This window comes from Pseudomonas sp. P7759 (genome assembly GCF_013386445.1).
GTDB classification, from domain to species: domain Bacteria; phylum Pseudomonadota; class Gammaproteobacteria; order Pseudomonadales; family Pseudomonadaceae; genus Aquipseudomonas; species Aquipseudomonas azotoformans_A.
This window is the reverse complement of the sequence record NZ_JACART010000020.1, coordinates 55,922-104,556: the sequence shown is the minus strand read 5'-3', so window position 1 is coordinate 104,556 and position 48,635 is coordinate 55,922. Positions and strand designations below refer to the sequence as shown.

55 protein-coding genes (1 of these 55 cut by a window edge) are annotated in these 48,635 nt (G+C 62.1%); 19 read left to right on the top strand and 36 right to left on the bottom strand.

Annotation, left to right across the window (positions count from 1 at the left end):
- Window positions 1–94 precede the first annotated feature (94 nt).
- The gene (locus HX823_RS17505; protein ID WP_177075728.1) at window positions 95–535 is read right to left on the bottom strand and encodes a heme-binding protein; all 441 of its coding nucleotides are present in this window, start codon (window positions 533–535) and stop codon (window positions 95–97) included.
- 256 nt (window positions 536–791) lie between these two features.
- Here HX823_RS17505 and gcl point away from each other — a divergent pair, with 256 nt between their 5' ends.
- From gcl to HX823_RS17465, 8 genes are all read left to right on the top strand, one after another.
- A complete protein-coding gene (gene gcl / locus HX823_RS17500) occupies window positions 792–2,567 on the top strand; it encodes a glyoxylate carboligase (protein ID WP_028615702.1) in 1,776 nt (591 codons plus the stop codon).
- 10 nt (window positions 2,568–2,577) lie between these two features.
- Window positions 2,578–3,360 (top strand): hydroxypyruvate isomerase, encoded by a 783-nt coding sequence (hyi, locus tag HX823_RS17495; RefSeq protein WP_177075726.1) that lies wholly within the window; start codon window positions 2,578–2,580, stop codon window positions 3,358–3,360.
- A gap of 15 nt (window positions 3,361–3,375) precedes the next feature.
- Entirely contained in the window at window positions 3,376–4,266 is an 891-nt protein-coding gene (locus tag HX823_RS17490; protein ID WP_038841592.1) for a 2-hydroxy-3-oxopropionate reductase, read from the top strand.
- Between the two features lie 191 nt (window positions 4,267–4,457).
- Window positions 4,458–5,738, top strand: a complete 1,281-nt coding sequence (locus tag HX823_RS17485) for a glycerate kinase (RefSeq protein ID WP_033897621.1) — start codon at window positions 4,458–4,460, stop codon at window positions 5,736–5,738.
- Entirely contained in the window at window positions 5,728–7,143 is a 1,416-nt protein-coding gene (pyk, locus tag HX823_RS17480) for a pyruvate kinase (RefSeq protein ID WP_016979579.1), read from the top strand. The genes HX823_RS17485 and pyk overlap by 11 nt, the downstream gene beginning before the upstream one ends.
- Window positions 7,144–7,273: 130 nt before the next feature.
- Window positions 7,274–8,149: an urea transporter gene (locus HX823_RS17475; RefSeq protein WP_177075724.1), complete on the top strand. Its 876-nt coding sequence runs from the start codon at window positions 7,274–7,276 to the stop codon at window positions 8,147–8,149.
- Window positions 8,150–8,180: 31 nt separating this feature from the next.
- Window positions 8,181–9,005 (top strand): ion transporter, encoded by an 825-nt coding sequence (locus HX823_RS17470; RefSeq protein ID WP_177075722.1) that lies wholly within the window; start codon window positions 8,181–8,183, stop codon window positions 9,003–9,005.
- 105 nt (window positions 9,006–9,110) lie between these two features.
- Window positions 9,111–10,115: a sulfate ABC transporter substrate-binding protein gene (locus HX823_RS17465; protein ID WP_016979582.1), complete on the top strand. Its 1,005-nt coding sequence runs from the start codon at window positions 9,111–9,113 to the stop codon at window positions 10,113–10,115.
- Window positions 10,116–10,156: 41 nt separating this feature from the next.
- Here HX823_RS17465 and HX823_RS17460 read toward each other — a convergent pair whose 3' ends face one another.
- Together HX823_RS17460 and HX823_RS17455 are read right to left on the bottom strand one after the other, a co-directional pair.
- A complete protein-coding gene (locus HX823_RS17460; protein WP_177075720.1) occupies window positions 10,157–11,518 on the bottom strand; it encodes a hypothetical protein in 1,362 nt (453 codons plus the stop codon).
- Between the two features lie 125 nt (window positions 11,519–11,643).
- Window positions 11,644–12,258: a DUF5666 domain-containing protein gene (locus tag HX823_RS17455; protein ID WP_177075718.1), complete on the bottom strand. Its 615-nt coding sequence runs from the start codon at window positions 12,256–12,258 to the stop codon at window positions 11,644–11,646.
- A gap of 171 nt (window positions 12,259–12,429) precedes the next feature.
- On the opposite strand from HX823_RS17455, the gene HX823_RS17450 reads away from it, so the two are divergent.
- Window positions 12,430–13,626 (top strand): MFS transporter, encoded by a 1,197-nt coding sequence (locus HX823_RS17450; RefSeq protein WP_038845865.1) that lies wholly within the window; start codon window positions 12,430–12,432, stop codon window positions 13,624–13,626.
- A gap of 8 nt (window positions 13,627–13,634) precedes the next feature.
- On the opposite strand, the gene HX823_RS17445 is transcribed toward HX823_RS17450, so the two are convergent.
- The 3 genes from HX823_RS17445 to HX823_RS17435 form a co-directional block, all read right to left on the bottom strand.
- On the bottom strand, window positions 13,635–15,182 hold the full coding sequence (locus HX823_RS17445) for a M10 family metallopeptidase C-terminal domain-containing protein (RefSeq protein WP_038845863.1): 1,548 nt from the start codon (window positions 15,180–15,182) through the stop codon (window positions 13,635–13,637).
- A gap of 305 nt (window positions 15,183–15,487) precedes the next feature.
- On the bottom strand, window positions 15,488–15,892 hold the full coding sequence (locus HX823_RS17440; protein ID WP_033897613.1) for a type II toxin-antitoxin system HicB family antitoxin: 405 nt from the start codon (window positions 15,890–15,892) through the stop codon (window positions 15,488–15,490).
- Window positions 15,893–15,903: 11 nt separating this feature from the next.
- Window positions 15,904–16,092: a type II toxin-antitoxin system HicA family toxin gene (locus HX823_RS17435; RefSeq protein ID WP_016978508.1), complete on the bottom strand. Its 189-nt coding sequence runs from the start codon at window positions 16,090–16,092 to the stop codon at window positions 15,904–15,906.
- A 191-nt stretch (window positions 16,093–16,283) separates the two neighbouring features.
- Here HX823_RS17435 and HX823_RS17430 point away from each other — a divergent pair, with 191 nt between their 5' ends.
- Window positions 16,284–17,165: a LysR family transcriptional regulator gene (locus HX823_RS17430; RefSeq protein ID WP_177075716.1), complete on the top strand. Its 882-nt coding sequence runs from the start codon at window positions 16,284–16,286 to the stop codon at window positions 17,163–17,165.
- Window positions 17,166–17,187: 22 nt separating this feature from the next.
- On the opposite strand, the gene phnP is transcribed toward HX823_RS17430, so the two are convergent.
- From phnP to ccmA, 23 genes are all read right to left on the bottom strand, one after another.
- On the bottom strand, window positions 17,188–17,937 hold the full coding sequence (phnP, locus tag HX823_RS17425; RefSeq protein WP_177075714.1) for a phosphonate metabolism protein PhnP: 750 nt from the start codon (window positions 17,935–17,937) through the stop codon (window positions 17,188–17,190).
- Window positions 17,928–18,500, bottom strand: a complete 573-nt coding sequence (gene phnN / locus HX823_RS17420) for a phosphonate metabolism protein/1,5-bisphosphokinase (PRPP-forming) PhnN (protein WP_038845859.1) — start codon at window positions 18,498–18,500, stop codon at window positions 17,928–17,930. Before phnN ends, phnP begins: the two co-directional genes overlap by 10 nt.
- The gene (locus HX823_RS17415; RefSeq protein WP_061435888.1) at window positions 18,500–19,645 is read right to left on the bottom strand and encodes an alpha-D-ribose 1-methylphosphonate 5-triphosphate diphosphatase; all 1,146 of its coding nucleotides are present in this window, start codon (window positions 19,643–19,645) and stop codon (window positions 18,500–18,502) included. The genes phnN and HX823_RS17415 overlap by 1 nt, the downstream gene beginning before the upstream one ends.
- The gene (gene phnL, locus HX823_RS17410) at window positions 19,635–20,357 is read right to left on the bottom strand and encodes a phosphonate C-P lyase system protein PhnL (protein ID WP_177075712.1); all 723 of its coding nucleotides are present in this window, start codon (window positions 20,355–20,357) and stop codon (window positions 19,635–19,637) included. Before phnL ends, HX823_RS17415 begins: the two co-directional genes overlap by 11 nt.
- The gene (gene phnK, locus HX823_RS17405) at window positions 20,354–21,163 is read right to left on the bottom strand and encodes a phosphonate C-P lyase system protein PhnK (RefSeq protein WP_161630236.1); all 810 of its coding nucleotides are present in this window, start codon (window positions 21,161–21,163) and stop codon (window positions 20,354–20,356) included. Before phnK ends, phnL begins: the two co-directional genes overlap by 4 nt.
- Entirely contained in the window at window positions 21,124–21,966 is an 843-nt protein-coding gene (locus HX823_RS17400; protein WP_177075710.1) for an alpha-D-ribose 1-methylphosphonate 5-phosphate C-P-lyase PhnJ, read from the bottom strand. Before HX823_RS17400 ends, phnK begins: the two co-directional genes overlap by 40 nt.
- Window positions 21,959–23,035, bottom strand: a complete 1,077-nt coding sequence (locus HX823_RS17395) for a carbon-phosphorus lyase complex subunit PhnI (RefSeq protein ID WP_177075708.1) — start codon at window positions 23,033–23,035, stop codon at window positions 21,959–21,961. Before HX823_RS17395 ends, HX823_RS17400 begins: the two co-directional genes overlap by 8 nt.
- Window positions 23,035–23,625 (bottom strand): phosphonate C-P lyase system protein PhnH, encoded by a 591-nt coding sequence (gene phnH, locus HX823_RS17390; protein WP_038845855.1) that lies wholly within the window; start codon window positions 23,623–23,625, stop codon window positions 23,035–23,037. The genes HX823_RS17395 and phnH overlap by 1 nt, the downstream gene beginning before the upstream one ends.
- Complete coding sequence (phnG, locus tag HX823_RS17385; protein WP_061435880.1) at window positions 23,625–24,062, bottom strand: phosphonate C-P lyase system protein PhnG; 438 nt, start codon at window positions 24,060–24,062, stop codon at window positions 23,625–23,627. Before phnG ends, phnH begins: the two co-directional genes overlap by 1 nt.
- A gap of 11 nt (window positions 24,063–24,073) precedes the next feature.
- Complete coding sequence (phnF, locus tag HX823_RS17380) at window positions 24,074–24,778, bottom strand: phosphonate metabolism transcriptional regulator PhnF (RefSeq protein ID WP_167351257.1); 705 nt, start codon at window positions 24,776–24,778, stop codon at window positions 24,074–24,076.
- Window positions 24,779–24,814: 36 nt separating this feature from the next.
- Window positions 24,815–25,597 carry a phosphonate ABC transporter, permease protein PhnE gene (phnE, locus tag HX823_RS17375; protein ID WP_016978496.1) on the bottom strand — a complete coding sequence of 261 codons (783 nt, stop codon included), beginning with the start codon at window positions 25,595–25,597 and terminating at the stop codon, window positions 24,815–24,817.
- Window positions 25,598–25,758: 161 nt separating this feature from the next.
- Window positions 25,759–26,760: a phosphonate ABC transporter substrate-binding protein gene (phnD, locus tag HX823_RS17370; RefSeq protein ID WP_038845852.1), complete on the bottom strand. Its 1,002-nt coding sequence runs from the start codon at window positions 26,758–26,760 to the stop codon at window positions 25,759–25,761.
- Between the two features lie 32 nt (window positions 26,761–26,792).
- Window positions 26,793–27,626, bottom strand: a complete 834-nt coding sequence (gene phnC / locus HX823_RS17365; RefSeq protein WP_033897600.1) for a phosphonate ABC transporter ATP-binding protein — start codon at window positions 27,624–27,626, stop codon at window positions 26,793–26,795.
- A gap of 365 nt (window positions 27,627–27,991) precedes the next feature.
- The gene (locus HX823_RS17360; RefSeq protein WP_033901408.1) at window positions 27,992–28,387 is read right to left on the bottom strand and encodes a lipoprotein; all 396 of its coding nucleotides are present in this window, start codon (window positions 28,385–28,387) and stop codon (window positions 27,992–27,994) included.
- 15 nt (window positions 28,388–28,402) lie between these two features.
- On the bottom strand, window positions 28,403–29,590 hold the full coding sequence (gene ccmI, locus HX823_RS17355) for a c-type cytochrome biogenesis protein CcmI (RefSeq protein WP_038842010.1): 1,188 nt from the start codon (window positions 29,588–29,590) through the stop codon (window positions 28,403–28,405).
- Window positions 29,583–30,056, bottom strand: coding sequence for a cytochrome c-type biogenesis protein (locus HX823_RS17350; RefSeq protein ID WP_017136200.1), 474 nt, complete (start codon window positions 30,054–30,056; stop codon window positions 29,583–29,585). Before HX823_RS17350 ends, ccmI begins: the two co-directional genes overlap by 8 nt.
- Window positions 30,053–30,589 carry a DsbE family thiol:disulfide interchange protein gene (locus HX823_RS17345; protein ID WP_016978490.1) on the bottom strand — a complete coding sequence of 179 codons (537 nt, stop codon included), beginning with the start codon at window positions 30,587–30,589 and terminating at the stop codon, window positions 30,053–30,055. Before HX823_RS17345 ends, HX823_RS17350 begins: the two co-directional genes overlap by 4 nt.
- Entirely contained in the window at window positions 30,586–32,574 is a 1,989-nt protein-coding gene (locus HX823_RS17340) for a heme lyase CcmF/NrfE family subunit (RefSeq protein WP_177075730.1), read from the bottom strand. Before HX823_RS17340 ends, HX823_RS17345 begins: the two co-directional genes overlap by 4 nt.
- A gap of 3 nt (window positions 32,575–32,577) precedes the next feature.
- Entirely contained in the window at window positions 32,578–33,033 is a 456-nt protein-coding gene (gene ccmE, locus HX823_RS17335) for a cytochrome c maturation protein CcmE (protein WP_028615684.1), read from the bottom strand.
- Window positions 33,030–33,206 carry a heme exporter protein CcmD gene (gene ccmD / locus HX823_RS17330; protein WP_061435869.1) on the bottom strand — a complete coding sequence of 59 codons (177 nt, stop codon included), beginning with the start codon at window positions 33,204–33,206 and terminating at the stop codon, window positions 33,030–33,032. The genes ccmE and ccmD overlap by 4 nt, the downstream gene beginning before the upstream one ends.
- Window positions 33,203–33,958 carry a heme ABC transporter permease gene (locus HX823_RS17325; protein ID WP_038842001.1) on the bottom strand — a complete coding sequence of 252 codons (756 nt, stop codon included), beginning with the start codon at window positions 33,956–33,958 and terminating at the stop codon, window positions 33,203–33,205. The genes ccmD and HX823_RS17325 overlap by 4 nt, the downstream gene beginning before the upstream one ends.
- A gap of 83 nt (window positions 33,959–34,041) precedes the next feature.
- Window positions 34,042–34,710, bottom strand: coding sequence for a heme exporter protein CcmB (gene ccmB / locus HX823_RS17320; RefSeq protein ID WP_003189951.1), 669 nt, complete (start codon window positions 34,708–34,710; stop codon window positions 34,042–34,044).
- A complete protein-coding gene (gene ccmA / locus HX823_RS17315) occupies window positions 34,707–35,342 on the bottom strand; it encodes a cytochrome c biogenesis heme-transporting ATPase CcmA (protein WP_038841997.1) in 636 nt (211 codons plus the stop codon). Before ccmA ends, ccmB begins: the two co-directional genes overlap by 4 nt.
- A gap of 200 nt (window positions 35,343–35,542) precedes the next feature.
- Between ccmA and HX823_RS17310 the strand changes: the two genes are divergently transcribed.
- Window positions 35,543–37,120 carry a flagellar hook-length control protein FliK gene (locus HX823_RS17310; protein WP_177075706.1) on the top strand — a complete coding sequence of 526 codons (1,578 nt, stop codon included), beginning with the start codon at window positions 35,543–35,545 and terminating at the stop codon, window positions 37,118–37,120.
- Window positions 37,117–37,446: an EscU/YscU/HrcU family type III secretion system export apparatus switch protein gene (locus HX823_RS17305; protein WP_038841992.1), complete on the top strand. Its 330-nt coding sequence runs from the start codon at window positions 37,117–37,119 to the stop codon at window positions 37,444–37,446. The genes HX823_RS17310 and HX823_RS17305 overlap by 4 nt, the downstream gene beginning before the upstream one ends.
- 1 nt (window position 37,447) lies before the next feature.
- On the opposite strand, the gene HX823_RS17300 is transcribed toward HX823_RS17305, so the two are convergent.
- The 3 genes from HX823_RS17300 to moaB form a co-directional block, all read right to left on the bottom strand.
- A complete protein-coding gene (locus HX823_RS17300) occupies window positions 37,448–38,704 on the bottom strand; it encodes a hypothetical protein (RefSeq protein ID WP_177075704.1) in 1,257 nt (418 codons plus the stop codon).
- 102 nt (window positions 38,705–38,806) lie between these two features.
- The gene (gene glp, locus HX823_RS17295) at window positions 38,807–40,033 is read right to left on the bottom strand and encodes a gephyrin-like molybdotransferase Glp (RefSeq protein WP_177075702.1); all 1,227 of its coding nucleotides are present in this window, start codon (window positions 40,031–40,033) and stop codon (window positions 38,807–38,809) included.
- Window positions 40,017–40,556, bottom strand: coding sequence for a molybdenum cofactor biosynthesis protein B (moaB, locus tag HX823_RS17290; protein WP_025857889.1), 540 nt, complete (start codon window positions 40,554–40,556; stop codon window positions 40,017–40,019). The genes glp and moaB overlap by 17 nt, the downstream gene beginning before the upstream one ends.
- A 76-nt stretch (window positions 40,557–40,632) precedes the next feature.
- On the opposite strand from moaB, the gene mobA reads away from it, so the two are divergent.
- Together mobA and HX823_RS17280 are read left to right on the top strand one after the other, a co-directional pair.
- Window positions 40,633–41,235, top strand: a complete 603-nt coding sequence (mobA, locus tag HX823_RS17285) for a molybdenum cofactor guanylyltransferase MobA (protein WP_177075700.1) — start codon at window positions 40,633–40,635, stop codon at window positions 41,233–41,235.
- Between the two features lie 79 nt (window positions 41,236–41,314).
- Window positions 41,315–41,536: a YgdI/YgdR family lipoprotein gene (locus HX823_RS17280; protein WP_016978480.1), complete on the top strand. Its 222-nt coding sequence runs from the start codon at window positions 41,315–41,317 to the stop codon at window positions 41,534–41,536.
- 55 nt (window positions 41,537–41,591) lie between these two features.
- Here HX823_RS17280 and HX823_RS17275 read toward each other — a convergent pair whose 3' ends face one another.
- The 3 genes from HX823_RS17275 to HX823_RS17265 all read right to left on the bottom strand — a co-directional run bounded on the left by HX823_RS17275 (window position 41,592) and on the right by HX823_RS17265 (window position 43,201).
- Window positions 41,592–42,482, bottom strand: a complete 891-nt coding sequence (locus tag HX823_RS17275; protein WP_177075698.1) for a pseudouridine synthase — start codon at window positions 42,480–42,482, stop codon at window positions 41,592–41,594.
- 73 nt (window positions 42,483–42,555) lie between these two features.
- Window positions 42,556–42,891, bottom strand: a complete 336-nt coding sequence (locus HX823_RS17270; RefSeq protein ID WP_038841980.1) for a hypothetical protein — start codon at window positions 42,889–42,891, stop codon at window positions 42,556–42,558.
- 73 nt (window positions 42,892–42,964) lie between these two features.
- Window positions 42,965–43,201 (bottom strand): glutaredoxin family protein, encoded by a 237-nt coding sequence (locus HX823_RS17265; RefSeq protein WP_038841978.1) that lies wholly within the window; start codon window positions 43,199–43,201, stop codon window positions 42,965–42,967.
- A 147-nt stretch (window positions 43,202–43,348) separates the two neighbouring features.
- Here HX823_RS17265 and HX823_RS17260 point away from each other — a divergent pair, with 147 nt between their 5' ends.
- Window positions 43,349–45,073, top strand: coding sequence for a monovalent cation:proton antiporter-2 (CPA2) family protein (locus HX823_RS17260; RefSeq protein ID WP_050572360.1), 1,725 nt, complete (start codon window positions 43,349–43,351; stop codon window positions 45,071–45,073).
- On the opposite strand, the gene HX823_RS17255 is transcribed toward HX823_RS17260, so the two are convergent.
- The gene (locus HX823_RS17255) at window positions 45,060–46,268 is read right to left on the bottom strand and encodes an ammonium transporter (RefSeq protein WP_038842012.1); all 1,209 of its coding nucleotides are present in this window, start codon (window positions 46,266–46,268) and stop codon (window positions 45,060–45,062) included. The genes HX823_RS17260 and HX823_RS17255 overlap by 14 nt on opposite strands.
- Window positions 46,269–46,609: 341 nt before the next feature.
- Here HX823_RS17255 and HX823_RS17250 point away from each other — a divergent pair, with 341 nt between their 5' ends.
- From HX823_RS17250 to HX823_RS17235, 4 genes are all read left to right on the top strand, one after another.
- Window positions 46,610–46,924: a YqjD family protein gene (locus tag HX823_RS17250; RefSeq protein WP_012723021.1), complete on the top strand. Its 315-nt coding sequence runs from the start codon at window positions 46,610–46,612 to the stop codon at window positions 46,922–46,924.
- A 2-nt stretch (window positions 46,925–46,926) separates the two neighbouring features.
- Window positions 46,927–47,310, top strand: coding sequence for a phage holin family protein (locus HX823_RS17245; RefSeq protein ID WP_033901397.1), 384 nt, complete (start codon window positions 46,927–46,929; stop codon window positions 47,308–47,310).
- Entirely contained in the window at window positions 47,307–47,648 is a 342-nt protein-coding gene (locus tag HX823_RS17240; protein WP_177075696.1) for a hypothetical protein, read from the top strand. Before HX823_RS17245 ends, HX823_RS17240 begins: the two co-directional genes overlap by 4 nt.
- Window positions 47,649–47,740: 92 nt before the next feature.
- A protein-coding gene (locus tag HX823_RS17235; protein ID WP_038841974.1) for an EAL domain-containing protein crosses the window boundary here: on the top strand, window positions 47,741–48,635 show its 5' portion. 269 nt of this gene lie beyond the right edge of the window; the window shows 895 of its 1,164 coding nt (coding positions 1–895); it begins with the start codon at window positions 47,741–47,743; its stop codon lies off the right edge, out of view.

The following is a 48,635-nucleotide window of genomic DNA, read 5'->3' as shown; positions in this document are numbered from 1 at the left end:
CCCGCTCCCACACTTGATCGAGTTCCAGCATGAGAATGCGGTTCAATGTGGGAGCGGGCTTGCTCGCGAAGGGGGCAGAAAAATCAGCAAAAAACTAGGCAGACACCCCCGCATCCGCCATCAACCCCACCCCTTCGATCGCCGTGATCGCACACTGCTCATCAATGTCCGACGTATCCCCGCTGATCCCGATCGCCCCCAGCACCGCGCCTTCCTGATTTCGAATCAATACCCCACCCGGCGCAGGCACCACGCTGCCCTGCCCCAGGCTGTTCAGCGCCGCGATAAACGCCGGCCGTTGCTGCGCGTCCAGTGCCAGCAGGCGTGAGCCCTTGCCCAGGGCAATTGCACCCCAGGCCTTGCCGATGGCGATTTGCGGGCGCAGCAGGCTGGCGCCGTCTTCGCGTTGCAGGGTGATCAAGTGACCGCCGCTGTCGAGCACGGCGATGGTCAGCGGTGCAGCGGAAATGGTGCGCCCTGCACTGAGGGCCTGGCTGGCCAGTTGGGTGGCGAGTTTCAAGGTTAAAGCGCTCATGGTGCCGTCCTTCTTTTGTTATTGGGAAAGCGATGGAGGTCTGAATGATCAGATGCTCGATCAAACAAATAGAACACAATGACTTTTGATTTTGTATACAATATTTTCGCACAAAGGCTCCATACGTCGAAAAAAGCGGTTCCGGCGAACGCGAAGGCCAGTTTATAAAATGCATTGACCTATGCCGCTCGCCGTGAATACACTTTGACCAGACACCACTTGTATACAATTACAAAACGCAAGAGGCACCAATATCATGAGCAAAATGAGAGCAATCGAAGCCGCTGTCCTGGTGATGCGTCGCGAAGGTGTGGACACCGCCTTCGGTATCCCAGGCGCCGCAATCAACCCGCTGTATTCGGCCTTGCAGAAAGTGGGTGGCATCGATCACGTCCTTGCTCGCCACGTTGAAGGCGCCTCCCACATGGCCGAGGGCTACACCCGCACCAAGGCCGGCAATATCGGCGTGTGCATCGGCACCTCGGGCCCGGCAGGCACTGACATGGTCACCGGCCTGTACAGCGCCTCGGCCGACTCGATCCCGATCCTGTGCATCACCGGTCAAGCGCCCCGCGCCCGGATGCACAAGGAAGACTTCCAGGCCGTGGACATCACCAGCATCGTCAAGCCGGTGACCAAGTGGGCAACCACCGTCCTGGAACCGGGCCAAGTGCCGTACGCCTTCCAGAAAGCCTTCTATGAAATGCGCTCCGGCCGCCCAGGCCCGGTGTTGATCGACCTGCCGTTCGACGTGCAGATGGCCGAGATCGAATTCGACATCGACGCCTACCAACCGCTGCCTCTGGCCAAGCCACTGGCCACCCGCGTGCAGGTGGAAAAAGCCCTGGCGCTGCTGGACCAGGCCGAACGCCCACTGCTGGTGAGCGGTGGCGGCGTGATCAATGCCGACGCCAGCGAGTTGCTGGTGGAATTTGCTGAACTGACTGGCATTCCGGTGATCCCGACCCTGATGGGCTGGGGCACCATTGCGGACGATCACCCACAGATGGTTGGCATGGTCGGCCTGCAGACGTCCCACCGTTATGGCAACGCAACGATGCTCAAGTCGGACGTGGTGCTGGGCATCGGTAACCGTTGGGCCAACCGCCACACCGGTTCGGTCGAGGTGTACACCGAAGGCCGCAAATTCATCCACGTCGACATCGAGCCGACCCAGATTGGCCGCGTCTTCACCCCGGACCTGGGTATCGTGTCCGACGCCGGTTCCGCGCTGACTATGTTCATTGAAGTGGCCCGCGAGTGGAAAGCTGCCGGCAAACTCAAGGACCGCAGCGCCTGGCTCAATGACTGCCAGCAACGCAAAGCCACCCTGCACCGCAAGACTCACTTCGACAACGTGCCGGTCAAGCCACAGCGGGTGTATGAAGAAATGAACCAGGTGTTCGGCAAAGACACCTGCTACGTCAGCACCATCGGCCTGTCGCAGATTGCCGGCGCGCAGTTCCTGCACGTGTACAAGCCACGCCACTGGATCAACTGCGGCCAGGCCGGCCCGTTGGGTTGGACCATTCCCGCCGCCCTCGGCGTGGTCAAGGCCGACCCGAGCCGCAAAGTGGTGGCGTTGTCCGGCGACTACGACTTCCAGTTCATGATCGAAGAACTGGCGGTGGGCGCGCAGTTCAAGCTGCCGTACATCCACGTGGTGGTGAACAACTCCTACCTCGGCCTGATCCGCCAGGCCCAGCGCGGGTTTGAAATGGACTACTGCGTGCAGCTGTCCTTCGACAACCTCAATGCGCCGGAACTCAATGGCTATGGCGTAGACCACGTGGCCGTCGCCGAAGGCCTGGGTTGCAAGGCCCTGCGCGTGTTCGAGCCAAGCCAGATCGCGCCGGCCCTGCGTCGCGCCGAGGAAATGATCGAAGAATTCAAGGTGCCGGTGATCGTTGAGATTATTCTGGAGCGCGTGACCAATATTTCCATGGGCACCGAGATCAACGCCGTCAACGAATTCGAAGATCTGGCACTGGTCGGCAACGATGCGCCGACTGCCATTTCCCTACTCGATTAAGGAGAACCTTATGCCGCGTTTCGCCGCCAACCTGTCCATGCTGTTTACCGAACAGGACTTTCTTGCCCGTTTCAAAGCGGCCGCCGACGCTGGCTTCCAAGGCGTCGAGTACCTGTTCCCCTATGAATTCAGCTCTGCCGAAATCAAGGCGCAACTCGACGCCCACGGCCTGACCCAGGTGCTGTTCAACCTGCCGGCCGGTGACTGGGCCAAGGGCGAACGCGGCCTGGCCTGCCACCCGGACCGGGTCGAAGAATTCCGTGCCGGGGTCAAGCTGGCTATCGCCTACGCCCAGGTGCTGGGCAATACCCAGATCAACTGCCTGGCGGGCATCCGGCCACACGGTGTTGACGACGAAACCCTGGAAAAAACCTTCGTCGCCAACCTCAAGTACGCCGCTGAAAAACTGCAAGCCGTGGGCATCAAGCTGGTGATGGAAGCGATCAACACCCGCGACATCCCAGGCTTCTACCTGAACAACACGGCGCAAGCCCTGTCGATTCGCGAACAGGTGGGCAGCGCCAACCTGTTCCTGCAGTACGACATCTATCACATGCAAATCATGGAAGGCGACCTGGCCCGCACCATGGCCGCTCACCTGGGTGAGATCAACCACATCCAGCTGGCGGACAACCCTGGGCGCAACGAGCCGGGCACCGGTGAGATCAACTACCGCTTCCTGTTCGAACATTTGGACCGCATCGGCTACACGGGTTGGGTCGGCTGTGAGTACAAGCCGTTGACCACCACCGAAGCGGGTTTGGGTTGGTTGAAGACCCACAACGCCATCTAAACAGAGGATTTCTTCATGGCTAAAATCGGATTTATCGGCACCGGCATCATGGGTCAACCCATGGCCGCCAACCTGCAGAAAGCAGGTCACCAACTGTTCCTCTCCGAGCACCACGGCAAGGCGCCGCAAGCGCTGATCGACGCTGGCGCGGTGGCCCTGGCCAACCCGCAGCAGGTTGCGCAGGAAGCCGAGTTCATCATCGTGATGGTGCCGGACACCCCGCAGGTCGACGACGTACTGTTCCGCAAAGACGGCGTCGCGGCCGGCCTGTCGCCGAACAAAGTGGTGATCGACATGAGTTCGATCTCCCCTACCGCCACCAAGGCGTTCGCCGCCAAGATCAACGAGACCGGCGCGCAGTACCTGGATGCCCCGGTGTCCGGTGGTGAAGTCGGCGCCAAGGCCGGCACTTTGAGCATCATGATCGGTGGCGAGCCACAGACCTTCGAACGCGCGCTGCCGCTGTTCCAGGCAATGGGCAAGAACATCACGTTGGTGGGTGGCAATGGCGATGGCCAGACCGCCAAGGTGGCCAACCAGATCATCGTGGCGCTGAACATCCAGGCGGTGGCGGAAGCGCTGCTGTTCGCCGCCAAGAACGGCGCCGACCCGGCCAAGGTGCGGGAAGCGTTGATGGGCGGATTTGCTTCGTCGAAAATCCTCGAAGTGCATGGCGAGCGCATGATCAAGGGCACTTTTGACCCGGGTTTCCGCATCAACCTGCACCAGAAGGACCTCAACCTGGCGCTGGCCGGTGCCAAGGAACTGGGGATCAACCTGCCGAACACCGCCGGTACGCAGCAGGTATTCAGTACGTGCACCGCGATTGGCGGCGGCAACTGGGACCACTCGGCGCTGATCAAAGGCCTGGAACATATGGCGAATTTCTCGATTCGCGAGAAGTAATACACGCCGCTCCTACCTTTGAAATGCGGTCGAATGTGGGAGCGGGCTTGCTCGCGAAAGCGGTGTATCCGTCAACATGGATGTTGGATGTCAGTCCGCATTCGCGAGCAAGCCCGCTCCCACATTTGATCGCATTCCAGTTCCTGAAATTGAAGCACCTCTAATAACAAAAAATCCCCGGGAGCCCGCTTATGTCGGTCGATCCGCAACATCTGCTTCGCGAGCTGTTTGCCACAGCCATCGACGCTGCCCACCCCCGGCAAGTCCTTGAACCCTACCTGCCCGCCGACCGCAGCGGCCGTGTGATCGTGATCGGCGCCGGCAAGGCCGCCGCCGCCATGGCGCTGGTCGTGGAAAACGTCTGGCAGGGCGAAGTCACCGGCCTGGTCGTCACCCGTTACGGCCACGGCGCGCCCTGCAAGAAAATCGAAGTGGTCGAGGCCGCACACCCGGTGCCCGACGCTGCCGGCCTGGCCGTGGCCGAGCGCGTATTGGCACTGATCAGCAACCTGACGGAAGACGACCGCGTGATCTTCCTGCTGTCCGGCGGTGGCTCTGCGCTGCTGGCGTTGCCCGCAGAAGGCATCACCCTGGCCGATAAACAGGCCATCAACAAAGCCCTGCTCAAGTCCGGCGCGACCATTGGCGAGATGAATTGCGTGCGCAAGCACCTCTCGGCCATCAAGGGCGGCCGACTGGCGAAAGCCGCATGGCCCGCCACGGTCTACACCTACGCGATTTCCGATGTGCCCGGCGACCAGGCCACGGTGATTGCCTCCGGCCCCACGGTCGGTGACCCGAGCACGTCGCAACAGGCGCTGGCGATTCTCAAGCGTTACAACATCGACGCCCCCGCCTCGGTACGCAGCTGGTTGCAGAACCCGGCCTCGGAAACCGTCAAGCCCGGCGACCCGGTACTCGCCCGCAGCCACTTCCAATTGATCGCCCGCCCCCAGCAATCCCTGGAAGCGGTGGCGGTAAAAGTCCGCCAGGCCGGTTTCAGCCCGTTGATCCTCGGCGACCTCGAAGGCGAAGCACGGGACGTGGCCAAGGTACACGCCGGTATCGCCCGGCAGATCGTGCAACACGGCCAGCCCTTGGCGGCGCCGTGCGTGATCCTCTCCGGCGGCGAAACCACCGTGACCGTGCGCGGCAATGGCCGTGGCGGGCGCAATGCGGAATTCCTGTTGAGCCTCACCGACAGCCTCAAGGGCCTGCCCGGCGTGTACGCGCTGGCCGGTGACACCGACGGCATCGACGGCTCGGAAGACAACGCCGGCGCCATCATGACGCCGTGCAGTTATTCGCGCGCCGAAGCCCTCGGGCTGTCGGCCAGCGATGAGCTGGATAACAACAACGGCTACGGCTATTTCGCTGCCCTCGACGGTTTGATCATCACCGAGCCCACGCGCACCAACGTCAACGACTTCCGCGCCATCCTGATCCTTGAGACTGCCAAACATGACGCCTGACAAGAAGGTCAAAATCCTCGCCACCCTGGGCCCGGCCACCGACGGTATCGATGACATCCGAGAGCTGGTGGAAGCCGGGGTGAACATCTTCCGGCTCAATTTCAGCCACGGCGACCACGCCGACCATGCCCAGCGCTACCAATGGATTCGCCAGGTCGAGCGCCAGCTGAATTACCCACTGGGCATCCTCATGGACCTGCAAGGGCCGAAACTGCGCGTCGGACGCTTTGCCGAGGGCAAGGTGCAACTGGTGCGCGGCCAGGCGTTGCGCCTGGACCTGGATGAAACACCAGGCGACCAGCGTCGGGTCAACCTGCCCCACCCGGAAATCATCGCGGCGCTGGAACCCGGTATGGATCTGCTGCTGGACGATGGCAAGCTGCGCCTGCGGGTCATCACCAAACATGCCGACGCCATCGACACCACCGTGCTCAATGGCGGTGAATTGTCTGATCGCAAAGGCGTGAACGTCCCACAAGCCCTGTTGGAACTCAGCCCATTGACCGCCAAGGATCGGCGCGATTTGAGCTTCGGCCTGGAGCTGGGCGTGGATTGGGTGGCGCTGTCGTTCGTGCAACGCCCGGAAGACATTCGCGAAGCCCGCGAGCTGATCGGCGACAAGGCGTTCCTGATGGCCAAGATCGAGAAACCCTCGGCCGTGCAGCGCCTGCAGGAAATCGCCGAACTGAGCGACGCGATCATGGTGGCCAGAGGCGACCTGGGCGTGGAAGTGCCGGCCGAGAGCGTGCCGCAGATCCAGAAGGACATCATCAGCACCTGCCGCCAACTGGGTAAACCTGTGGTGGTGGCGACGCAGATGCTGGAGTCGATGCGCTTCTCACCGGCGCCAACCCGTGCCGAAGTCACCGATGTCGCCAATGCCGTGGCCGAAGGTGCGGACGCGGTGATGCTGTCGGCGGAAACCGCGTCCGGCGAATACCCGCTGGAAGCCGTACAGATGATGAGCAAGATCATCCGCCAGGTGGAAAACGGCCCGGATTACCAGGCGCAACTGGATGTCAGCCGACCCAAGGCGGATGCCACGGTGTCGGACGCCATCAGCTGTGCGATCCGCCGCATCAGCAGCATCCTGCCGGTGGCGGTGCTGGTGAACTACAGCGAGTCGGGCAGCTCCAGCCTGCGCGCGGCGCGGGAACGGCCGGTGGCGCCAATCCTCAACCTCACGCCCAACCTGTCCACGGCCCGACGGTTGAGCGTGGCGTGGGGTGTGCATTCGGTGGTCAATGATCGGCTGCGCCAGGTGGATGAGGTCTGTTCCACGGCGCTGGAGATCGCCCAGGCACAGGGCATGGCGGAGCGTGGGGATACATTGGTGATTACGGCGGGGGTGCCGTTCGGGCAGCCGGGGTCGACCAACTCTTTGCGTATAGAGACTTTGATCTAGCGCCTGTAAGGGCCTCTTCGCGAGCAAGCCCGCTCCCACATTTCGATCACGGTTCGACATGACGACTCGGTCAAATGTGGGAGCGGGCTTGCTCGCGAAGGGGACAACTCGGTCTCACTGACTAACCACCATGCACAACCCCACCTGCCCCGACTGGGCCGAAGCCCTGCTCAACGGCTTCAGCCAGATCTTCCTGCAACGCCAGCCACTGTGCGGCCTGCTGTGCCTGCTGGCGATCCTGATCGGCGCGCCGACCTTATTGGGCGGTGCGTTGCTGGGTGGCGTGGCGGGATTGCTCACGGCCCAGCGTCGCGGTTATCCCAAGACCGAGCGCCAGGCCGGGCTGTATAGCTATAACGGCGTGCTGCTGGGTTTGTTGATCAGCCAGCACTTTGCCTGGTCGGCCTTACTGCCGCCGCTGATCCTGGCGTGCGCCGGCTTGAGCGCGATCCTGACCCGGCAATGGTTGAAACGCGCCAGTCAGCCCAACGACTTGCCCGCCTACACCGCGCCTTTTGTCGGCCTGGGTTGGTTGCTGCTGGGCACGGTGCCGGAGAGCACTTTTGCCCTGAGCGAACCCGACACCTTGGCCGTCCTTACCGCGCCTTTAACCGGACTCGCGCAAATCATGTTGTTGGACCAGCCCGTATCAGGCGCGCTGATTGCGCTGGGCCTGTGGCTGGCCAACCGTCGCGCCGCCACTTGGGCCTTGATCGGCGCCAGTGTCGGCGTGCTGATCGCGCTGTGGCTGGACGAACCCGCCAGCGCCCTCCTCGGCCTGCACAGCTACAACCCGGCGCTGGCTGCCGTGGCGTTGAGCCAGGTACGTCGCCAGCCCTGGCAGCCGCTGCTCGGCATCCTGTTGGCGATCATCCTCACACCGGGTTTTGCCGCCCTGCACCTGCCTGCGCTGACCGCGCCGTTCATCCTCGCCTGTTGGCTGGTGCGTGCAGGCGCTCGGGTGCTGCGCAAACCCTGCATGGACAGCCCCTTCGAATCCCCCTAGGCTTGCTCGATATCAGTTTCAGGCGGGATTTATGGACAGCAACAACGACTGGCGCCAGCGGCTCTACGTCATGATTTTCCAGAGTGATACCAGGGCCGGGCGACGGTTTGACGGCATCCTGCTGCTAATCATCCTGGCCAGCCTGGTGATCGTGATGCTCGACAGCATCGACCAGATCCACCAGAACTACGCCGATGTACTGGCCTACATCGAGTGGGGCTTCACCCTCGTGTTCCTGATCGAGTACGGGTTGCGGCTGTATTGCTCGCCCAAGCCGTTGCGCTACGCCTTCAGTTTTTATGGGTTGGTGGACTTGCTGGCCATCGTGCCCGGCATCCTTGCGTTGTATTACAGCGATGCGCAGTACCTGTTGATCATCCGCATCATTCGGATGTTGCGGATCTTCCGCGTGCTCAAGCTCAGCCCGTACCTCAAGCAGGCCAACTACCTGATGGCGGCGCTACGAGGCAGCAAGCAGAAGATCGTGGTGTTCCTGGTCAGCGTGTGCACGCTGGTCACGGTGTTCGGCACCTTGATGTACGTGATCGAAGGCCCGGAGCACGGCTTTACCAGCATTCCGAAAGGCATCTACTGGGCCATCGTGACCCTGACCACCGTGGGCTTTGGCGATATCGTGCCGAAGACCCCGCTGGGCCAGGTGATTTCGTCACTGGTGATGATCACCGGTTACTCGATCATCGCCGTGCCCACCGGGATTTTCACCGCTGAACTGGCCAGTGCCATGCGTGGCGAACAGCTGCAAACCGACTGCCCGGTGTGCAAGAAGAACAGCCATGAACCGAATGCCGCCTTCTGCTCGCGGTGCGGGAGTAACCTTTTCCGTAAAGTGGAATAAGCAAAGTACGTTTTAATCTTTAAACGTCTATGCGCCGGCAGCTATAGTCGCTGGCATATTGCCCCTACTCAATCGACTACCTTCTCGAACAACAAGGAATGAGCAGTGAAAAAACTCGTTAGCGCCTCTCTCCTGGCCGCCGGCCTTGCCCTGGCGGGCGCCGTCCAGGCTGCCCCCGTCACACTGCTCAACGTCTCCTACGACGTGATGCGCGATTTCTACAAGGACTACAACGCCGCCTTCCAGAAACACTGGGAAGCCGAGCACCCGAACGACAAGCTGACCCTGCAGATGTCCTTCGGCGGTTCCAGCAAACAAGCGCGCTCGGTGATCGATGGCCTGCCGGCTGACGTGATCACCATGAACATGGCCACTGACATCAACGCCCTGGTCGACAATGGCAAGCTGGTGCCGGACAACTGGGTCACCCGCCTGCCGAACAACAGCGCGCCGTTCACCTCCGCCACCGTGTTCATCGTGCGCAAAGGCAACCCGAAAGCCCTGAAGGACTGGCCGGATCTGTTGAAAGACGGCGTGCAAGTGATCGTGCCCAACCCGAAAACCTCGGGTAACGGCCGCTACACCTACCTGTCGGCCTGGGGTTATGTGCTGAAGAACGGCGGCGACGAAAACAAGGCCAAGGCCTTTGTCGGCAAACTGTTCAAGCAGGCTCCGGTGCTGGATACCGGCGGCCGTGCGGCCACCACCACCTTCATGACCAACCAGATCGGCGACGTGCTGGTGACCTTCGAAAACGAAGCGGAAATGATCGCCCGTGAATTCGGCCGTGATCAGTTCGAAGTGATCTACCCAAGCGTTTCCGCCGAAGCCGAGCCGCCGGTGTCGGTGGTCGACAAGGTGGTCGAGAAGAAAGGCACCCGCGTGGCCGCTGAAGACTATTTGAAGTACCTGTGGTCGGCAGAAGGCCAGGAAATCGCAGCCAACAACTACCTGCGTCCACGTGACCCGAAAGTGCTGGCCAAGTACACCGACCGCTTCCCGAAAGTCGACTTCCTGTCGGTAGAGAAGACCTTTGGTGACTGGCGCACCGTGCAGAAGACTCACTTCAATGATGGTGGGGTGTTTGATCAGATCTACAGCGGGCAGTAATCCCTGAATCAGGTAAAAGCCCCTGAGTTCAGGGGCTTCTCCTACACACGGACACACCAAACACCGCCATTACCTTTTTCGGGGAAAGGCACGTCGATCTCCACTCCAGGCCTCTTCAGTTGCAGACGGCCAGACTGCTCCACCGGAAATTCATGAGCAGCGAAAGGCACCACCATAAACCCACCCTCTTCACCGCAAGACTTGCTGAGCATCAGGGCGACCGTCGCACCGTCGAACATGATGCGGCCTTCTGACGGTAAAAACTGCGCCCCGAAGTCCACGAAAAGCTCTCCCGACAACTGCTCCACTTGGTAGCTTGCGCCTAGGCTGACAGACCCCGCCACGGAGGCCATCGGAACCAGCAGATGCACAGTGTCTGGATGGTTCAACTGGGAAATGAGCGGGGCAATGATTGTTGCCAGGCGTTGATTGCGCTCACTTACCTCATCGGCGATCCGTTGATTTAGCGCTGCGTCCGGCACATCGACAATTTCCGATACAGAAGCCAATAAGGATTGGATTGGAGACTGGCCCTCGATGATCGCCTGCCACCCCTTCACGCCCTGCCGGTCAAGGAGATAGATGGCCAAGGCGCCCAATGCGTAGCTTTCGCCATCCAACGACAAGACTGCGGTACTCGGGAAGCGTGTCATCACGCTTCTGGCCCAAACTTCAGGTGTATCTGCGGCGGCACTCGCCAAGTGCCGGGCAAGCCCCTCAATGTATTCAGCGGTGCCTTCGACGATGTCGTAATAAAGGATCTCCTGGGCCTCGCTGGCAAACTCCGCCTGCCACCGGCCAAACCAGTAGCTCGCCCTGCCCAATGCGCCGACATCGCCCAACAGTGAAGCGTACAAGGTACTTATCAGTTGCTGACGGTATTGCCGAGGTAACACCTGTAGAGGAAAACGGTCGGAACGGGAGCCCGCAGGCAGTTGCCAATCTCTCTGCCCAAAAAAATGAAAAGCCTCATGGGTTGCCAACGCGAACAATTCAGGCACGGCGATGGGACGGCTGAGCATGTGATGCACTTCCTGCTCAGGCAATGCTTGGCCCAGCCCCATATAGACGGTAGGACGCTCGTCCCACGAGAGTTTCTGGAAAGTCTTGAAGTCCGATGACAGGCCAAGCGCTCGTACCGGCTCCACCGCAATCGACCGATGGCCTTTGGCATCAATCAGCCAGGCGGACGTGCCGTCGTAAACCAGAATTTGAGCCTCAGCATAGAAACCGGTCTGTTTCTTCAAGTGCTCCATCGTTGCCAACCTGGGCCACGCGGCCACGCTGGCGGCGGCCATACGCTCAACATAGGCCGCATTGCTGAACGTCGCGGGCTTCTGTGCAGCGACGTCAGCAATTCCCGGCATGAGCGCCCACAGTAGCAACATCTTGACCATCCGCATGGTGAGACTCCTGTCCTGATCCAGCCTGCAAGAGCGCAGGCATCGAATCTAGGACGGACAGGTCGGGCCGTCTTGCCAGCCAATTCCCATATCAGCGTCGGAATCGGCCTATTAGAACAACCCCGTCACATCGGCGGTGTCACGCCATCCTTACCGGCCGAAATCGCCTGGGCCGTAATCGTCCCATCCGCCCCCTGCACTGCAAACAACACCACCTTCACCCCCGCCTTGAGCAAACTGCGATCCCCCGGCTCCAGGTTGACGATCGGCACATCGTCCGGCACCACGATCTTCTGCTCGCCACCTTTGTACTTCACGGTCAAGGTGCGCCCGTTGCTCACCACCAGGTCGCCGACGGTGCCATTGGTCATGCTGCTGCCTTCTTTCAAGTCAAACGCGCGATGCCCGTCGCCCGTGCCGGCCATGGCCGGTGGGAAGACGTGCACTTCCAGTGCGGTCAAGGTGCCATCGGCGTTGGGCATGGCGGCGGAGCCAATGTAGCTGCCCGGCTTGATCTCATCGATCTTGGCCAGGGTGACCGCGCGCACCTGAGTGCTTGGGGTCAGGTGCACGATGACGTCTTCGCCGCTGTTGACCTTGACGTGCATCGCATCGCCTTCCATCGCCGTGATGGCCCCGCGCACGCCCACACGCGGGGCCTCGGCAGCCTGGGCCAGGCCTACGGCCATCGCAGCGGCCAGGGTGGAAGCCAGGAGCATCTTGTTCAACGTGATCTTCATGGGATTTCCTGTTTCGGCAGTTGTTTCTGAATGTATCATTACCCTTCGCGCAGAAAGTTAACGATTCACTCATCATTACCGGGCATGAGTGTTATCACTGCCAGCGGCCTACCCGGGCTACGGTGTTGTCTTTAGGCTCGCCCCACTTTCCTTCGCATTTATGAGAACACCATGAACGCTACGTCCCACGCCACAACCACCATGACCCGGAGCATGGTGATGCTGTTTGCGTTTTGCTGCGGCGCCATCGTTGCCAACATCTACTATGCCCAACCGATCATCGAGCTGATCGCGCCGGACATCGGCCTCACGCCCGCCATGGCCAGCCTGATCGTCTCCTTGACGCAGATCGGCTACGCCCTGGGCCTGTTTTTCCTGGTGCCGCTGGGCGATCTGCTGGAAAACCGCAAGCTGATGATCGCCACCACCGTACTGGCCATCGCCAGTCTGTTGGGTGCGGCGTTTACCGAGCAGCCGAATCTGTTCCTGTTGGTATCGCTGCTGATCGGTTTCAGTTCGGTGTCGGTGCAGATCCTGATCCCGCTGGCCGCGCACCTGGCACCCGCCGAGTCCCGTGGCCGCGTGGTCGGCAGCATCATGGGCGGCCTGTTGCTCGGCATCCTGCTGGCACGCCCCGTGTCCAGCGTGGTGGCGGACCACTTCGGCTGGCGCGCGATGTTTATGGCTGCAGCGGCGTTGATGGCGTTTATCAGTGTGGTGTTGCTGATCACCATCCCCAAGCGCCAGCCTGATCACAGTGCCACCTATGGGCAGTTGCTGCGCTCCCTCGGCACCTTGTTGCGTGAGCAGCCGGTGCTGCGCCAGCGGGCGTTTTATCAGGGTTGCATGTTCGCTACCTTCAGCTTGTTCTGGACCGCCGCACCACTGGAGCTGGCGCGTAACCACGGCTTGAGCCAGAGCGAGATCGCGCTGTTTGCCCTGGTCGGTGCGCTGGGCGCCATTGCCGCGCCCATCGCCGGCCGCCTGGCCGATGCCGGCCATACCCACCGCGCATCGTTGCTGGCCATGCTGTTTGCCGCGTTGAGCTTCCTGCCGGCCTTCGTGCACCCGTTGTATAGCGTGATCGGCCTGGCGGTGACCGGCGTGGTCCTGGACTTTTGCGTGCAGATGAACATGGTGCTTGGCCAACGCGCCATCTACGCCCTCGACGCCAACAGCCGTAGCCGCCTGAACGCGCTGTACATGACCAGCATCTTCATCGGCGGTGCCTTCGGCTCGGCGATTGCCAGCAGCGTGTATGAGCACGGCGGCTGGCTGGGTGTGATGCTGGTGGGCAGCGCGTTCCCCTTGATCGCGCTGCTGCGTTTCCTGAGTGCTTCACGCCCGGCTACGGTCGCCACTGCTTGAGGAGAGGTTCAAGACTGTTTTTTCTCCGCGGATGCTTGGCCGGCAGGCGACGCGAGCAGGCTCAGCAACTGCGAGAAAAAGGCCAGCAGAGTGATTGCGAACATCTGAATCAAGCCGGCAGCTTGCTCCTGTGTCTTATCCGTCAAAGGCGCGGGAGCGGGTGTCGGGACCGGAGGAGGCGGCGCCGGAGTGGGAGCAGGTGCTGGTGTAGGTTTAGGGACAGGTGCAGGCTGAACCTCCGGCGCTTGCCCCTCCGACAGCACATCCGTTGGCTTGATTTCGCCCTTGCTCTTGAGCAACAGGTCCGCCTTACCCGTGCCCTTCAGGTCAATCGCCAGGCTTGAGAGGCCCGTACTCGGATCATGCTTGATCACCGCCTCCCCGGCGCGACCACTGAACCGATCGGTGAACACCAATGCTCGCACACCCGCCTCCTTCAAGGCGCCCGACACGTCGACCTTATCCGTGCCGCTGGTGAAATCCTCGATCATGTCCGGGTCGGTCGGCGTGGAATCGCTGGCCTTGTCGTAGACAAAGGTGTCGGCGCCGCCACCGCCTCTCAGGGAATCGCCCTTCCCGCCGCCCTTGATGCGGTTTGCCGCCTCATTTCCCGAGATGTTGTCTCGCCCCGAGCCGCCAATCGCGTTTTCAATCGTGCAGCCCTTGGCAATGGACACATTGCCCTTCAACCCGCCCACATCAGAAAACGACTCGGCGTTCAGGTTGATGTTCTGGTCCTGGGAAAACCCGGAGAAATCCATCGTGTCGACACCACCACCGTCCCACACACAGAAGACAGGTTTGTCCGCAGCGCTTTTGAGGCTCATCGCCTCCCGCTCGGTATTGGAATTGAAGCCATAGGTGGTATCGGTTTTGCGGGTTTCATGATTGGCGCCGTAGAGGCGTTGAGCTGCCGCGATATCGTCCATCATCGGCGCGGAGGGGTTCTGCCCCTTGAAGTCATGCCCCTTCTGATTCTGCTCCGACCAATAACTCATCACCGTACGCGCCTTGGTGTCTTCGGCGTAGACCGCGCCGTTCTGGTAATCGAAACCGCGCCCGTTGTAGTTCCCCGGATGGTGCAGGCCGATGGCGTGGCCGACCTCATGAATGGCCGTTACCGAAAAGTGACTGCCCAATGTCGGTGACCCGCTCTCTCCCAGTGTGCCGATCGTGGCCGAAGTACTGGTATTAGAGCGGTCAGGGAATGTGGCGACCCCCCGATCACCGCGTGGGTTATTGCGGATGCTCAGCGCGCCGTCCGCCCCGCCCGCCTGCTCGCGAAAGTTGATATTGGCCACATCCTGCCAGGACTGCACTGCCTGGCGAACACGTCGTTGCTGCTGCTGGGTGAAACTGCCATCCACCGTGTAATTCACATCGACTTTCGAATCGCCGTTGCGGTCATGAAAGCGCAGGTTTTCTCGCGTGAGCTGTTTGGCGGCCTGGTCCGTTGTGTAAGAGGGCTTGTTGCCAGCCCCCACGCCAAATGGGCCGGGGTCCGATACCGGCAGGTTATTCAGAGGACTCCTACTGCGCAGGTCATAAGTATTCATTGTGCGACGCCTTTGGTTTCAATAAAGAGAGTCCGCCAACTGATTGTTAGCCAACGGGTCCAGAGGGAAACTCGCACGCTGAAAAATCCGACACCACCGTAAAGTTAATACCAGCCGAAACACCCGAACGCCCTGAAACACTGGGCGATACAGCCAAGAATTCCTTTGCAATTTAAACACTCGACAACACAAAGGCCCGGGCGGCATCGCGTTGTTTTGGCAACAGAAAAACAGAATCTAAAAAAAAACTGCCCGCTCAAGTACGCTGTTTTCCCACCGACTAGGACACACCCCTTAACCCTTCCTCAGGACCGCACCAGCTTCTCCAGCGCAGCGTCCGCCAGGAAGGAAGAGCGGCTCTTGACCTTGTGTTCACGCACATACCGGTCGATGCGCTGGATGACGTAACCAGGCAAAGTCACGTTGACCTTCTCGGTCTTGCCCAGGTAGGGCGTGATGTCCAGCTCCAACATCCCCCAACCCATGCCGGCGTAGTCTTCGTGCGCGTGATGGTTGGCTACCGACGTCGGCATCGGAATCGGGCCGCCTTCTGCGGCAATCTCTTGCAGCATGATGTGCGCGATTTCCACTGCGGCGTTGTAAGCCTCTTCAAAACTGTCCCCGGCGGTGACCGCACCTGGGATATCGGGGATCTGGATACCGGTGGCGGTGAAGTCATCGCCCCATTCGATACAGATTGGGTATTGCATGAACGTTCTCCTTAAAACTGAAACAAGCCGGCGCGTTTCCTGATGCTTCTGACGGTGCCCAGCGGCAGGTCCTTCTTGGGATGCGGCACAGGGATGGTGTACGGGCTATAGCGGTGGGTAAAAATATGATGACTGCCCGTGACCCGATCCAGCACCCAGCCCGCCTCTTGCAGTTCCTTGATCAATAACCTGCTTTGCACCCGAGCCTCCTTGGCTTGGCCTGAATAAAAATAACCCTAGAGTTACCTTTACTCAAGCACAAAATACGCAGGTCTGACTGACGGCTGTTTTACTGGATATTGAAAACCCACCCGTTCGACATTGGAAACGCATGACACACCCGGGTCATCGCCTTAGGCTTGAACGCCGCCAAGCCCGACAGGAGCCACCGATGGACCGCCTCACCGCTATGGAAACCTTCGTCCACGTCGTCGAAACCGGGTCGTTCTCCGCAGCTGCCAAACGCCTGGGCATCGGCCAGCCCGCCGTGTCCAAGAGCATTGCGCAACTGGAGGCGCGCCTTGCCGTGCGGCTGGTGATGCGCTCCACACGGGGCCTGACCCCCACCGAGGCGGGCTTGGTGTACTTCGAACGGGCCAAGCGGGCTATCGATGAAGCCAACGCAGCCGACGAGGCCGCCCGTGGCGCCAGCGCCGGATTGACGGGCAACCTGCGGGTCAGCGCCGGCGTGACGTTCTCCCGCATGCGGATCATTCCTAACCTGGGCCCCTTCCTGGACCAACATCCAGGCCTGAACATCGACGTGTTGCTCGACGACCGACTCCTGAACCTGGTTGAGGACGGCATCGACGTCGCCCTGCGTATCGGCAACCTGAGTGATTCTGGCCTCACTGCTCGCCGGCTCGGCCAAAGTCCGTGCCGGGTGTTCGGTACACCGGCCTACTTCGAACGTTTCGGCGAGCCACAGAGCCCGGCGGATATCCTCAACCACCAGGCCGTGATCTACAGCCTCGGGGAAAGCCCGCTCTGGCCCTTCAAACAAGGCCTTCACGAACACACCATCGCCGCTCAAGGACGCTTGCGCGTCACCTCTTCCGAAGGCTTGCGCGCAGGTGTGCTCGCCCACCAAGGCCTGGCGATGACGTCCGAATGGATGTTCTCGCCGGAATTGGCCAGGGGTGAGGTGAAGCCCGTATTGACCGATTGGGAACTCCCGCCAAAGGACCTGTGGGCGGTATTGCCGACGGGGCGAATGCCGAGTGCCAAGGCAAAGGCATTTATCGAATACGTTGAAGGGTTATTGAGGAAGTAACGTTCTGTGCAACCGTAGGCGTTCAGATAATCCGGCCATCCCAGCCGACCGTGACACGCCGTGGCAACTCGCGCCGATGCTCCAGCAACCACGCATCCAACGTATGCCCCACATGGGTCAACACCCCCCGTTGCGCGCCAGTTTCCTCGATACTCTGCAACGCCAACGTCAGGTCATTGTGATTGCGCGGCGCTTGCGGCTGCGGCGGCATGGAGCAATCCAGTACCAGCACATCCAGGGGTTCGCGTTGCAGCCAGGCTAATGTTGCCGGCGGGAGGCCGACCGTGTCGGTGAGGTAGGCGATGCGCCGCCCCTCGCCTTCCAGCAGGTAACCCAGGGTCAGTTTGGAATGCTGCAACGGCAACGCCGTGACGCTCAACTCGCCAAATTGGCGTGTTTCAAACTCGGCAAAAGGCTGGCTGAAATCGAGAATGCCCGGATGCTTATACAAGTCCGACAACCCCTCCGGATCCGCCGGGCCATGCACCGGAATCACCAACCCTTGCCCCCAGCGCAGGTGTAGCAAACCCTGGGCGTGATCAGCGTGATAGTGGGTCTGGAAAATCCCGTTGAAGCTGCGCGGTGGGAAGCGTTCGGTGAGGTCAGGCAAACCGCTGTCGATCAGCCAGCGTTGGTCGCCGCATTCGATCAGCGCACTGCACGGGCGGCGGCGCAGGCTTGCGTCGCTGCGCGCCAGACCGCACGCCGGGCATTCGCAGCCGTACACCGGGACTTGCCGCGCGTCACCGGTGCCGAGCAGCGTCAGGCGCATGCCGAGTGTCCGTGGTCGAGGCAGCAGAGCAGGCGCTCGACCGTATGCTCGAGCGGCCCGGAGTTGTCCAGCACGAACAACCCCGCCCCATGCCCCGCGATCAACTCAGCGGTGAACCGCGTATTGCGTGCCAGGCGCTCCTCGATTTCCGCCAACGCCTCACGCCCGCGCGCGATCAAGCGCTGGCGCAACACCGCCTGGTCCACCGTCAACAGCAACACCAGCGACGTCGGATAACGCGCGCGGGTCTGTGCCAGGTGCGCACGGGAGCCGTTGACCAGCACGTCGTCACCCGCCGCCAACCACGCGTCGATCTCCTTGGGAATGCCATAGGACAAACCGTTCGCCTGCCAGCTGAGGGCAAAGGCGCCCTCGGCCTGCAGCGCGGCGAACTGCTCCGGGCTGACCCCTTGCGCGGCCTCGCCCACCGCTTCCGCCGAACGGGTGATAACACGGCGCACGATGCGGCAACCGCGCTCGGCCAACCGTGGGCGTGCGGCATCCAGCAGGCTGTCCTTGCCCGAGCCGGACGGCCCGATGAGATAGATCAACCTGCCTGCCATCAAAACACCCTCTTCGCTTGTCGCCATACTTGTTGCACCACCGGCAGCCCTTCGCGGCTGCGGGCCTGGACCAGGTCCGCGCGCAGGCCAATGGCGATTTCGCCGCGATCACTCAGGCCCGCGGCTTTTGCCGGCGCCAGGCTGATCATCTTGACCGCTCGCGACAGGTCGCCGCCGTCCTGCTGGTCGGCCAGCACGAAGGCCGCCTGCAACAGGCTGGCCGGGTAATAGTCGCTGGAAAGTATATCCAGCAATCCCTCGGCCGCCAGGCCGGCGGCGGCCACATTACCCGAGTGCGACCCACCGCGCACCACGTTCGGCGCGCCCATCAACACTTTCATGTCCAGCGCCTGGCAGCCCTTCGCCGCTTCCAGCGTGGTGGGAAATTCCGCGATGGTCATGCCGTAGCGCGCCGACTCTTGCACGTGGGCCAATGTCGCATCGTCGTGGCTGGCGACGGACAGTCCGCGCGCCAGGCAATGCTCGACGATGGCGGCGCGATAACGGTCGCTATACGCCAGTGAGTTGGCCTTTTGCAACACGATGAACGCGTCCATGGTTTCGTCGTTCAGGTGGTACTTGCCCATGTAGTACTCACGGTACTTGGATTCAAGCACGAACTGGCGCTGGCCCGGCGAATGGTCCATCACCGACACCAGTTGCACCAGCGGGTTTTCCACCAGGTCGCGGAACACGCTGAGGGTGTCCGGGTGGCACAACTCGCAGCGCAGGTGCAGGTGGTGCTCGGCGCGGGTCAGGCCGGCACCTTCTGCCTGGGCGATGGCATCAAGCATCGCCGGCAGCTTTTTCATGCGGTTGCCCTTGGGGTTCACGTCGCCGATGGACACCGCGTCGAACACCGTGGTGATACCCGCCGCGATGATCTGCGCATCGTGGCTGAGCACGGCCGAGGTCGACGGCCAGTCCACGCCGGGGCGCGGGGTCATGTGTTTTTCCAAATTGTCGGTGTGCAGCTCCACCAGGCCAGGTAACAGGAAATCACCGCCCAGGTCCTGGGCCTGGGGCAACTGGCTGCGCCCTTCGGCGAGGTCGACGATCTTGCCGTCGCGCAGCACCACCGAGCCCAGGAACATGCGATCAGCCGTGACAATCTGGGCATTACTGAGGATCTGTTCAGCGGGCATGGGCGTATTCCTCTTGGGCAACAGGCGTGGGGGTCATGTCGAAATGGCGGTCGGCAACCGCTTTACGAGCGGCGCGGTCGTGGAAGATGCCGATCAGCGCCGCGCCGGCGGCCTTGGCTTCGTTCATCAACTCCAGCACCACCTGGCGGTTGTTGTCGTCCAGGGACGCGGTGGGCTCATCCAGCAGCATCACCGGCCAGCCCACCATGAAGCCGCGGGCGATGTTGACGCGCTGTTGCTCGCCCCCGGAGAAGGTGCCAGGCGCCAGCTGCCACAGGCGTTGCGGGATATTCAGGCGGGTCAGCAGGTGTTCGGCACGCGACTGCGCATTGGCCTTGGACCAGCCACGGGCCAACGCCGGCTCCATCACCACGTCCAGGCACGCCACGCGGGGGATTACCCGCAGGAATTGGCTGACGTAGCCGAGGGTTTGCTGACGCACCTGCAAGATGTCACGCGGCTCGGCGCCGACCAGTTCCAGCCACGCGCCCGCATGCTGCACGCGAATGCTGCCGCCCGCCGGCAGATAGTTGCCGTAGAGGGTACGCAACAAGGTGCTTTTACCGGCGCCGGACTGGCCGTGCAGCACCAGGCATTCACCGCCCTGCATACTGAACTCGACGCCGCGCAGCACGTTGAGCACCACGCCATGTTGCTGATGCAGGGTGAAGGTTTTCGAGAGGTCACGGACCTCGATCAAGGCATTTGTCATGGCTGCAATACCGAAGACACCAGCAGTTGAGAGTAAGGGTGCTGTGGATCGTCGAGGATCTGGTCGGTGAGCCCGGTTTCCACCACACGGGAGCGACGCATCACCATCAGGCGGTCGGCCAACAGGCGCGCGACGGCCAGGTCGTGGGTGACGATCACCACCGCCAAATCCAGCTCACGCACCAGCCCGCGCAGCAGGTCGAGCAGGCGCGCTTGCACCGACACATCGAGACCGCCGGTGGGTTCGTCCATGAATACAAGACGCGGGCTGGAGACGAGGTTGCGGGCGATTTGCAGGCGCTGCTGCATGCCGCCGGAAAAGGTGCGCGGCAAGTCATCAATGCGCTGCGGGTCGATTTCCACCTGGCTCAGCCAATCGAGACCGGCACCGCGCAGCTGCTCGTAATTGCGCACACCCTGGGCCATCAGGCGCTCGCCGATATTGGCACCGGCCGACACGCCCATGCGCAAACCGTCGCGGGGGTTCTGCTCGACAAAGCCCCACTCGGTACGCAGCAAGGTGCGGCGCTCGGCTTCGCTGGCGCTGTACAAATCCAGCCATTCGCCGTCCTTGCTGCGGTAGCCGATGCTCCCCGCTTGCGGCGGCAGGCGCCCGCTCAACAGCGAGAGCAAGGTGGACTTGCCCGAGCCGGACTCGCCAACGATGCCCAGCACTTCGCCGGGGTAAAGATCGAAGCTCACTCCCTGGCAGCCCTTCTCCGGGCCGTACAAAAGGGACAGGTCACGCACTTGCAATAACGGCTGGCTCACTGGTTGTTCTCCTTGACGCGTTGCGCGCAATACCAGGTGTCGGAACAGACAAAACTCTGGGTGCCCGCATCGTCCAGAATCAGCTCATCGAGGAACGATTCACGGCTGCCGCAGATGGCGCAGTTGTGCTCCCACTTCTGCACTTCGAAGGGGTGGTCTTCAAAGTCCAGGCTGGTGACCTGGGTGTACGGCGGCACCGCGTACAGGCGCTTCTCGCGACCGGCGCCGAACAGCATCAGCGCCGGGCTCATGTCGAGTTTCGGGTTGTCGAATTTGGGGATCGGCGACGGGTCCATCACATAGCGCTCGTCGACCATCACCGGGTAGGCGTAGCTGGTGGCGATATGGCCGAAGGTGGCAATGTCTTCGTAAAGCTTCACGTGCATCACCCCGTAATCATTCAGGGCGTGCATGGTGCGAGTCTCGGTTTCCGACGGTTCGATAAAGCGCAGCGGTTCGGGGATCGGCACCTGGTAGACCATGATCTGGTCGGCCTGCAACGGCGTTTCCGGGATGCGGTGACGGGTCTGGATCACCGTCGCGTGCGGCGTGGCTTCGGTGGTGGCGACACCTGCGGTGCGCGCAAAAAAGCGGCGGATCGACACGGCGTTGGTGGTGTCGTCGGCGCCTTGGTCGATGACTTTAAGCACATCGTCCGCACCGAGGATCGCAGCGGTCAATTGCATGCCGCCGGTGCCCCAGCCGTAAGGCAACGGCATCTCGCGGCCACCGAACGGCACTTGGTAACCGGGGATCGCCACGGCCTTGAGCAAGGCGCGGCGGATCATGCGCTTGGTCTGTTCGTCGAGGTAGGCGAAGTTGTAGGCGGCGTCATTCATGGCTCGGGCCCTCGGCCGGTTGGCGCAGTTTGCGGATCAGTTCCAGTTCGGACTGGAAGTCCACGTAGTGCGGTAATTTGAGGTGCGAGACAAAACCGGCCGCCTCGACGTTGTCGCAGTGGGCCAGTACGAATTCTTCACGCTGGGCCGGTGAGACGATCTCTTCGTTGTATTCGCCCGCGCGCAGCGAGCGATCCACCAGCGCCATGCCCATGGCCTTGCGCTCGGCATGCCCGAAGGCCAACCCGTAGCCGCGAGTGAACTGCGCCAGCTCCGTGGCGGAGCCGACGAACTGGTTGACCATCTCGCACTCGGTGACTTCGATGCTGCCCAGGCAGATGGGAAAGCCCAGCTCTGGCGGGTCGATCCACACCTCGACGTCGCCGATGCGAATCTCGCCGGCAAATGGGTGGTTGCGGCCGTAGCCACGCTGGGTCGAGTAGCCCAGCGCCAACAGGAAACCTTCATCGCCACGGGCCAGGGCTTGCAGGCGCTCGGCGCGGCTGGCCGGGTATTCCAGCGGGTCGCGGGTGATATCGGCGACGCTGGCGTTGTCGTCGGTTTCAGTCTTGATCAGGCCTTCTTTGGCAAGCAGGCCGAGCACCCGTGGGCAGGCTTCGATGCGCGCATCGGGCGCGGTTTGCGGGCCGGGGTATTCACCTTCGGCCAGCAGCGAAAAATCCAGCAGGCGATGGGTGTAATCGAAAGTCGGGCCAAGCAACTGGCCGCCGGGCACGTCCTTGAAGGTGGCGGACAAGCGACGGCTCAACGACATCTGCGCAGTGTCGATCGGCAAGCTCGGGCTGAAGCGCGGCAGCGTGGTGCGGTAGGCGCGCAGCAGGAAGATCGCTTCCACCAGGTCCCCCGCCGCTTGCTTGATCGCCAGCGCGGCGAGTTCTTCGTCGAACAGCGAACCCTCGGTCATCACCCGCGCCACGGCCAGGGGCAGTTGCTCGCGGATTTGCCTCACGTTCAGTTCCGGAATCGCGGTATCGCCCCGGCGTTTTTTCGCCAGCAGGCGGTGGGCATTGTCGATGGCCTGTTCGCCACCCTTGACGGCTACGTACATCAGGCACGCTCCTCTGCGACACGGCTGCTGCGCGGCAGGCCGATCAGGTGATGGCCGGCGGCAAACAGCACGTCCAGGCCACGGGGGAAGGCTTCGCGACGCTGGCGCTCCAGCCAGAACGCTTGCGGCACGGGCACCTGCACCTGGCGCTGGGCCTTGATGCCCGGACCGCGCCAGAGCAGGCCGCGACCGGATTCCAGGTCGGTGAGCTGCACAAGCAGGGTGCAGGACTGGTCGGGGTAACGGTCATTGCCGTGATCGAAGCCGCTGAGGTCGAGCAAATCTTGCTCACCGAGCAAGGCGAACACCGCGTCTTCACGGTTCGCCGTCAACGGGCAACCACAGTGGAACGCCAGGTTGGCGCGGATCAGCGGCGTGTCGAAGCTCGGCGCCAGCCACAGCGGCGTGTCCCCATCCAGCATCGCCAGGCACAGGGCATAGGTGGCGGGCGCCAGGCCATCGAGGCGCGGCGCGCAGGGCAGGTGCTGGATCAAACCGGGTTCGGCCAAGGCTTTGAGGGCGGCGCGAAAACCGCGCTGGGCGTCCAGGACCGGGTCGACAAAGGCCGGTTGCAACAGTTGCGCATTCATCAGTTTTCTCCTCGAACCAACGTGAAGAACTCGACCTTGGTGGCGGCGGTGTCGGCTTCTTTTTTCGCGCGTCGAGCGGCCTGTGTATTGGCCAGCGCGGTGATCAAATCGCTGAGCCAAAGACTTGGCTGCGTGCCTTGTAAGTGGGCATCGGCCAGGGCCGCTAACTCGGCATGGGCCTTGTCGCGCCCGGCCAGGTAGCTGTAGCCGGTGCGGCCATCGGCCAGGCGCACCACGCAGCGGGTCACGCTCATTTCGCCGACGTTGAACGGCGCGCCACTGCCGCCCATGCGGCCGCGCACCAGGGTCATGCCGATTTCCGGGGCGCGGATCAGTTGGTATTCCGCGTCTTTCAACGCGGCTTCGTGAGGTTGCAGTTCACTGAGTTGGGCGCGGGCGAGCACACCAATCCAATGCTGACGCGGGGACAGATTCATCAGGGTCTCCATCAGGTCACCACTTGGTACTGGAAGCGATCCGAACGGCTGGTGGACTGTGCCAGCTCCACCGGGCGGCCGTCGCGATCGCGGGAAAGGGTGAATACGGTGAGGGCCGGCAAGTGCCGAGGCATCATCAGCAGCGCGGCTTCATCACGGTTGGGCAAACGCGCACCGATCAGGCTTTGGGTGCGCGTCAGCGGCAGGTCGCGTTCGCGCAGGTACTGGCGCAGCGAACCGCCGGTGTAGTCGGCCAGCAACGGCGCCCGGCTGGCGCAGTAGCGATGGCGAATCAGGCTGACGGGTTGGTGGTCGAGTTTGCGCAGGGTCTGCAGCTCGATCATCGGCGCCATTTCGGCAATGCCCAAGTGCTGCGCCTCATCGCGACTGGCGTAGCAGTAACGGCGCTTGAGCAGCACCGCTTCCACGCCCACGCCTTGGGCCGACAGCGACTGGCTGTAGGAGGTCTCGGCGCCCATCGGGTAGATCAACGGGCGATCAAGTACCTGGGTGCCCTTGCCCTGGCGGCGCAACAGGCTGCCTTCGAATACCAGCTCGTCGATGGCGCGGCGCAGCGTGTGGCGGTTGACGCCAAAACGCTCGGCCATGTGCACCTCGCCGGGCAGGAAGTCGCCGGCGCTGTAGCTGCTCAATTCACGGCGCAGGATATCCGCGAGTTCGCGGTACACCGGCTCATCTTGTCTAGACAACTGCATGCTTAAAAAAAGCGCCGCGCGGGCACCCCTCCGACGTCAGATGAACTGCTTGCGCAGGCGTTGGGACAACACGTCGATCAAACTCACCACCACGATGATCACCAGCAGCACCGCGCAGGTTTGTACAAACTGAAAGGCGCGGATGTTTTCCCAGAGGATCACGCCGATCCCGCCCGCGCCGACCATGCCGACCACCGTGGCCGAGCGCACGTTGGCTTCGAAGCGGTACAGCGCGTAGCTCACCCACAGCGGCATCACCTGGGGGATCACGCCGTAGATCACTTCCTGCAAGGCACTGGCACCGGTGGCACGCACGCCTTCCACCGGGCCTGGGTCGATGGCTTCGACGGCCTCGGCAAACAGCTTGGCGAGGACGCCGGTGGTGCTGATCCACAGGGCCAAAACGCCAGCGAAAGGACCGAGGCCGACGGCGACCACGAACAACATGGCGAACACCATTTCATTGATGGAGCGGAAGGCGTCCATGACCCGGCGCAGGGGTTGGTGGATCCACCAGGGGGTGATGTTGTCGGCGCAGAGAATGCCCAGCGGCACCGAGCAGACAATCGCCAACACCGTGCCCCACAGGGCGATCTGCACGGTGACGATCATCTCCTTGAGGTAGGAGCGCCATTCGTGGAAGTCCGGCGGGAAGAAGTCGGCGGCGAAGGTCGCCATGTTTCCGGAATCGCGGTACAGCGCCAGCGGGTTCATCTCGGCGCCGTGCCAGGCCCAGGCCAGCAGGACCAGGAACAGGCCCCAGCCGAGGTATTGCGGCCAAGTGCGTTTGCCGACGGCTTCAGCGTGCAAGGTTGTCATGGGTCACTCTCAATAACGGTGGGAACTGGATCTCTGTGGGAGCGGCGGTGCGACGATTCGACTTGCTCGCGAATGCGGTGTGTCATTCAATGCATCCGGCGACTGATTCACCGCTTTCGCGAGCAAGCCCGCTCCCACATAAACCCGGCTCCTACAGGGGGTTAGCCGTTAGCTGCGGTTTTTTTGTCGAGTTCGGTGATGCGCTGCTGCAACTTGGCCAGGTCAGCATCGATATCGGCGAGTTTCTTGGCCTTATCCGCAGCTTCCAGCTTGTCGTCCGCGCTGATCGTGGTGCGCTGCTTGAACAGCTCCAACTGGCGGATCGGCAACAGTTGGTCGTCGCTGGAGGCAAGGAACTTGCCCAGCTGCATGTTCTTCAGCACGGCCTTCTCTTCATCGGTGTCACCGTAGTGGGCGAAGAAGTCGCGGATCTTGGTTTTCTCGCTGTCGCTCAGGGCCTTGCTCCACACCATCGGGTCGGCCGGGATCAGCGGCGATTTCCAGATCACCTTGAGCATGGCGGCCTTGTCCGGCTGGGTAACTTCCAGGCGCTCCCAGCTTTCGGTGTTGAAGGTGGCGACGTCCAACTGCCCCTTGGCGACGCTCAGTGCGTTGACTTCATGGCTGGAGTTCAACGTGCGCTTGAACGCGGTGGCGGCGTCCACATGGTTCTTGGCAAACACGTAGTAACCCGGCACCAGGTAGCCCGAGGTGGAGTTCGGGTCACCGTTGCCAAAGGTCAGGTTCTTGGCGTTCTTGAGCATGTCTTCAACGTTGTTGATCGGGCTGTCCTTGCGCACGATCAGCACGCTCCAGTAACCGGCGGCGCCGTTGGCGGCGGCGGTCTGGGCGAAGATTTCGCCGTTGGAACGGTCCACCGCTTCCATCGCGGCCTTGTTGCCCAACCAGGCCACGTCGACCTTGTTGAAGCGCATGCCCTGGATCAGGCCGGCGTAGTCGGAGGCGAAGGTGGCGTTGATGGTCAGGCCGGTCTTCTTGTGCATGTCATCCAGGAACGGCTGCCAGATGCTCTTGAGGTTCTGCGAAGACTCGGTGGACATGATGCCGAAGTTGATGGCTTTGTCGGCCGCGTAGGCATTGCCCATGGCGACACTGGCCAACAACGCGGCGGACAGAAACACTTGGCCGATACGGTTCAACATGGAAAGGATTCCTGTGGGTCGTGAGTAGGATTTCAAGCGCGCGCCAGGGCCAGCCGAGGGGTGACGGAGGTTTGGCGGGACTGGTCGGAAAACATCAGGCTGGTGTCGACGTCGGCACCGTACAAATCATTGAGGAAGTGGCTGCTCATCTCGCTGCCCTGGCCGTCGAAATGAATACGGCCACCTTTAAGGGCCACGGCCCGCGGGCAATAACGCATGGCGTAATCGACTTGATGCAGGGTCACCACCACGGTCTTGCCGTCGCGGCGGTTGATGTCAGCGAGGATCTCCATGACCTTGCGTGCCGACTCCGGGTCCAGCGAAGCGATGGGTTCGTCGGCGAGGATCACCTCGGCGCGCTGGGTCAATGCACGCGCAATCGCCACGCGCTGCTGCTGGCCGCCGGACAAGGTCGAGGCCCGTTGCGCGGCCAGGTCGGCCAAGCCAACGCGCGCCAGGGATTCCAGGGCAAACGCCTTCTCTTCGGCATTGAACAAGCCGAGGTTGCCGCGCCAGCGCGGCATGCGGCCCAGGCAACCGAGCAGCACGTTGTCGAGCACGCTCAGGCGGTTGACCAGGTTGAACTGCTGGAAGATGTAGCCGATGTCTGCGCGCAGCCGCCGCACCTTGCCATTCAAGCGCCCACTGGCCTGCACTTCCCGGCCCAGCACCTTGACGCTGCCGCCATTGCTCTTGTCGCAACAGGCCAGCCCCGCCAAGTGGCGCAACAAGGTGGACTTGCCAGAACCGGAAGCGCCAATCAGCGCGACCATCTCACCTGGGGCAATGGTGAGTTCGAGGTCGACCAACGCGGATTTCTTCGCAAAGGTCTTGTTCAAGTGATCGACATGGATAGCGTGATTCATGGGCTTCTCTGTCTTGTTTGAACAGCCAGGGGATGGCTGCGGTTGAGTTCAAACGACAGTAGGCGCGGGAGGTGTCAGTGCTATTACTTGCACATGACTGGAGGGGGTCGGTTGGATGAAGGTTTTGTGAAAGGTTGGACTTGGCTGAAACTCGGATCAACCCTGTGGCGAGCAGGCTTGCCCTGCGTTGGGCTGTGCAGCAGCCCCAGTAAGGCCACCGCGTTAATTCAGGCAGAACGCGTCGCCAGGTTTTGGGGCCGCTTCGCAGCCCAACGCGGGCAAGACCGGCTCCCACAGGTGATCTTCATTGGTTTGGAGAACGTGTTTCACCGGCATGAAAAAGGCGACCCGAAGGTCGCCTTTTGTCATTGCGCATACTGCTTGCTCAACCCCGGCGGCACGCCCTGCACGTCGGTCTCTTCCCACGGCCCGTTCGGGCTGATAGAGCGGCTCCAGCCGTTGCTCCAGCGGTAATACGTGCGCTGGCGGTAGAAGGTGTCGGGCTGTTCGTCCAGCACATACACCTGCATCTTGCCGTCCCAGTGGCTCACGGCGCCCGGGGGTGGGGCGAAGGTCGCGGATTTGGTGGGCACTGGCTTCGGTGCAGGGGTCACTGGGCCGGAGGGTTTGGTGGTTGGCTGGGTCGACGGGCCCGACGGTGGAATGGTCGGGCCGGTAGGCGCGGGAGGTGGGCGGTGGACCGCACAAGCGCTCAGGCCCAATACCAGGCTAAGCAGGGTGATGCGTGCAAATGCGGTCATAGGCGTTTCCTCGATTTACTTGTCCGGACTGTCGATGGTCAGCTGCTGCAGGGCAGTCGTGGTGCTGGCCAAGGGTTGGCTGCGGCCGATCCACTCGCCAGCTGTCGGAACACCAGCCCGGGATATGCGCGCAACCAGTTGGACTTCGGGGAAGTTCGACAGTTTCAACTGCGGCATCATTGCGTCAGCATCGCCCAGTTCGACGGTGATCGGCAGTTCGGCGACGGTGACGCGTTTGGCGGCCAATGGCGCCGGTGGGCCGGAGACCGCACGGGCAAAGATGAACACGCTGTCAGTCGGCAGGGCTTTGGCCTTCACGTCGGCGCTCAGATCTACACGAACTTTCATCGCGGCTTTTTGAGGGGCGACGGTGCCGCCGTTTTCTTTCAGCTTCTCAGCTGCGCGATCAATGCCACCTTGCAACGCCGCGCGGGAGTTGTCTTCCGCTGGCAGTTGGGCCAGCAGACGGTTCCAGTAGTCAATCGCCTCCTGATAACGCTGGCCTTCAAATGCCGCAATACCGAGCAGGCCAAGGCTGGTGACTTCCTTCGGATCCAGCTTCAAGGCTTCATCGGTCAGCGCCTGAACCTTGGGCGACCACTGTTTATTGTCGGCAAAGTACTGCGCCTGGGCCCACTGGCCGAGCAGTTCCGGCTGGCGCCCGGCCAGGGCCACGGTGCGCTCGAAGACCTTTGCGGCATCGGCGGAACGGTCCTGGGCCATGTAGGCACGCCCCAGGAAATACAGGCCTTCCGGCGAATCCGGTTGGGCGGCGGCGGCGCGTTCCAGGCGCTGGGTCATGTCTTCCATGGACACCGGCGGCTGGGAGAACTCGCGGGTCAGTTCGACCTTGTCGCTGGCCCCGTAATGCAGGTACAGCGCAACGCCCAGGACAGGCACCAAAAACGCCGCCAAAAATGGCAATGGCTTGCCCAGGCGCGATTCGCGGGGCTTTTCCACGCCTTCGGTATCGGCCAGTAATTCGCGCGCAGCTTCGGCGCGGCCGGTGTCGAGTTGGGCGGCGTTGAGCACACCTTCGTCCTGCTGCACTTGCAGCTCGGCCACACGTTCTTGGTAGAGCGCCACGTTCAGCGCGGTGCGATCCTCTTCACGCTGGGCGCGGCGGCCGCGCAGTACAGGGATCAGCAGGAAACTCAGGGCAATCAGAAGCAGCAAGCCGGCTGCGAGCCAGAAATCAATCATCAGTCTTGGTGTCCAGCAATTGGTCGAGACGTTTACGCTCATCAGGGGACAGCGCGTCGGAGCCGTCAGTCGGTGCGGCGCGACGGCGGCGCACGATCACGGCCATGACGACGACGCCAGCCAACAACAGCCCGGCAGGGCCGAACCAGAGCAGCGCGGTCTTGCCGGTGAGCGCCGGTTTGTAGCGCACGAAATCACCGTAGCGGTCGACCATGAAGTCGATGATCTGCTGGTTGTCCTTGCCCTCCCCCAGCATGCGGAAAATCTCTTTGCGCAGGTCGGCGGCGATGGGTGCGTTGGAGTCGGCAATGTCCTGGTTCTGGCACTTGGGGCAACGCAGCTCCTTGGTCAGTTCGCGGAAACGCTCGCGGTCACCGTCCTTGGCGAATTCGTAAGTGTCGATGGCGGCATGAGCCACGCCGACCAGTCCAAGTGCCAGCACCGCAGCGGCTAACAGACGCTTCATGGCTTGGCCTCATCGACCAGCGCCTGGTACTTGGCGGCCAGTTGCTCGCGCCAGACCACTTCGTCGATCACGCCGACGTACTTGTCGCGGATCACGCCCTTGGCGTCGATGAAGAAGGTTTCCGGAGCACCGTACACACCGAGGTTCAGGCCGAGGTTGCCGTCTTCATCGCGGATATCCAGCTGATACGGGTTGTGGAACTCGGCCAGCCACTTCAAGGCCGCTGCATTGTCGTCCTTGTAGTTGATGCCGTAGATCACCACGCCCTTCTCGGCCAGCTTGTTCAGCACCGGGTGTTCGACGCGGCAGGAGATGCACCAGGTGCCCCACACGTTGACCAGCGCCGGTTTGCCCAGCAGGTCGGCCTGGGTCAGGGTTTTGTCGCCCTGCACGGTCGGCAGCGAAAACGCCGGGAACGGCTTGCCGATCATCGCCGAAGGCAGCTCGGCCGGGTCCAGATACAACCCGCGATACAAGAACACCGCAACCACCAGAAACATCGCCAGCGGCACAACCATCAACCAACGCTTCATGCCGCCGCTCCCTGTAGGCCGAGCGCTTCACGCACCCGGCTCTTGACCTTGACCCGATAACGCCGGTCCAGCGCGGCCAGCAAGCCACCGAAACCGGTGAGCAGGCCGCCGAACCAGATCCAACGCACGAACGGTTTCACGTGCACGCGCACGGCCCAGGCGCCGTCGCCCAAGGGTTCGCCCAACGCCACATACAGGTCGCGGGTGAAACCGGCGTCGATGCCGGCTTCGGTCATCATCGAACTCTGCACGGTGTACAGGCGTTTTTCCGGGTGCAGCACAGCGATTTCCTTGCCGTTGCGTACGACACGAACGGTGCCTTTGTCCGACGTGAAATTCGGCCCTTCGAAATGCTTGGCACCCTCGAAGATGAAGTGGTAACCGGCCAGGTCCATGGACTCACCCGGCGCCAGGCGCAGGTCGCGCTCGGCGCTGTTCTGGCTGGACAACACCACGCCCAGGGCGCACACGGCGATGCCAATGTGGGCGATCTGCATGCCCCAATAGCTGCGGGTCAGGCTGGGCAGGCCCTTGATCAAGCCTTTGTGGCGAGTCTTGTCGACGATGTCACGCACGCCGGCCAGCAATACCCAGGCAGCGAGCAGGAAGGTCGCGAGCACCGCCCAGTTGAAATCGCCGTAGGCAAACCCGGCGATCACCGCCAAGGCCACGCTGCCCAGCAGCACCGGCATCAGCATGCCCACCAGCCATTTCACCGGGGTGTCTTTCCAGCGCACCAGCACGCCGAAGGCCATCACCACCATCAACAGGCCCATCAAAGGAATGAACAACGCGTTGAAGTACGGCGGGCCGACGGACAGCTTGGCGCCGCTCAGGGCATCCAGCACCAATGGGTACAGGGTACCGAGCAGGATCATCGACGCGGCCACTACCAGCACCAGGTTATTGCCCAGCAACAGGGTTTCCCGCGACCACAGGTTGAAACCGACCTGGCTCTTGACCACAGGCGCACGCAGGGCGAACAGCGTCAGGGAGCCGCCGACCACAAACAGCAGGAAGATCAGGATGAACACGCCGCGCTCCGGGTCGGAGGCGAACGCATGCACGGAGGTCAACACGCCCGAACGCACCAGGAAAGTGCCAAGCAGGCTGAGAGAAAATGCCGCGATGGCCAGCAATACGGTCCAGCTTTTGAACACGCCGCGTTTTTCGGTGACGGCCAGCGAGTGAATCAGCGCCGTGCCCACCAGCCAAGGCATGAAGGAGGCGTTTTCCACCGGGTCCCAGAACCACCAGCCGCCCCAGCCGAGTTCGTAATACGCCCACCACGAACCCAAAGTGATACCAATCCCGAGGAACGCCCAGGCGACGATGGTCCACGGCCGCGACCAGCGTGCCCAGGCCGCATCTAGGCGCCCACCGAGCAAGGCAGCGATGGCGAAAGCAAAGGCCACGGAGAAACCCACGTAACCCATGTAGAGCATCGGCGGGTGCACGATCAGGCCGATGTCTTGCAGCAATGGGTTGAGGTCATGCCCGTTCGTAGGAATCTGCGGCAGGATGCGGCTGAACGGGTTGGAGGTCATGATCAAAAACAGCAGGAAGCCGATGCTGATCATGCCCATCACCGCCAGCACGCGCGCCAGCATCACTTGCGGCAGTTGGCGCGAGAACACCGACACCGCGAAGGTCCAGCCGCCGAGAATCAGCGCCCACAGCAGCAGCGAACCTTCGTGGGCGCCCCACACGGCGCTGAATTTGTAGTACCAGGGCAAAGCGGTGTTGGAGTTATTGGCGACGTAGGCGACGGAAAAGTCGTCGGTCATGAAGGCGTAGGTCAGGCAACCAAAGGCGAACAGCAAAAAGGCAAACTGGCCCCAGGCCGCCGGCTGCGCCAGGCTCATCCACAGGCGGTCGCCACGCCAGGCGCCGAGCAACGGCACCACGGCCTGGACGACGGCAAAACACAGGGCGAGGATCATCGCCAACTGGCCCAACTCCGGAATAAACAGTGCGGACGTCATCACTTAGCCCTCCTTCGCTGGCGTTGGCGCGGATTGGCCGCTGTCTTTGAGGGCCTTGGTGACTTCCGGCGGCATGTATTTTTCATCGTGCTTGGCCAGCACTTCATCGGCCACCACCACGCCGTCGGCGTTGAGCTTGCCCAGGGCGACGATGCCTTGGCCTTCGCGGAACAGGTCCGGGAGGATGCCGCGGTAGGTGATGGTCACGGCTTTGTTGAAGTCGGTGACCACGAACGTCACGTCCAGGGAATCACCGGAACGCTTCAGCGAGCCCTGCTCCACCATGCCGCCGGCGCGAATCCGTGTATCGACAGGGGCTTCGCCATTGGCGATCTGGGTCGGGGTGTAGAACAGGTTGATGTTCTGCTGCAGGGCACTCAAGGCCAGGGCCACGGCAATGCCGACGCCGGCCAGGATGGCAAGGATGATCAACAGACGCTTTCTACGCAGCGGATTCACTTTTCGGTCTCCCGGCGCAGACGACGCGCCTCTTGTTGCAGGTAACGCTTGCGGGCCAGGATCGGCGCGGCGACGTTGAGGGCCAGCACCGCCAGGCAGATGCCATAGGCCGTCCAGACATACAGGCCGTGATGGCCCATGGCGAGAAACTCGCTGAAAGAAGCAAAACTCATGCGCGCGCTCCCAGGCTGTTTTGCACTTCGGCCTTGACCCAGCTGGTGCGCGATTCACGCTTGAGCACTTCAAGGCGCATGCGCATCAGCAACACGGCGCCGAAAAAGCAGTAGAAGCCCAGCACCATCAGCAGCAGCGGCGCCCACATTTCCACGGGCATTGCCGGTTTTTCGGTGAGGGTGAAGGTGGCGCCCTGGTGCAGGGTGTTCCACCACTCCACCGAGTACTTGATGATCGGAATGTTGATCACGCCAACAATCGCCAGCACCGCGCAGGCCTTGGCGGCGCTGTCACGATTGCTGATCGCGTTGCCCAGAGCAATCAGACCGAAGTACAGGAACAGCAGGATCAACATGGACGTTAGTCGCGCATCCCACACCCACCACGAACCCCAGGTGGGTTTGCCCCAGATTGCGCCGGTGACCAGCGCCACGGCAGTCATCCACGCGCCAATGGGCGCGGCGCATTGCAGGGCCACGTCCGCGAGTTTCATTTTCCACACCAGGCCGACGATGCCGCACACCGCCAGCATCACGTAGCAGGACTGGGCCAGCATCGCGGCGGGCACGTGGATGTAGATGATGCGAAAGCTGTTGCCTTGCTGGTAGTCCGGCGGCGCAAAGGCCAGGCCCCAGACCAGGCCGATGCCGATCAGCAATACGGCAGCGATGCTCAACCACGGCAGCAGCTTGCCGCTGATGCCATAGAACCATTTGGGCGAGCCGAGCTTGTGAAACCAGGTCCAGTTCATTGCTGTTTCCATCACGGTAGCTTTTCGTCGTTGCGAAAAGCTTAGGGTCTTTACTGGTTAAGACAACGCTTAACCAGACCTCATTATTCGCCGACGCTGATCTTCAGGCCGGCCGCTATAGCAAAGGGTGTCAGGGTTACCGCCAGGGCGGTCAGGCTACCAAGCCACAAGAGGTAACCGGTCGCCGGCATGCCCATGAGCGCGGCCTGCAAAGCACCGCTGCCCAGGATCAACACCGGGATATACAAAGGCAGAATCAACAGGGCCAGTAACAGGCCGCCCCGCTTCAAACCCACGGTCAACGCTGCGCCCACCGCCCCCAACAGGCTGAGCACCGGCGTACCGAGCAACAAGGACAGGAGCAACACCGGCAGGCATTCGACGGGCAGGCCCAGCATCATCGCCAGCAGCGGCGAGAGCAAGACTAGCGCCAAGCCGGAAAAAGCCCAGTGTGCCAGTACCTTGGCCAGTACCAGAAGTGGCAGGGGGTGCGACGAAAGGACCCACTGTTCCAGGGAACCGTCTTCAAAATCACTGCGAAACAGCCCGTCCAGCGAGAGCAGGACCGATAAAAGCGCGGCCACCCACACCAGTCCCGGGGACAAGGTTTGCAACAGTTTAGTCTCGGGGCCGACTGCCAACGGGAACAACGCGATGACAATCGCGAAGAACACCAGCGGGTTGGCCAGTTCCGCCGGGCGACGGCAGAGCAAGCGCGCTTCACGGGCGACCAACAGGGCGAATACGCTCATGCCGACCACCGCCCTAGATCGAGATCGCGATAGCCAGCAGGCATGCGCGTCAGCGTGTGGTGGGTCGTGAGGATGACCAGACCGCCCTGCTCGCAATGCTGGGCCAGGTGTTCTTCCAACTGGGCGACGCCTTGTTTGTCGAGGGCGGTGAAGGGCTCGTCGAGAATCCACAGCGGCGGCCCCGGCAGGTACAAACGCGCCAGGGCCACGCGGCGCTGCTGGCCGGCGGACAAGGTGTGGCAGGGAACGTCTTCAAAGCCCTTGAGGCCGACGGCGGCCAGGGCCTGCCAAATGGCATCGCGCGACGCGGGATGATGCAGGGCACTGAGCCAGCTGAGGTTCTCTTCGGCGGTGAGCACGTCCTTGATGCCGGCGGCGTGGCCGATCCAGATAAGGTTGCGCGCCAGTTCGGTACGTCGTTCGTTGAGGGCCTTGCCGTTCAGGCGAACTTCCCCAGCCGTCGGCTGCATCAACCCGGCCAACAGGCGCAGCAAACTGGTCTTGCCGCTGCCGTTGGGGCCGCTGACCTGCACCATGTCGCCGCCCGTCAGCCGCAGTTCGAGGTGCTCGAACAGCAGGCGCAGGTCGCGTTCACAGGAGAGCGCTACGGCTTCAAGAAGAGGGCTGGTCAAAAGATCGCGGGCCTTTACGGTTCAAGTCGGCGGTGCAGCGGCCGTTAAAGAGAAATGCACAATAACGGCTTTGGCGACCGATTTTAGAGAGCTGGATCAAATAGTTGTGAGGTTTTTACCGCTCTCTTTGCAGACGGGCGGCATTATACATGTGATGCCCTACTCTAAAGAGGGCAATTTCCCCAGAGACGACGCGCGCGATGACCGGTGAGATCAACCTTCCTACGCTTCCACCCGCCCCGGCAGTCGGGCCCGGCCCTGCGCCTGCGGCCGGCGAGTTGCTGAAACTGCTGGAGCCGCAGATCGGCCTGATCGACCCTGGGAAAACCGCGAACGCCGAAGTCATCGCCCTGAAACAAGGCGGTGAAGCCTTTCAGTTGCTGCTCAAGTTGACCCTTGAAGGCGGCCGCCAGACGTTGGTGCAGGCCAGCAGCCCGCAGCCGCTGCCGTTGGGCAGCAATGTGGCGGTGAGCCAGACGCCCACCGGCAACCTGACCCTCAGCCTGCAACAGGCCTTGAGCGCCAATGTCGCCGCCCTCACCCGCATCGACACGAATCAGATGCCCGTGGGCACGCTGTTGCAGGCCAAGGTGCTGACCAGTCAAATGTTGCCTCAGGGCACGGCGCAACCGGCGATCTATCGCTCGCTGGTCACCGTGCTCAACAGCGCACTGACCGGCGCGACCCTGAGCGTGGAAAGCCCGCAGCCGTTGCGCGTCGGCAGCCTGCTCAGCGCCGTGGTACAGAACGCGCAGACTTTAAGCTTTGTGCCGTTGAGCGGACTCAAGGATCAGCTGGCCGTCACCCAACAACTGTCGACCCAGCAAAGTCGCCAAGGCTCGCTGGATGCCGTCTTCACGGCGCTGCAGAACCTGCCACGCGGCGACAGCACCTCCGCCGAGCTGCGCGGCGCCGCCGAGCGTTTACTCGCCGCCCTGCCCGACCTGGCGCAGGTCAGCAATCCCAAGGTATTGGCGCAAGTCATCCAGAACAGCGGTGCCTTTCTGGAAGCCAAGCTGCTCGCCGGGCAAAACCCGCAAGTCCCACCGCTGGACATGAAAGGTGCCTTGCTGCGCCTGGTCGCCGACTTGCTGCCTGCGCTCCCCGCCAGCACCAACATGAATGCCATCCTCGCCGCCAACACCCTGGCCCAGGTGCTGCCCAACTTCGTGCGCAGCCCTTTGAACACCCTCGGCCAGGTCAGTGCGCGCCAAGCACCCGTTGGCTTTCCTCTGCCTGAACGGCTGATGGCCAAACTGGAAGGCGAAGGCGACCTGGAAAACCTGCTGCGCCTGGCCGCCGGGGCAATCTCGCGGTTGCAGAGCCATCAATTGTCGAGCCTGGAACAGACCGGCACCACCGCCGACGGCCGCCTGCAAACCACCTGGCAGCTGGAAATCCCCATGCGCACGTTGCAAGACATCGTGCCGTTGCAGGTCAAGTTCCAGCGCGAAGAACCGGCGCCGGACAAGGACCAGCCCGAACGCAAAGAGAAAAAGGATGCCAAGCAGATGCTCTGGCGCGTCGAACTGGCCTTCGACATGGAGCCGCTGGGGCCGCTGCAGGTGCAGGCGCAATTGAGCCAGGGCAAACTCTCCAGCCAGTTGTGGGCCTCGCGGCCATTCACCGCCAGTTTGATCGAAAGCCACTTGGGCAGCTTGCGCGAACGCCTGGTGACGTCGGGGATCAATGTCGGCGACCTCGATTGCCACCTCGGCACCCCGCCACGCGGGCCGAAAACCGGACTGGAGCAACGCTGGGTGGATGAAACCGCATGAAAAACGCCAACCCACCGCGCCAGGCGATTGCCCTCAAGTACGACGGCCAGCAGGCACCGACCCTGACCGCCAAGGGCGACGATGCCCTGGCCGAAGCCATCCTGAAGCTGGCGCGCGAAAACGAAGTGCCGATCTATGAAAACGCCGAGCTGGTCAAACTGCTGGCGCGGATGGAACTGGGCGACAGTATTCCAGAGGACTTGTACCGCACGATCGCCGAGATCATTGCGTTTGCCTGGACGCTGAAGGGCAAGTTCCCGGTCGGGTATGACCCGGACGCCGCGCCGGTAGAGCGCGACGTGACCGAACGTGGGGATGACTACTGAATCAGCCGGGCCTCACACCGGCCAACACGCGGGCCGCTACCGAGGTAGCAACCGGCATGCGCTGGGCGTGCTGTGTCAACGCCTGCTCGAACGTCAGCCCCTCATACCGCCGCAATGCTGCACCAAACGCACTCGCCTGCGCAGGCGCAAGTGGAGCCGTGAAGGCCTCGATGAACGACGCGTCAATCATGGTGTTGCGAACACTCTCTACCTCTGCCTGTATGGAATGGTTGTCCCGGGCAGTCACTTTATCGAACAGGGCTTGATCCTTGATCACAAAATCCTGGGCACCGGGTGCGCGTTGAGCAACGAGCACATTCTGCTGACCGTTCCAGGCCGACAGCGAATACTCCTTTAGCCTGTCCTGGCTGTTCTTGACTGACTCGATACTTGGGCCACGGTGCTCCAGGCCCGCACTGAAAAACTGGCTCAGGACATTGAAGTCCATTACTGCCTCATCGGTGCCACGCTTGAGAATCCGACAGCACAAGGTCGCGAGGTCCACCTGGATATCGTGGAAGTGCAACTTGGGTTCCTGGCTCAAGCGTGCGATATCGGCGATTTTCTGGTTGGAATCGTTTGGCCACAGGTACAACGCATCTCGCGTCAGTGGCTGCCCCAGGCGCTTTTCCATGGGGCCCATGAACTGCTGAACCAACGCAACGCCTTGGTCATGCACCTGCAACATGCTCGTGCCGGGCATACGGTTCTGGATCATGTTTTTGACAACATCGGTATTGAGCGCGAACTGGCCGGTGAGAAAGGTGGTTTTACCCGCTGATGGCGCACCGCGGACTATCGAGACATCCTGCGACAAGGCAGGTGCCGGGTCTTGAAGAATGGACTGGAATTGCGCCAGGTATTTTTCTGCCACTTGGACCGTCAGGTTCTTCAGGATGTTGGCATTGAGGCTGTCGACCTCTGGCAGCCAAACGTTTCGCTGACCCAGGGCCTGCGCCAGTGTCGGCAAGGTTTTGTCAGCCGCAGCCGGATCGGCCCAGCCCAGTCGTTCATTGTCCTGCAGCCGTTTTAACTGACCAGGGTTACGCGTCAGCGCCTGCCAGGAAGTGATACTCGGATCGGCGATCATGCAGGCAAGCCGTTCCCGATAAGTGTTCTCGGAAAGCGGCCTGCCGATCAGTTGATTCAAAACCCCGCGTGCAGTGCTTGAATTGATTGACGCTGCCGAGGGCAAGTCGGGCTCGGCGTGAGCGGATGCCGCCACGCCATGAACGGATGCAGCAGGTTGGATAGTCATCGTCAGTCCTCCAGTAACCGGGACTCGAAAAACTAGCCTGCCCGCCCTGCTTGGCTCATAGGACTTGTCTTGACTGTGCGCCCGCCGTCGGTGAGTTGTGTGTCAGCCAAATACCTCACTCAAGGGAATGAAGTTGACCCGGTCGCCCATCGCCAGCGTCGTGCCTTCCAACACCTCCACAAACCCTTCCGCCCACGCCGCACTGCGCAGCACGCCGGAGCTCTGGTTGCGGTAAATGATCGCTTTGCCTTGCTCGATGCGACCGCGCAGGTACTCGCGGCGGTTGCCCGGTTTGGGCCACTCGAACCCCACCGGCACGTCGAAACGCAGTGGCTCGACGTCCTGCACACCTTGGCGGCGCAGCAGATAAGGGCGTGCCAGCAGCGCGAACGTGACCAACGTCGACGCCGGGTTACCGGGCAGGCCGATCACCGGCACGCCACGGAAGTGGCCGAAGGTCAGCGGCTTGCCCGGTTTGATCGCCAGTTTCCACAACGCCAGCTCACCCTCTTCACGCAGGGCGATCCCAAGGAAATCCGCTTCGCCAACCGACACACCGCCCGTGGACAGGATCAAGTCGACACTGCCCAAGCCGCCCAGGCGCGCGCGGGTTTGCTCAAGGTCGTCGGGCAGGATGCCGGCGTCGATCACTTCACAGCCCATGCGCGTAAGCCATGAGCACAGCACGCGCCGGTTGCTGTTGTAGATCTGCCCCGGCCCGAGCGGCAAGCCCGGTTCGATCAACTCATCGCCGGTGGACAGAACCGCCACGCGTGGGCGGCGTACCACTGCCAGGCGATCATGGCCGAGAGACGCCGCAAGGCCCAGTTCAATTGGGCCCAGGCGCGTACCCGCCGTTAAAACAAGCTCGCCTACGGTGGTTTCCTGGCCTTGGGGACGGATGTTCTGGTCGAGGTGCAGGGGTTCGGTAAAGCTCACGCGCGCATCGGCGTGGACCACGGCGTTCTCCTGCATTTCCACGCAGTCGGCCCCTTCCGGTACTGGGGCGCCGGTGAAGATGCGGGCGCAGGTGCCGGCGGCCAACGGTTGTGGCGCCTGGCCTGCGAAAATGCGTTGGCTGACCACCAGGGGTTCGCCGGTCCAGTCCGCCAACCGCACGGCATAACCGTCCATGGCGCTGTTCGGCCACGGCGGCAGGTCGAGGGTGGAGATCAGGTCTTGCGCCAGTACACGACCATCGCAATCCGCCAGCAACAGGCTTTCCTGCTCACGGATCGGCGCGGCGTCGGCCATCGCCAGCAGTTGAGCCAAGGCGTCCTCCACCGGCAGCAGTGCGCCGGTCTTGCCGGGCTTACCCACGGGATTCACAAGGCTCGGCCTGTTTCAGGTGCGGGACGAAGTTGCACGGGCGGTGACGGTTGTCCAGTTGCTCGGCGAGGATGCCGTCCCAGCCGGTACGCACCGCATTGGTGGAGCCCGGCAGGCAGCACACCAGGGTGCCATTGGCCAAACCCGCCAGAGCGCGGGACTGCACGGTGGAGGTGCCGATGTCGGCCACGGAAATCTGGCGGAACAGTTCGCCAAAGCCGTCGACCTGTTTGTCCAGCAGGCAGCTCACCGCTTCGGGGGTGCTGTCGCGGCCGGTGAAGCCGGTGCCGCCGGTGATCAGCACCACCTGCACCACGTCTTCGGCGATCCAGTGGGCGACCTGGGCGCGAATCTTGTAGAGGTCGTCCTTGAGCAGCACGCGCTCGGCCAGGTTGTGGCCGGCGGCCGTCAGGCGGTCAACGAAGACCTGGCCGGAGGTATCGGTTTCCAGGGTTCGGGTGTCGCTGACGGTCAATACAGCGATATTCAGGGGTACGAAGGGCGCATCTGCCTTGGCTTTCATGGCACGGTCCGGTTGTCGAAGGAACAGCCCGATGTTATATCACAGGCCCCCCTTTTGCTGCCGCTGCGGAGCTGCCATGCCTATCGATTCGCCCCCACTGCCCTGTTCGGTTCTGCTGCTCTCTGGTGGGCGCGGCCAACGCATGGGCGGCCAGGACAAAGGCTTGCTGGAGTGGCGTGGCCAGCCGTTGATTGCGCATTTGCAGCACTTGGTGCGACCGCTCACGGACGACCTGATCATCTCGTGCAATCGCAACCCGCAGCAGTACGCCAGCTATGCCGACCAACTGGTGACCGACGACAGCCCGGACTTCCCCGGCCCCCTCGCCGGTATCCGTGCGGGACTTGCCGCCGCCCGTCATGCGCACCTGCTGATATTGCCGTGCGACGTGCCGCATATCGACGCAGGGCTGATCCAGGCGCTGCGTGAGACCGCGCAACGCAACCCGCTGCTGCCGGTGATGGTGCGCCATGGTGCGTTCTGGGAACCGTTGATCTGCATCGTCCCCACGGGCCTGCGCGATGCGGTGGACAGGGCCTGGCACGCCGGTGAGCGCAGCCCGCGCAAGCTCTTCCTGCAACTGGGCGGCGTGGGTCTGGAATGCCCGGCAGATGATCCGCGCCTGGCCAACCTTAATACGCCGGAGCTGTTACAGACGCCGTCGGGCGTGTCAGAATGAACCTCGCACCCGGAACTTTGTCGACGCTGCATGCGTCACAAGGTCAGCCATTAAAAAGTATTCTCTCGGAGACAGACTCATGACTCAACGGACCATCGCCGCTCTCATGCTTGCACTGGGCCTCGCCACCCTCGCCGGTTGCGCCTCGCCGACAGTGATCACCCTGAATGACGGTCGCGAAATCCAGGCCGTCGACACCCCTAAATTCGACAAGGACTCGGGCTTCTACGAGTTCGAACAGTTGGACGGCAAGCAGACCCGCATCAACAAAGACCAGGTTCGCACCGTCAAAGACTTATAAGTCTTAGCGTTTGCCATCAAGGCCCGCCTCGCGCGGGCCTTGTCGTTTCCGGGGGTTACCAGTCGAGGGTGATCTGGCTGCGGAAACTGCGTTCCTCCCCCGTGACCGGGTCAATAAAACGCACGCCCTGGGCCAGCAGTTTGAGGGGATTGGCGTAATCGTCTACCGCGTCCTTGATCACGTGGGGGTAGAAGGGGTCGTTGCAGATGCTCGCGCCGAGGGCGCTCATGTGCACGCGCAGCTGGTGCTTCTTGCCGGTCACCGGGAACAGGCCGTAGCGCCACAGATTGCCGTTTTTCTCGCGCACCTCCACCACCGTTTCGGTGTTGGGGGCACCATCACCTTCCTGCATGCGAAAGAACGGCTCGCCATCCACAAGTCGGCTTTTGTGCACCCTGGGAAAGGTGAGGTCCGGCAGGGCTGGGGCGATGGCTTCATAGAATTTATCGATCTGGCGAGTGGGAAACAGTTGCTGGTAAGCCGAGCGGCTGGCCGGATTGGCCGAAAACAGCACCAGCCCCGCCGTGTGCCGGTCGATACGGTGCAACGGCACCAGTGAGGGATTATCCAGCCGGCGAATCAGGCGGCGCAGCAGGGTTTGCTCGACGTATTCACCGGCCGGCGTCACGGGCAGGTAGTGCGGCTTGTCAGCGACCACCAGATGCTCGTCGGCATACAGGATGGTTTCCTGCACCGGGATGACTTTCTCGTTAGGCACTTCGCGAAAGTAGTAGATGCACAAGCCTTCCTTGTAGCCCAGGTCGACGGTGATCGGGTTGCCGTTGATATCCAGCACCCGGCCTCGCGCAATGCGGTCCAGCCAGTGTTCGCGGCGGATGGCCGGGAAGTGCTCGCACAGGCAATCCAGCACCGTCGCCCAAGAACCGGGCGGCAGAAACAAGGTGCTGGCTTGGTGCTGGGACGCGGAAAAACCGGAGGTGGACATGAAATGCTCAAAGCCTGTGACAAAACCGGCGGGCATTATCCCGCATTGCGCGGGATTGAGCCTAGGGCGGATCTCAAGCCTTGGCCAACTCCGCCCGCAGGATCGGCGAAGCACTGGCGGCGTCGGTGAACTCCTTGAGCCAGCGCAGCACGTCCACCGCTTCCCAACGGCCCGGATCGTACAACGCGTACAACAAGCCCTGATAACCCACCACATCCAGTTGCTTGTGGTAGCCGGCGCGCTGGAACAACGCCTCGATCTCTGCAAAGCAGGTATTGAAATGCACTTTGTTAAAGGGCGTCTTGCCTTCCGTGACCAGACCATCGAGGCGCAGCTCGTTCACCGCGTCGCGCACGACGTTGGCGGACATGCGATTGACGCTGCTTTTCAGTTGTTCAACATTCACCACGGGCGTTCCCTCAATTCAATCGCTGTACAAACATACAGTAACTTAATATTTGGAAACCTGCCATCGCATAAACCTAACGAAGGAAGGCAACAACCTGTTGTGAGTCAAATGGCCAATCCAGTTCCGCGCCGGTGTCCGTCCGGCGAAGCACCGGAATCCGCAGGCCGTAGGCTTCGGTCAGGTCTTCGGGGTCGGTGATGTCCACCAATTCCACCAGCAAGCCGTGTTCGACGAGCGGCATGATTTCGACTTCGGCAATCTCACACAGGTGACAACCCAGGGTGCCGAACAGCTGGCATTCAGGAAGCATGGCGAAGGGACCTGATCAGAAAACAGGCAGACATTCTAAGCCCGGTGACCGCCTGAAGCCCACTCTATAAACCCTGACCCAGGTCACCATGGCCTATAACTGTTTCAGCGATTCTCGCGGCTTTTTGCCTGCCTACCTGCAACGGAGATGCGTGTGTTTGCCAACCTGCTGATTATCCTGGCCTCATCCCTGGTGGTGATTGCGCTGTTTCGTCGCCTGCAATTACCCCCCGTGCTGGGTTACCTGTGCGTCGGCCTGGCCGTGGGCCCCACCGCGCTGGACTGGGTGAATGACAGTGAAGAGCTACCCGACCTGGCCGAACTGGGCGTGGTGTTCCTGCTGTTTTCCCTCGGCCTGGAGTTTTCCCTGACCAGGATGCTCGCCCTGCGCCGAGTTGTATTTGGTCTGGGCAGCTTGCAGGTGTTGGGGTGCGGGGTACTGCTGGGACTGTTGTTGATGATCCTGGGTGTGGCGCCGGGTATCGCCTTGTTGCTGGGGGCAGGACTGGCACTGTCGTCCACAGCCATCGTCAGCAAGGAGCTGACCAGCCTCGGGGAAATCTTCAGCAGTCACGGCCAGAACGCGATTGGCGTGTTGCTGTTCCAGGATGTGGTCGCGGTATTGCTGCTGACCCTGGTGCCAGTGTTCGCCGGCACTGGCGAGCAAGCCTGGTATTGGGCGCTGCCCCTGACCCTGGGCAAGACCGTGGTGCTGTTTGTCGGCCTGCTATTGGCCAGCCGCTGGTTATTGCCGCGCCTGTTTCATGAAGTGGCCGCCTCCCATTCAGCGGAGCTGTTTGTGCTGCTGGCGCTGGTGATTGTGTTGTTGACCGCTTGGCTCACGCACCTGTTGGGGCTCTCCCCTGCGCTCGGTGCCTTCCTGGCCGGCATGCTGTTGGGCGAAAGCCATTACCGCCATCAGATCGAGGCAGATATCCGGCCGTTTCGCGACATCCTGCTGGGGCTGTTTTTCGTCAGCATCGGCATGCTGATCGACCTGCAACTCTTCGTCAGCCATAGCCTGCTGATCCTCGGCCTGACCCTGACCTTGATGCTGGTCAAAGGCTCTGTGGTCGCCGTGCTGGTCAAACTGCGCGGCAGCGACAGTGAAACCGCCTGGCGCAGCGGCCTGGCCCTGGCCCAGGGTGGCGAGTTCTGCTTTGCGTTGATGGCACAGATGCAACAAAGCCGGTTGATCCCGGATGAATTTAACGGCCTGCTGCTCGCGGCCACTTTTTGCTCGATGCTGCTCACGCCGCTGCTACTGCGCGCCGCCCCCGCCATCGCCCTGCGCCTGCACCGCAAGCCCAACCAGCAGGTGCAGCTGGAAGCAATCACCGCGCTCAACGCCGAGCTGCGCGGGCACGCGGTGATCTGTGGCTATGGACGCGTCGGCCAGTCCATCGGGCGTTTTCTGCGCAACGAACAACAAACCTTCATCGCCCTGGATGACGACCCGGAACGGGTGCAGGAAGCCGCCACTGAAGACAGCAGCGTGCATTACGGCGATTGCCGGCGTGGCGCGTTGCTCAGCGCAGTCGGCCTGGAGCGTGCGCGATTGGTGGTGATTGCCGTGGACAACACCGATGTGGCGCTAGTGGTGCTCAAGGAAGCGCGTCGGATCAACGCCGACGTGCCAATCCTGGTGCGTACCCGCGACGACAGCCAGCTGGCAGAACTGAAAGCCGCAGGCGCCAGTGAAGTGGTGCCCGAGTTGCTGGAGTCGAGCCTGATGCTCGCCTCCCATGCCTTGATCCTGCTGGGCCTGCCGGACCAACAGGTTCAGGCGCGGGTCGACGAAGTGCGGCAGACCCGCTATCGCCTGCTACACGGTTTTTATCGGCCGGCAGACGAGCCGATCAATCCTGACTGACCGCGCCGATCTTGTGGATCGACAGGTCCGCGCCGTAATACTCCTGTTCCTGGCTCAAACGCAGCCCGGTGACGCGCTTGATCACGCCATACACCAACAGGCCGCCCGCCAGCGCCACCAGCACGCCTAGGGCGGTGCCGATCAACTGGCTGACCAGGCTGACACCGCCCAGTCCACCCAGCGCGGTCTGGCCGAAGATGCCGCAGGCGATGCCGCCCCACACGCCGCACAGACCGTGCAGGGGCCACACACCCAGGACATCGTCGATCTTCCAGCGGTCCTGGGCCGCAATAAAGAACCACACAAACAAACCACCGGCGACGACACCTGTGACCAGCGCGCCTACCGGGTGCATCAGGTCGGAGCCGGCGCAGATCGCCACCAACCCGGCCAGCGGGCCGTTATGCAGGAAGCCTGGGTCGTTGCGGCCGATGATCAGGGCCGCCACCGTGCCGCCGACCATGGCCATCAGCGAGTTGACGGCGACCAAACCGCTGACGCCGTTCAGGGTTTGCGCGCTCATCACGTTGAAGCCGAACCAGCCGACGATCAGAATCCACGAGCCCAGCGCCAGGAACGGAATGCTCGACGGTGCAAACGCCACCAGGCGCCCTTCGCGGTAGCGCCCATTGCGCGGACCCAGCAGCAACACCGCCGCCAGCGCCAGCCAGCCGCCCATGGCGTGCACCACCACGGAACCGGCGAAGTCATGGAAGCTGGCGCCAAAGGTCGCGAGCAACCAGGCCTGCAGGCCGAAATTGCCGTTCCACACCATGCCTTCGAAAAACGGGTAGATAAACGCCACGATCAACGCCGTCGCGCAGAGCTGTGGAGCGAACCTTGCGCGCTCGGCAATGCCCCCGGAAATGATCGCCGGGATCGCCGCCGCAAAGGTCAGCAGGAAGAAAAACTTCACAAGGCCATAGCCGTGATCGGCACTGAGCACCGCTGCCGGTTGCATGAAGCTCACACCGTAGGAGATCCAATAGCCTATAAAGAAGTAGGCCAGGGTGGAGATGGCGAAGTCGCTGAGGATCTTCGACAAGGCGTTGACCTGGTTCTTCTGGCGCACTGTACCGACTTCGAGGAACGCGAAGCCGGCGTGCATGGCCAGGACCATGACCGCGCCGATCAGGATAAACAGGGTGTTGGAGCTGTGGACGAGCGTGTCCACTGCACTTTGCAAATTTTCCATGGAGGTTGGCAGGCCTGCAATAAAGGCAAAAAGCACCAAAGCGGTTCAAGCCAGGGTTGAGCGCACTAAATTGGCACCACCGGTCCCACCCCTCTTCAGAGGGCGTGAACCGCTTTAGCGCAGCGTTCAACACAACAAGCCGTTGCCGACAGGGTTTTTCCGCGAATTTCAGTTATTTAGGGTAAGGTTTTTCAAGGCTTCCTGCCCGACCGCCCAGATTCAGCGCAAGCCCCGGGGCCTGCGCACCAAGGCAAAGCAAAAGCTGTACCACACAATTGCACTGAACCTTCACCGAAGCCGGTGACTCGAAACGTACAGATCAGCCAATCACGGAGATAACCATGGCCAGAAGAACTGCAAAGACTGCTCAAGAAATACTGATGGCGGATTTTCAAACCCTGGTGACTGACACTGAACGGTTGCTGGACGACACCAAAGTGCTGGCGGGCGACCAGGCTGATGAGCTGCGCGCAAAAATTCACGACACGCTGTTGCAGGCCCGTGAAACCCTGAAGCAGACCGAAGACTCCCTGCGCGAACGCGGCCAGGCTGCGGTCACTGCGACCGAAGATTACGTGCAAGCCAACCCTTGGCAGTCGGTGGGCATTGCCGCCGGCGTGGGCTTTCTGATCGGCCTGCTGGCCACAAGGCGCTAACCATGTCTATCGGCGAAACGGGCTCGTCCACGGGCACCACCTCAAGACGTCTGGGCGCGGCCGTGCTGGGCTTACTGCACAGCCACGTCGAATTGTTTGGCATTGAATTGCAGGAACAAAAGGCCCGCACCGTCAGCCTGCTGCTGTTTGCCGGCCTGGCGCTGGTGTTCGCGCTGCTGTTGCTGGTGGGATTGTCGACCCTGGTGATGATCCTGGTGTGGGACACCGGCTACCGCCTGACCGGGATCATCTGCCTCTGCGTGTTCTACACCTTGGCTGCCGCGTTTTGCGGGGTACGCTTGAAGGCGGCGGTGTTCGATGAATCCACGCCGTTCCACGCCACCCTCGAAGAGCTGGCCAATGACCGGGAGCGCCTGCTGCCATGAGCATCACTGAAATCCCGCAAACCACTTCCCGCCGGGAAATGCGCAAGGCGTTGATCCGTCTGCGCATGGAAATGCACCGTCAGGAGATCCGCCACGAGTCCCAGCAACTGATGTTGCCCCTGAACAAGGTGCGCAATATGGGCAGCAACTGGCAGGACAGCCTGGGCATCAAGCACGCGCCGCTGTGGGGCGTGGCCGCGGTGACGCTGATGGGTTTCTTTACCGGCAAAGGTGCCAAGGGCGGCGGCATTGGCAGCTTGACGCGCCTGGTGCGCTTCGGCGCCGGCTTGATCCCGTTGATCAAACTGGCCATGCAGGGCTCTTCGCGTAAAAGTTGAGCCTGGCTGGCTGCATTCTTGCTAACAGAATCGGCCCGGCCCTCGTTTTCGAGGGCCGGGCCTTTTTTCGCCAATGTTTCTAAGGAGGCCCCGTGATCGACGGGCAACCGCTCGCCTGCTTCCAGCCGTTTATCGACACCGCCACCGGCCGCATTGCCGGCGTCGAGGCCCTGGGCCGCCTGCGCCAGGCTGACGGCCGCTTGCAGTCCGTGGGCCCGCTGTTCGCTGACCCGCGCACGCCGGGCGTGACCTTGCGCCGACTCGACCGGCAGATTCGCGACAACGCGCTGAGCCGCTTGCACGAAGCGCCCGAAGACTGGTTCCTGAGCCTGAACATCTCGCCACGCTGGATAAATCGCCTGCGCCCAGGCCAGGCCCTGCCGAGCCTGAAGCAGATCCACCACCATGGCGTCGACCCGCAGCGCATCGTGTTCGAGATCACCGAACTGGGTGGTGACATCCGGCGCCTGGCCGACGTGGTGGCGCGCTATCGCGAAGCCGGTGCGCGCATCGCCATCGACGACTTTGGCGCTGGTTACTCCCAGCTCGACCGGGTGCTGGCGTTGCAGCCGGATATCCTCAAGCTGGACATGCGCCTGTTCCAGGACGCCGCTCGCGGCGGGCCGAGCAGCGAAGTGGTGCGAGCCCTGGCGCAGATGGCCGAGAAGACCGGCTGCTGGATCATTGCCGAAGGCGTGGAAACCGAGGCGCAATTGAGCTTCGCCCTGGAGTGCGGTTCGCGCTATGTGCAGGGCTATCTGTTTGCCCAGGCGCAGTTGGACTGGTTCGCCGCCGACGCCTTTGTGCCGCGTTTCGCCCAGTTGCGCACGGCCTATGTCCAGCAGAAGCTGGCGGAACGCGGGCGCGTCATGCAACTGCGCCAGCAATTGGCCGAACTGATGAAGATCCTGCAGACCTGGGCCCAGGGGCAGGCGCCGCTGAACCAACTGCCGCAACTGCCGGCGTTTCCCTGGCTGCTGCGCTTCT

Coding starts and splice junctions, on each gene's coding strand:
- HX823_RS17505 (WP_177075728.1), bottom strand. CDS start 535: ATGAGCGCTTTAACCTTGAAACTCGCCACCCAACTGGCCAGCCAGGCC.
- gcl (WP_028615702.1), top strand. CDS start 792: ATGAGCAAAATGAGAGCAATCGAAGCCGCTGTCCTGGTGATGCGTCGC.
- hyi (WP_177075726.1), top strand. CDS start 2,578: ATGCCGCGTTTCGCCGCCAACCTGTCCATGCTGTTTACCGAACAGGAC.
- HX823_RS17490 (WP_038841592.1), top strand. CDS start 3,376: ATGGCTAAAATCGGATTTATCGGCACCGGCATCATGGGTCAACCCATG.
- HX823_RS17485 (WP_033897621.1), top strand. CDS start 4,458: ATGTCGGTCGATCCGCAACATCTGCTTCGCGAGCTGTTTGCCACAGCC.
- pyk (WP_016979579.1), top strand. CDS start 5,728: ATGACGCCTGACAAGAAGGTCAAAATCCTCGCCACCCTGGGCCCGGCC.
- HX823_RS17475 (WP_177075724.1), top strand. CDS start 7,274: ATGCACAACCCCACCTGCCCCGACTGGGCCGAAGCCCTGCTCAACGGC.
- HX823_RS17470 (WP_177075722.1), top strand. CDS start 8,181: ATGGACAGCAACAACGACTGGCGCCAGCGGCTCTACGTCATGATTTTC.
- HX823_RS17460 (WP_177075720.1), bottom strand. CDS start 11,518: ATGCGGATGGTCAAGATGTTGCTACTGTGGGCGCTCATGCCGGGAATT.
- HX823_RS17455 (WP_177075718.1), bottom strand. CDS start 12,258: ATGAAGATCACGTTGAACAAGATGCTCCTGGCTTCCACCCTGGCCGCT.
- HX823_RS17450 (WP_038845865.1), top strand. CDS start 12,430: ATGAACGCTACGTCCCACGCCACAACCACCATGACCCGGAGCATGGTG.
- HX823_RS17445 (WP_038845863.1), bottom strand. CDS start 15,182: ATGAATACTTATGACCTGCGCAGTAGGAGTCCTCTGAATAACCTGCCG.
- HX823_RS17440 (WP_033897613.1), bottom strand. CDS start 15,892: ATGCAATACCCAATCTGTATCGAATGGGGCGATGACTTCACCGCCACC.
- HX823_RS17430 (WP_177075716.1), top strand. CDS start 16,284: ATGGACCGCCTCACCGCTATGGAAACCTTCGTCCACGTCGTCGAAACC.
- phnP (WP_177075714.1), bottom strand. CDS start 17,937: ATGCGCCTGACGCTGCTCGGCACCGGTGACGCGCGGCAAGTCCCGGTG.
- phnN (WP_038845859.1), bottom strand. CDS start 18,500: ATGGCAGGCAGGTTGATCTATCTCATCGGGCCGTCCGGCTCGGGCAAG.
- HX823_RS17415 (WP_061435888.1), bottom strand. CDS start 19,645: ATGCCCGCTGAACAGATCCTCAGTAATGCCCAGATTGTCACGGCTGAT.
- phnL (WP_177075712.1), bottom strand. CDS start 20,357: ATGACAAATGCCTTGATCGAGGTCCGTGACCTCTCGAAAACCTTCACC.
- HX823_RS17400 (WP_177075710.1), bottom strand. CDS start 21,966: ATGAATGACGCCGCCTACAACTTCGCCTACCTCGACGAACAGACCAAG.
- HX823_RS17395 (WP_177075708.1), bottom strand. CDS start 23,035: ATGTACGTAGCCGTCAAGGGTGGCGAACAGGCCATCGACAATGCCCAC.
- phnH (WP_038845855.1), bottom strand. CDS start 23,625: ATGAATGCGCAACTGTTGCAACCGGCCTTTGTCGACCCGGTCCTGGAC.
- phnG (WP_061435880.1), bottom strand. CDS start 24,062: ATGAATCTGTCCCCGCGTCAGCATTGGATTGGTGTGCTCGCCCGCGCC.
- phnF (WP_167351257.1), bottom strand. CDS start 24,778: ATGCAGTTGTCTAGACAAGATGAGCCGGTGTACCGCGAACTCGCGGAT.
- phnE (WP_016978496.1), bottom strand. CDS start 25,597: ATGACAACCTTGCACGCTGAAGCCGTCGGCAAACGCACTTGGCCGCAA.
- phnD (WP_038845852.1), bottom strand. CDS start 26,760: ATGTTGAACCGTATCGGCCAAGTGTTTCTGTCCGCCGCGTTGTTGGCC.
- phnC (WP_033897600.1), bottom strand. CDS start 27,626: ATGAATCACGCTATCCATGTCGATCACTTGAACAAGACCTTTGCGAAG.
- HX823_RS17360 (WP_033901408.1), bottom strand. CDS start 28,387: ATGACCGCATTTGCACGCATCACCCTGCTTAGCCTGGTATTGGGCCTG.
- ccmI (WP_038842010.1), bottom strand. CDS start 29,590: ATGATTGATTTCTGGCTCGCAGCCGGCTTGCTGCTTCTGATTGCCCTG.
- HX823_RS17350 (WP_017136200.1), bottom strand. CDS start 30,056: ATGAAGCGTCTGTTAGCCGCTGCGGTGCTGGCACTTGGACTGGTCGGC.
- HX823_RS17345 (WP_016978490.1), bottom strand. CDS start 30,589: ATGAAGCGTTGGTTGATGGTTGTGCCGCTGGCGATGTTTCTGGTGGTT.
- HX823_RS17340 (WP_177075730.1), bottom strand. CDS start 32,574: ATGACGTCCGCACTGTTTATTCCGGAGTTGGGCCAGTTGGCGATGATC.
- ccmD (WP_061435869.1), bottom strand. CDS start 33,206: ATGAGTTTTGCTTCTTTCAGCGAGTTTCTCGCCATGGGCCATCACGGC.
- HX823_RS17325 (WP_038842001.1), bottom strand. CDS start 33,958: ATGAACTGGACCTGGTTTCACAAGCTCGGCTCGCCCAAATGGTTCTAT.
- ccmB (WP_003189951.1), bottom strand. CDS start 34,710: ATGAGCGTATTCGCCCTGTTGGTCGCCCGTGAAGCGCGCTTGCTCTGC.
- HX823_RS17310 (WP_177075706.1), top strand. CDS start 35,543: ATGACCGGTGAGATCAACCTTCCTACGCTTCCACCCGCCCCGGCAGTC.
- HX823_RS17305 (WP_038841992.1), top strand. CDS start 37,117: ATGAAAAACGCCAACCCACCGCGCCAGGCGATTGCCCTCAAGTACGAC.
- HX823_RS17300 (WP_177075704.1), bottom strand. CDS start 38,704: ATGACTATCCAACCTGCTGCATCCGTTCATGGCGTGGCGGCATCCGCT.
- moaB (WP_025857889.1), bottom strand. CDS start 40,556: ATGAAAGCCAAGGCAGATGCGCCCTTCGTACCCCTGAATATCGCTGTA.
- mobA (WP_177075700.1), top strand. CDS start 40,633: ATGCCTATCGATTCGCCCCCACTGCCCTGTTCGGTTCTGCTGCTCTCT.
- HX823_RS17280 (WP_016978480.1), top strand. CDS start 41,315: ATGACTCAACGGACCATCGCCGCTCTCATGCTTGCACTGGGCCTCGCC.
- HX823_RS17275 (WP_177075698.1), bottom strand. CDS start 42,482: ATGTCCACCTCCGGTTTTTCCGCGTCCCAGCACCAAGCCAGCACCTTG.
- HX823_RS17265 (WP_038841978.1), bottom strand. CDS start 43,201: ATGCTTCCTGAATGCCAGCTGTTCGGCACCCTGGGTTGTCACCTGTGT.
- HX823_RS17260 (WP_050572360.1), top strand. CDS start 43,349: ATGCGTGTGTTTGCCAACCTGCTGATTATCCTGGCCTCATCCCTGGTG.
- HX823_RS17255 (WP_038842012.1), bottom strand. CDS start 46,268: ATGGAAAATTTGCAAAGTGCAGTGGACACGCTCGTCCACAGCTCCAAC.
- HX823_RS17250 (WP_012723021.1), top strand. CDS start 46,610: ATGGCCAGAAGAACTGCAAAGACTGCTCAAGAAATACTGATGGCGGAT.
- HX823_RS17245 (WP_033901397.1), top strand. CDS start 46,927: ATGTCTATCGGCGAAACGGGCTCGTCCACGGGCACCACCTCAAGACGT.
- HX823_RS17240 (WP_177075696.1), top strand. CDS start 47,307: ATGAGCATCACTGAAATCCCGCAAACCACTTCCCGCCGGGAAATGCGC.